At 30.9% G+C, this 57,671-nt stretch carries 44 protein-coding genes (2 of these 44 only partly in view); 16 read left to right on the top strand and 28 right to left on the bottom strand.

Translation table 4 applies throughout. The features are described from left to right. From ACWXVV_RS01385 to ACWXVV_RS01375, 3 genes are all read right to left on the bottom strand, one after another. A protein-coding gene (locus tag ACWXVV_RS01385; protein ID WP_456012458.1) for a hypothetical protein crosses the window boundary here: on the bottom strand, positions 1–1,650 show its 5' end (the start). Its footprint begins 2,994 nt before the window's first position; the window shows 1,650 of its 4,644 coding nt (coding positions 1–1,650); its start codon is at positions 1,648–1,650; the stop codon falls past the left edge of the window. Positions 1,651–1,951: 301 nt separating this feature from the next. Continuing rightward, entirely contained in the window at positions 1,952–3,523 is a 1,572-nt protein-coding gene (locus ACWXVV_RS01380; RefSeq protein ID WP_455984528.1) for a M28 family metallopeptidase, read from the bottom strand. A gap of 96 nt (positions 3,524–3,619) precedes the next feature. Further along, a complete protein-coding gene (locus ACWXVV_RS01375) occupies positions 3,620–5,572 on the bottom strand; it encodes a ribonuclease J (protein ID WP_456012457.1) in 1,953 nt (650 codons plus the stop codon). 205 nt (positions 5,573–5,777) lie between these two features. Between ACWXVV_RS01375 and ACWXVV_RS01370 the strand changes: the two genes are divergently transcribed. Then, the gene (locus ACWXVV_RS01370) at positions 5,778–7,076 is read left to right on the top strand and encodes a CNNM domain-containing protein (RefSeq protein WP_455978947.1); all 1,299 of its coding nucleotides are present in this window, start codon (positions 5,778–5,780) and stop codon (positions 7,074–7,076) included. Between the two features lie 38 nt (positions 7,077–7,114). Next, a complete protein-coding gene (locus tag ACWXVV_RS01365) occupies positions 7,115–8,542 on the top strand; it encodes a phosphotransferase (RefSeq protein WP_455984531.1) in 1,428 nt (475 codons plus the stop codon). Positions 8,543–8,710: 168 nt separating this feature from the next. Here ACWXVV_RS01365 and ACWXVV_RS01360 read toward each other — a convergent pair whose 3' ends face one another. The 4 genes from ACWXVV_RS01360 to hrcA form a co-directional block, all read right to left on the bottom strand. Next, positions 8,711–9,580, bottom strand: coding sequence for a Cof-type HAD-IIB family hydrolase (locus tag ACWXVV_RS01360; protein WP_455984532.1), 870 nt, complete (start codon positions 9,578–9,580; stop codon positions 8,711–8,713). Positions 9,581–9,673: 93 nt separating this feature from the next. Then, positions 9,674–11,476 carry a molecular chaperone DnaK gene (dnaK, locus tag ACWXVV_RS01355; RefSeq protein ID WP_455967730.1) on the bottom strand — a complete coding sequence of 601 codons (1,803 nt, stop codon included), beginning with the start codon at positions 11,474–11,476 and terminating at the stop codon, positions 9,674–9,676. A 138-nt stretch (positions 11,477–11,614) separates the two neighbouring features. Then, the gene (locus ACWXVV_RS01350) at positions 11,615–12,478 is read right to left on the bottom strand and encodes a nucleotide exchange factor GrpE (RefSeq protein WP_455984534.1); all 864 of its coding nucleotides are present in this window, start codon (positions 12,476–12,478) and stop codon (positions 11,615–11,617) included. A 1-nt stretch (position 12,479) separates the two neighbouring features. Next, complete coding sequence (hrcA, locus tag ACWXVV_RS01345) at positions 12,480–13,481, bottom strand: heat-inducible transcriptional repressor HrcA (protein WP_455984535.1); 1,002 nt, start codon at positions 13,479–13,481, stop codon at positions 12,480–12,482. Between the two features lie 91 nt (positions 13,482–13,572). Between hrcA and ACWXVV_RS01340 the strand changes: the two genes are divergently transcribed. Genes ACWXVV_RS01340 through ACWXVV_RS01330 form a run of 3 tightly spaced genes read left to right on the top strand, consistent with a single transcriptional unit; the run spans position 13,573 to position 14,912 of the window. Continuing rightward, a complete protein-coding gene (locus ACWXVV_RS01340; protein ID WP_438341386.1) occupies positions 13,573–14,058 on the top strand; it encodes a hypothetical protein in 486 nt (161 codons plus the stop codon). Next, positions 14,051–14,488 (top strand): hypothetical protein, encoded by a 438-nt coding sequence (locus ACWXVV_RS01335; RefSeq protein WP_438341387.1) that lies wholly within the window; start codon positions 14,051–14,053, stop codon positions 14,486–14,488. The genes ACWXVV_RS01340 and ACWXVV_RS01335 overlap by 8 nt, the downstream gene beginning before the upstream one ends. Further along, positions 14,472–14,912: a hypothetical protein gene (locus ACWXVV_RS01330; protein WP_438341388.1), complete on the top strand. Its 441-nt coding sequence runs from the start codon at positions 14,472–14,474 to the stop codon at positions 14,910–14,912. The genes ACWXVV_RS01335 and ACWXVV_RS01330 overlap by 17 nt, the downstream gene beginning before the upstream one ends. Positions 14,913–14,947: 35 nt before the next feature. On the opposite strand, the gene ACWXVV_RS01325 is transcribed toward ACWXVV_RS01330, so the two are convergent. The 8 genes from ACWXVV_RS01325 to lysS all read right to left on the bottom strand — a co-directional run bounded on the left by ACWXVV_RS01325 (position 14,948) and on the right by lysS (position 24,554). Continuing rightward, positions 14,948–16,852 (bottom strand): MIP family Ig-specific serine endopeptidase, encoded by a 1,905-nt coding sequence (locus ACWXVV_RS01325; protein WP_456012456.1) that lies wholly within the window; start codon positions 16,850–16,852, stop codon positions 14,948–14,950. A gap of 61 nt (positions 16,853–16,913) precedes the next feature. Next, entirely contained in the window at positions 16,914–17,489 is a 576-nt protein-coding gene (locus ACWXVV_RS01320; RefSeq protein ID WP_438341390.1) for a hypothetical protein, read from the bottom strand. A gap of 257 nt (positions 17,490–17,746) precedes the next feature. Then, positions 17,747–19,102 carry a M17 family metallopeptidase gene (locus ACWXVV_RS01315; RefSeq protein ID WP_438341391.1) on the bottom strand — a complete coding sequence of 452 codons (1,356 nt, stop codon included), beginning with the start codon at positions 19,100–19,102 and terminating at the stop codon, positions 17,747–17,749. Between the two features lies 1 nt (position 19,103). Then, positions 19,104–20,462, bottom strand: a complete 1,359-nt coding sequence (locus tag ACWXVV_RS01310; RefSeq protein WP_455984537.1) for a M17 family metallopeptidase — start codon at positions 20,460–20,462, stop codon at positions 19,104–19,106. A 9-nt stretch (positions 20,463–20,471) separates the two neighbouring features. Continuing rightward, positions 20,472–21,446, bottom strand: a complete 975-nt coding sequence (gene asnA, locus ACWXVV_RS01305) for an aspartate--ammonia ligase (protein ID WP_438341393.1) — start codon at positions 21,444–21,446, stop codon at positions 20,472–20,474. Between the two features lie 65 nt (positions 21,447–21,511). Continuing rightward, positions 21,512–22,177, bottom strand: a complete 666-nt coding sequence (locus tag ACWXVV_RS01300) for a uracil-DNA glycosylase (RefSeq protein WP_455984538.1) — start codon at positions 22,175–22,177, stop codon at positions 21,512–21,514. Beyond that, on the bottom strand, positions 22,158–23,012 hold the full coding sequence (gene fmt / locus ACWXVV_RS01295) for a methionyl-tRNA formyltransferase (protein ID WP_438341395.1): 855 nt from the start codon (positions 23,010–23,012) through the stop codon (positions 22,158–22,160). The genes ACWXVV_RS01300 and fmt overlap by 20 nt, the downstream gene beginning before the upstream one ends. Before the next feature lie 66 nt (positions 23,013–23,078). Next, entirely contained in the window at positions 23,079–24,554 is a 1,476-nt protein-coding gene (gene lysS, locus ACWXVV_RS01290; RefSeq protein ID WP_438341396.1) for a lysine--tRNA ligase, read from the bottom strand. A 252-nt stretch (positions 24,555–24,806) separates the two neighbouring features. On the opposite strand from lysS, the gene ACWXVV_RS01285 reads away from it, so the two are divergent. The 3 genes from ACWXVV_RS01285 to ACWXVV_RS01275 are packed head-to-tail and all read left to right on the top strand — an operon-like array spanning position 24,807 to position 29,072. Further along, positions 24,807–26,420 carry an ABC-F family ATP-binding cassette domain-containing protein gene (locus ACWXVV_RS01285; RefSeq protein ID WP_455967718.1) on the top strand — a complete coding sequence of 538 codons (1,614 nt, stop codon included), beginning with the start codon at positions 24,807–24,809 and terminating at the stop codon, positions 26,418–26,420. Next, on the top strand, positions 26,398–27,735 hold the full coding sequence (locus ACWXVV_RS01280) for a C1 family peptidase (RefSeq protein ID WP_438341398.1): 1,338 nt from the start codon (positions 26,398–26,400) through the stop codon (positions 27,733–27,735). The genes ACWXVV_RS01285 and ACWXVV_RS01280 overlap by 23 nt, the downstream gene beginning before the upstream one ends. Positions 27,736–27,737: 2 nt before the next feature. After that, on the top strand, positions 27,738–29,072 hold the full coding sequence (locus tag ACWXVV_RS01275; RefSeq protein ID WP_438341399.1) for a C1 family peptidase: 1,335 nt from the start codon (positions 27,738–27,740) through the stop codon (positions 29,070–29,072). Positions 29,073–29,104: 32 nt separating this feature from the next. On the opposite strand, the gene ACWXVV_RS01270 is transcribed toward ACWXVV_RS01275, so the two are convergent. From ACWXVV_RS01270 to ACWXVV_RS01260, 3 genes are read right to left on the bottom strand one after another with little or no spacing between them, the layout of a single operon-like run. After that, on the bottom strand, positions 29,105–29,941 hold the full coding sequence (locus tag ACWXVV_RS01270; RefSeq protein WP_455967716.1) for an alpha/beta fold hydrolase: 837 nt from the start codon (positions 29,939–29,941) through the stop codon (positions 29,105–29,107). Beyond that, on the bottom strand, positions 29,931–30,914 hold the full coding sequence (locus tag ACWXVV_RS01265) for a lipoate--protein ligase (RefSeq protein ID WP_438341401.1): 984 nt from the start codon (positions 30,912–30,914) through the stop codon (positions 29,931–29,933). The genes ACWXVV_RS01270 and ACWXVV_RS01265 overlap by 11 nt, the downstream gene beginning before the upstream one ends. 9 nt (positions 30,915–30,923) lie before the next feature. After that, complete coding sequence (locus ACWXVV_RS01260; protein ID WP_438341402.1) at positions 30,924–31,757, bottom strand: Cof-type HAD-IIB family hydrolase; 834 nt, start codon at positions 31,755–31,757, stop codon at positions 30,924–30,926. 106 nt (positions 31,758–31,863) lie between these two features. On the opposite strand from ACWXVV_RS01260, the gene ACWXVV_RS01255 reads away from it, so the two are divergent. Genes ACWXVV_RS01255 through ACWXVV_RS01240 form a run of 4 tightly spaced genes read left to right on the top strand, consistent with a single transcriptional unit; the run spans position 31,864 to position 40,060 of the window. Beyond that, positions 31,864–34,689 carry a cation-translocating P-type ATPase gene (locus ACWXVV_RS01255; RefSeq protein ID WP_455984539.1) on the top strand — a complete coding sequence of 942 codons (2,826 nt, stop codon included), beginning with the start codon at positions 31,864–31,866 and terminating at the stop codon, positions 34,687–34,689. 60 nt (positions 34,690–34,749) lie between these two features. Beyond that, on the top strand, positions 34,750–36,600 hold the full coding sequence (locus ACWXVV_RS01250) for an ABC transporter ATP-binding protein (protein ID WP_456012455.1): 1,851 nt from the start codon (positions 34,750–34,752) through the stop codon (positions 36,598–36,600). Beyond that, positions 36,593–38,404 (top strand): ABC transporter ATP-binding protein, encoded by a 1,812-nt coding sequence (locus ACWXVV_RS01245; protein WP_456012454.1) that lies wholly within the window; start codon positions 36,593–36,595, stop codon positions 38,402–38,404. Before ACWXVV_RS01250 ends, ACWXVV_RS01245 begins: the two co-directional genes overlap by 8 nt. A gap of 6 nt (positions 38,405–38,410) precedes the next feature. Continuing rightward, on the top strand, positions 38,411–40,060 hold the full coding sequence (locus ACWXVV_RS01240; RefSeq protein ID WP_438341406.1) for a hypothetical protein: 1,650 nt from the start codon (positions 38,411–38,413) through the stop codon (positions 40,058–40,060). A 182-nt stretch (positions 40,061–40,242) separates the two neighbouring features. On the opposite strand, the gene gap is transcribed toward ACWXVV_RS01240, so the two are convergent. The 8 genes from gap to ACWXVV_RS01200 form a co-directional block, all read right to left on the bottom strand. Beyond that, a complete protein-coding gene (gene gap, locus ACWXVV_RS01235; protein WP_455984542.1) occupies positions 40,243–41,247 on the bottom strand; it encodes a type I glyceraldehyde-3-phosphate dehydrogenase in 1,005 nt (334 codons plus the stop codon). Positions 41,248–41,332: 85 nt separating this feature from the next. Beyond that, positions 41,333–42,292: a hypothetical protein gene (locus tag ACWXVV_RS01230; protein ID WP_438341408.1), complete on the bottom strand. Its 960-nt coding sequence runs from the start codon at positions 42,290–42,292 to the stop codon at positions 41,333–41,335. Between the two features lie 3 nt (positions 42,293–42,295). Then, entirely contained in the window at positions 42,296–43,204 is a 909-nt protein-coding gene (locus tag ACWXVV_RS01225) for a DnaD domain protein (protein ID WP_438341409.1), read from the bottom strand. 72 nt (positions 43,205–43,276) lie between these two features. After that, positions 43,277–43,828, bottom strand: coding sequence for a dephospho-CoA kinase (coaE, locus tag ACWXVV_RS01220; RefSeq protein ID WP_438341410.1), 552 nt, complete (start codon positions 43,826–43,828; stop codon positions 43,277–43,279). Then, positions 43,828–44,709: a 5'-3' exonuclease gene (locus ACWXVV_RS01215; protein ID WP_455984543.1), complete on the bottom strand. Its 882-nt coding sequence runs from the start codon at positions 44,707–44,709 to the stop codon at positions 43,828–43,830. Before ACWXVV_RS01215 ends, coaE begins: the two co-directional genes overlap by 1 nt. Further along, on the bottom strand, positions 44,699–47,686 hold the full coding sequence (dnaE, locus tag ACWXVV_RS01210; RefSeq protein ID WP_455984544.1) for a DNA polymerase III subunit alpha: 2,988 nt from the start codon (positions 47,684–47,686) through the stop codon (positions 44,699–44,701). Before dnaE ends, ACWXVV_RS01215 begins: the two co-directional genes overlap by 11 nt. Next, positions 47,673–48,830: a tRNA uracil 4-sulfurtransferase ThiI gene (gene thiI / locus ACWXVV_RS01205; protein WP_455984546.1), complete on the bottom strand. Its 1,158-nt coding sequence runs from the start codon at positions 48,828–48,830 to the stop codon at positions 47,673–47,675. Before thiI ends, dnaE begins: the two co-directional genes overlap by 14 nt. Next, positions 48,830–50,542 (bottom strand): hypothetical protein, encoded by a 1,713-nt coding sequence (locus ACWXVV_RS01200; protein ID WP_455984547.1) that lies wholly within the window; start codon positions 50,540–50,542, stop codon positions 48,830–48,832. The genes thiI and ACWXVV_RS01200 overlap by 1 nt, the downstream gene beginning before the upstream one ends. A gap of 251 nt (positions 50,543–50,793) precedes the next feature. On the opposite strand from ACWXVV_RS01200, the gene rpsD reads away from it, so the two are divergent. Beyond that, positions 50,794–51,393, top strand: coding sequence for a 30S ribosomal protein S4 (gene rpsD, locus ACWXVV_RS01195; protein WP_438341415.1), 600 nt, complete (start codon positions 50,794–50,796; stop codon positions 51,391–51,393). Positions 51,394–51,439: 46 nt separating this feature from the next. Here rpsD and adhP read toward each other — a convergent pair whose 3' ends face one another. Together adhP and ACWXVV_RS01185 are read right to left on the bottom strand one after the other, a co-directional pair. Then, the gene (gene adhP, locus ACWXVV_RS01190) at positions 51,440–52,489 is read right to left on the bottom strand and encodes an alcohol dehydrogenase AdhP (protein ID WP_455967705.1); all 1,050 of its coding nucleotides are present in this window, start codon (positions 52,487–52,489) and stop codon (positions 51,440–51,442) included. 112 nt (positions 52,490–52,601) lie between these two features. Beyond that, positions 52,602–52,754, bottom strand: coding sequence for a hypothetical protein (locus ACWXVV_RS01185; protein ID WP_455967704.1), 153 nt, complete (start codon positions 52,752–52,754; stop codon positions 52,602–52,604). Between the two features lie 76 nt (positions 52,755–52,830). Between ACWXVV_RS01185 and ACWXVV_RS01180 the strand changes: the two genes are divergently transcribed. The 3 genes from ACWXVV_RS01180 to uvrA all read left to right on the top strand — a co-directional run. Continuing rightward, the gene (locus tag ACWXVV_RS01180) at positions 52,831–53,595 is read left to right on the top strand and encodes a hypothetical protein (protein WP_438341418.1); all 765 of its coding nucleotides are present in this window, start codon (positions 52,831–52,833) and stop codon (positions 53,593–53,595) included. 54 nt (positions 53,596–53,649) lie between these two features. After that, a complete protein-coding gene (locus tag ACWXVV_RS01175) occupies positions 53,650–55,257 on the top strand; it encodes an MATE family efflux transporter (protein ID WP_455984548.1) in 1,608 nt (535 codons plus the stop codon). 118 nt (positions 55,258–55,375) lie between these two features. Then, on the top strand, positions 55,376–57,671 hold the 5' portion of the coding sequence (gene uvrA / locus ACWXVV_RS01170; RefSeq protein WP_455984549.1) for an excinuclease ABC subunit UvrA. Its footprint extends 527 nt past the window's final position; the window shows 2,296 of its 2,823 coding nt (coding positions 1–2,296); it begins with the start codon at positions 55,376–55,378; the stop codon falls past the right edge of the window.

The following is a 57,671-nucleotide window of genomic DNA, read 5'->3' as shown; positions in this document are numbered from 1 at the left end:
AGCACTAGCATTTTCTAGATTTTCAATAGCCTTGTTGTATGTCAATGTAGTTGGGTTATTTAGATTTGAATTGTCTTCAATTACTTTGTCTAGGTATGCATTTAAATTTTCATCAGTGCTATTTTTTCTTAACTCTTTAACGCTAGTTAGGAGCTTATCATAGTTAGATTTTGCTAGTTGTTGCAAGTCTTTGACTTCGTTATTAGCATCTTCAACAGCTTGATTAATAGCATTGTTTAGTGTTGTTAGTGATTGCTTGTTCTTTGCATCAACTGTGTTTTGATCTTGCAAGGCTTTCTTCAGTTTTTCGATGTTTTCACTCAGTGCGTTACTTGGTTTTTGGTTATTAAGTTCTTCTAAAAATTTAAGCGTTTCTTGAGCCTTATCTAGTGACTTTTCTAAATTGTTTTTAGCTTCTTGTAACTCTTGGTTTTGAATGTTTTTAATTTCTTCGATTGCTTTATTAATTTTCTTGGTTATGTCTTCTAAATTACTTGTTGAACCATTGCTTGCAACTGAATTATTTTTCAATATATCTTGTAATTTATTCTTTAGATTTGAGTCTGTATCAGAATTACTCAATGAATCAATAAGTTTGTTTGCATCATCAACAGCTTTTCGATGTTTCAAGCTTTCAAATTCTTTTTGAATTTTTTCAATCTCAGCGTTTAAATTGTTAGTAGCTTGTTTTTTATTTTCAGTAGTTGACGAGTTAACAAAATCACTATTATTTTTTTCGATAGATTCTTGTAGTTTTTGTTTTAGTGAATGAGTATCAACATCAGTGTTGTTAGATAATGACTCTAATAAATTTTTTGCTTGTTGTTGAGAAGCATTATTTGCGTCTTTTGTTTGAGTATTTTCAATAATTTGATTGTTAATATCACTGATAATTTTGTCTAAATCTTTATTTTTTTCAATAATAGTCTTTAAATTATCATTGTCAGAAGCTGTATTTGACTCAATAGAGTTAGAATATTGTTCTTTTTGATTTTCATCTAATTTTTCAATCAATTCGTTTGCTTTTAATGATTTACTGCGTGATTGTTCTTTAGCAACTTCTTTATTTTGAGTCACTTGTAACTTAACATTGGATAATCTATCGTTTAATTCTTTAGTTAATTCCTGAATTTTGCCAGCGTCATTATTTTCGCTGGCTTTTGCTATGTCATTTTTATTTTTTGTTATGAAATCAGTTAGCTGTTGTTTTTCTTCTTCTGAAAGATTGTTTTGATTATCTTTTATGAAATTGTCAATTTCAGTCACTACTTTTGTGTTTTCTTCAATAGGTTGCAAAACTGTTTGCTTTTGTTTTTCTTTTAGCTCTGTTCTGTAGGCTAGATTCTCTTTTGCCTTGGCTAGTAAGTCTGTTAAATCATTGTTATCTTTTTCAATCTGACTTTGATTTGTATAACTATTCTTTGATTGGATTACTGATTCATATTTTTGATTTAATTCTTGATATTCATTGTTAGAGTTATTTTCAGTTAAAAAGATTGCAACTTCTTGCAATGTTTTATCTAAATTTTCTGTGTTTAAAGCACTTGTTTTTTGATGCGAACGTGATGCTATCACATAAGCAACAGAACCTCCTATAACTAGTGTGCTTAGTATCGATAGGATGATTGCCATTTTTTTAGTTTTCTTCATTAAATTCCTTAGACTTTTAGAGATGATGTGTAAAAAAGTTTTTGAAGTATATCAAAAAAAAAAAAAAAACAAATTGGTGCAAAAAAGTTGCAATATGGCCTTTTTTAGTCTTTTTTGTTCTCATAAATAAGTCTTTTTGTTTTTATTCTCGATTTTTTGCACAAACTTTTAAACGCAAAAGTCAAAAAAATCCTCAAAACAATAACTTTCAATTAATTTGAACAAGAAACTTTAAAAAAAAAAAAAAAAACACTCGGTGCTGACTAACTAAATTTTGTCAGTAGCATGAGTGATTTTGGCACTAAATTAGTAAGTTGACAACCTTACCTTCATTATCTTTAACACTAATGATTTTAAAGTAGTCAATCAATAGTTCATAAACAACATTCATTTGCTCGTATAGTTTGTTACCAATGTTTGCTTGAACTCAGTCTAAACGGTCTAAGTCTGAGTGTCAAATGTTACCAGCAACTACCATATCTTCTCTTTTTATTCCTTCTGGTAGATCATAAACATCAACTATTGAACCATTTAATTTACTTTTTACTAGCTCAATGTTCTTTCCGTCTTTAGTAATTCAGGCTTTCGGATTAGTTACTTGCGAATATCCATCAAAAGAACCATAATTTGATTTAATAGCGAAGTTTGTTGCTTCTATGTAGGCGACAGGGATAACTACTTCAGTACAAAACGGAGCATGATCAGATCAATCACCAGTCTGTCCTGGTTTATATTCACCTGCAGTGTAGTATGGGTGAATTTCTAATAGATAATCTGGTCTATTAGCGAGTAAGCTTTTTGCTCTTGAAATGGCATGTAATTGATCTCTAATTGTGCTATCTGTATTTGAGTAAAACATTTTAGCATCTGGTGAGTGAACATACAATACATCTCCACCGGCAACAGTATCAAGATTTATCATTCCAACGGAATTATCTTTCATACTATTTTTGTTGTTATCTGAACTACTTAAAAATTGTTTAACAAATGCATAAGAACCTAGTTTTCCTAATTCCTCAGCATCGACAAAAACAAAGTGCAATCTAACTCCTAAGTCTTCACGATTTTTTTCATCTGAGTAATATTTCAGAAGCGCTAAATTTACTGCAACTGAAGTTGCATTATCAGTCGCTCCTCAAGAACTCTTGTTAGGTCCTTGAGCTGTTGAGTCATAGTGTGAAGCAATATAGAAATCTTTTGGTTCAGTTCCTGCTTCAAAGTTTTTAGAACTTGGGTTAACTGTTACAATAAGATTTGTTCCAAGGTTGTTATATGTCTTTGAAGTGTGGAACAAGAAACCTTGTGAAACTAATCCATCTTTTTTCATTAAATCATGATATCTATTTCTTTGCTCTAAAGAGTTGTTGTAAACAATTCAAGTTTTGTCAGATAGTTGCGATTCACTTGTATCTTGACCTAATGTTCAAGTTGCAACTTCTTTGCTTGTTGATTCATCTTTAGAAACTGAAATTACGCTTTGATTTGGGTATGAAAATTCTGGAGTATGGTCAGTGTATCCTAGATTAATAACTTGTTGCTTGATGTATTCATAAGCGTGCAAACTACCATAGTTTTTATCTTCTTTTACATCAGCACCCAAAGGATACAACCTTTTCAAGTTTTTATTTGTCAACTGCTCTTGATCAATTGCAAACGTTTCACTGTTGTAGTTTGTAATGTTACTTTTGTTTCCAGCTCAACGTCCTTTAGTTTGTTCTAAAAGATCATTGAAAATTTTAGTTGTAACAAATTTATTGATATCAACACCATCCTTACTTTTTTCAATGTTTTGGCAAGACAGCATGACTGCTGAAAGTGGGCTTAAAATACTCGCAAGTGCCAAACCTGAAAGTATCATTTTATGTGTTTTCATTTCTTCCTTACAAATTTTGTTTATTAGACAAACTTTTAAAAAGTGTCCTAATTAAATTATAAACAAGAGAAATAAAAAGTAAAGGAACAGGTCAAATTATGCCTGTTCCTGAGTACTTTTTTCAATTTTAGTGGTGTTTGGTTGATTTGTTTTGCGTGGTCTTCTCGTGGTTTTTGGTTTTTGGTTTTTCAACTCAATTTTTGTTGATGCTTTTGAGTCTTGAGTTTCTTGGTTAATAGCTAATTGCTTTTTGGTTCTCGGTTTAACGGTTTCTAATTTCACTTTTTTTTCTAAACTTTTAGCTTTGACAGCAATTTTTTCTTCAACTCTTTTTTTACTACTTTGTTTTTTAGCGGGACTTTTCGTTTCTTTCATTACAGTTTCATCAGCTATTAAAATTGTTGAAATTACCACTACATTACGACGTTTTTCTTTGTAGAAGAATGGTTCCAAACGATCTTTTATCAACTGTTTAATTTCAGGCACAGTTCAGTCTTTTTTGTTTCTAATTGTGTATAAAACAGCACTGTGAACTAACCTTTTACTTTCTTCAATTAAATCAGCAGAGTTTTTAACATAGAAAGCTCCACGAGACACAACTCTTGGACGCCCTAAAATAATATTTTTTTCTTTATTAATAGCTAAAATCACATGCACAAATCCGTTAGCTGCCAATTCCATTCTTTCTTTTAAAATTTGAGTGTTAACTTTTGAAACAACTTCACCATCAATAAACACAGGACCAGTATAAATGCGTTGGTCACTTAGTTTTAGTTCATGATTAACTAGTTCATAAACTTCACCCAATTTAGCAACTACAACATTTTCTGGCTTAACTCCACATTCAGTAGCAGTGTGACCATGTACTACACTCATCCGATACTCACCATGGTAAGGCATAAAGTATTTGGGTTTGACAATATTGAAAATGGTTTTATGTTCATCTTTGTAAGCATGCCCTGATGTATGTAGGTAACCATCTGGACCATTTTCTTTAATAATTGCTCCTAGTTTATATAAACGGTTGACCAAAAGCTCGATTTTTGAACGATTTCCAGGAATTGGTGAAGAAGAGAAAATAATTACATCACCATTTTTAATAGTAACTTGGGGGTGTTTTTGGTAAGACATTTTAGCAAGCCCTGCCATTTCTTCACCTTGTGATCCAGTTGTTAAAATCAACAATTCATTATCATCATATTTCGAAATATTCTTTTTATCGATAAAAACTTCATCAGGAGCATTTATATAACCTAAACGCCGTCCGATATCAATACCCTGAACCATTGAGCGTCCAAAAGCAACAACCTTTTTGTTCATTTTCGAACCTAATTCAATAATTGCTTTTATTCTTGTTAGGTTTGAAGCAAATGCAGTAACGATAATTTTTTTCTTTGCATTTAACATATGCTCTTCAATGTCTTTTAAAATGTCTTTTTCACTTGGTGAGTGATTTGGACGCATTGCATTTGTTGAGTCACTTAGTAAAATGTCTAGCCCTTCTGCACCCATTTTATGCAGCTTAGTGAAATCAGTTAAATTACCAATAGGTGTGTAATCAATTCTGAAATCTCCAGTACACATTATTGAACCATTTGGGGTAGTAAATCTTATTCCGAAAGCATCTGGAATTGAGTGTTGTGCTGTTCAAGTATCAACTTTGACATTGCCTATTTTGAATTCAAAATCTGCGGTAAGTTCAATGAATTCAACGTTTACTTTTAGTTTTAAATCTTTAAATTTTAGTTTTAAGTATTGAATAGCTATTCTTGGTGCAAAAATTCTTTTAACGTCTACTTGCTGTACTAAGTAAGGAACTCCCCCAATGTGATCTTCATGTCCATGGGTAATGAAAAGTCCTTGAACTTTTTTGTTGTTATCGTGTAAATATGTATAGTCAGGAATTGAACCCTTTATTCCTGTAGTGAAAGAATCATGGAATTTAATTCCTGAATCAAGAATGAAAATTACATCTTCATGTTCGATTGCTAAAGTGGATTTTCCAATCTCTTGCATTCCACCTAGCCCTCATAATTTAGTCGGTGTCATTTTTTTCTCCTAAATGTCCATTATTTTTGCGAATTTATAGTATTTTTCAAAATAAAAACTTATACAATTATAACTCAAAAGCATTTTTCTTCCCATAGTTTTTGCTTCTTTAAATCATTGTGGGATCTCTTGTAAGTTATCTTCAAACATTTAAAAGGAAATTTAGTAAAATTTTAAGTACATTTATATATAAAAAGGAAAATATATGTTAGAAGACTCCCAGCAGATTTTGGTAAATTTAGCAAATAGTACAAGTGTTACTACAAGCACTACTATTGCCACACCAATCCAAATCGTTTTATTTGTTATTTTGTTATTATTGTTGACTATTTCAGGGATTATTTCAGGAGCAGAAACTTCTTATACATCACTGAATTTAGCAAAAGTTAATATGTTAGTGGAAAAGAAAGTGCGTGGTGCAAAAATTATTCAAAAACACTATCATAAATTCAACCAAACATTGAGTACCTTGTTATTATTTAACAATGCTGTTAATATTGGTGCCTCAACACTAACCTCATTCATTTTAGGAATATGAATGGGGGCAGGTAATAACTTAATTCCAGTAATTTCTACTGCTGTTATGACCCCATTAATTGTCGTTTTTAGTGAAATAACACCAAAAATTGTTGCTAAATCACACCCTATTGGATACTTAAAAATATTCTGTTATTTCATTGAATTTTTATACATCATTTCTTATCCACTAACTTTCTTAATTTCTAAAATCGGTAAAAAAGCACTGATAACAAATTCAGAAGAAGAAATTAAATCTATTTTAGATATTGCCAGCGAGGAAGGGGTTTTAGAAACTAAAGAATCAATTCTTACTCAAAAAGCACTTGACTTGGATTCAACTAAAGTTTCGACTCACTACATCAGACTGAAAAACGTACAAACTATCAAATCAAGTGCTTCACTTGTTGATGCTTTTGAATTATTTGCAGAAACTCAGTATTCACGTTTACCAGTAGTTAAAAATGGTGAATTAATTGGAATTGTTCACTTAAAAGATATTTTCAATAAAAAAAGTGGAAAAGTAATTAATTATCTAAAAATGGTACCTAATGTTACTGCTAACATGTCGCTGTCAAGTGCGCTTGAAAAAATGCGTCTAAATAGAGCACAAATGGCCTTTGTTACTGCCAACAATTCATCAAGTGAAGTGATAGGAATCATCACAATAGAAGATATCTTGGAAGAATTAGTTGGAGAAATATATGATGAGTATGACAACGATGAAGACATTTATGAAATTTCTTTACAGCGTTCTCGAGCTAAAGCAAACATCACAATGAAACAATTATTCAAACAATTGGAAATTGACAACGAAATGTCGGATGATGAACTGAATCTTTCATTAGAACAGTGACTAGAAACAAAATTAGAACACAAGCTTAGAAAAAATGATAGATATGAATGAGAAGAATACGTAAGCTTCAAAGTATTGGAAACATCAAAGAGTGAAAAGAGTCCAGGATTGATAGAGGTGTACATTTTATAAAGTTGCAGCAGCAACTTTTTTATTGTTAAAATTATTACATGGATAATTTATTGAATGAGTATCAAATAGCACCTAAATATCAGGGAATTCTCAAACAATTCATCAATAAAAAGCAATTAGACAATATTGAATTTTTCTATCAAGGCTTTCATAATGTAACATTTAAAGCAATATTTAAAGGGCAAACAGTACAGTTAAGAATTCCTAGCAATGATTTTGTTAATTGAGAAAATGAAAACAAAGTTTTCAGTCAACTGGAAGACGTTTCGTACTACAACGAAGGAATACTAATAAAAAAATGATATGAAGGTAAAACGCTAGACAAAGTAAGAGTAACAACTGAAATTCAACAAAAGGTAATTGAAAAAGTCAAACAATTTCACACCAAAAACATTGATGTTGCTACTTTTGACTGAGATGTGTATCACATTGAAGATCCTAAATATAAAAGATTGGTTAAAAAATATCAAGACCAAACACTTGTTACATCACATGGTGACCTTGCACTCAAAAATATTTTGCTAACAAACAACAATGAAATAGTGTTACTGGATTTTGAATGAGTGCGCAAATGTAATGAAGCTTTTGATGTACTAAGTTTGTATCAAAATGGTTTTGACAAAGAACTTTTAAAAGAAAGCTTTGGAATGAGTGAAGAATATTTCACTGATTTTGAGTATTTATGTGAACAGTTTAGATTCTATGCTTACAAACAAACATATGTTAACTTGTTACAAAACAATGCGAATTTAAAACAGATAAAAGGCGGACTAACAAACGAAAGTTATGTTCTAAATGATAAATTCATTCAGTTTAAAAAATACAACGGATACAATCATCTTAACAATCATATGATTTTTAACAATCAACCTTGAAACGCAAATGTTGTCTATGAAGATGACAAAATTGTAGTTCGTGATTTCATAAAAAATACCATTTTTGAAATTAGCAGTCCAACGATATTGAAAAAGATAGCTTTAGCTTTAAAACAAATGCATTACTCGAATATCAATGTTGAACATAATAATGTATCAGATAGGGTCGAAACTTGGTTTCACGAGTATCATTATCATCCCAAAATTGAAGAATTAGATGAAAATTTAAAGAAAAAATTATTAGAAAATTTTCATTTACTTGATAGCAATGTTGTAAGTCACAATGATCTAAATCCTTTAAACATTATTTATACAAAAGATGAAACAATAAAATTTATTGATTTAGAATATGTGTGTTTTAACACGAAATATTTCGACCTTGCATATTTTTCAAGCAACGCTTTTTTGACTGACGAACAAGAAAAATATTTACTGTCTTGTTATGAAGAAGTAACTGATTGAAGTGAATACTATCGATTGAAATGTTTAGTTAATTTCTACGGTTTATTGTGATCTCTTGATATCAATGATGAATTCAATTTGTGTGTTAATATCAACAATATAAATAAATATAAAGAATATTTAAAATAAAAATTGCAGACTACTCAGTCAATGGCTGAGTAGATTTTTATATTGTCTTAACGACTTGTAATTTTCCCAAAAAGAGTGTTTTATGCGTCAAACATTAAGTAAAACTGCATTTTTTATATAAAAAAAGCAAGAGAAAATATTCTCTTGCAGATGTCAAATTGCTTTATTTTAGTGGAGTAAGAATTTTTTAACTATGTTATCAAAACGGTACAAGTAATCAATAATTGCTTCACCAAGTCCGTTTTGTTCAACTGATGATGTGTGAAAATGAGCAAGTTTTTTAATCTTACTATCACCATTCGCCATGGCATAAGAAAAACCACATAATGAAAGCATAGATACATCGTTTCCACTGTCGCCTACAGCCATAAAATCTTCAAATGAATGTTGCGTATAAATGGTGCTTTGTAAAAACTCAATACCACTAGCTTTTGAAACATTATTTGGTGTTACTTCTACTACAAAATTACCAACAACTACATCTTCAGAAATAGGTCTCAATAACTCAGCAATTTGGTTACGTTCTTGAGCTCTTTCGGCTCAAATTTCAATTTTAACAATCTCTTCTAGCGATTCATCTTTATACTCTGAAATGATACTTTTTTGTTCTTTATTAGTAAAGTGAAAATTAGTAACATAATCAAGAAAATTATTATCCGATATATTCAAGTAATAATACTTGTTCGAGTTAAAAAAAGTTGTAGGTCACTTATTTTCTTTAATAACATTGATAATTTGTTTTACTTTATCAACATCTATGTATCTTTCATACACAAATTCTTGATTTTGAACATCAAAAATCTGCGCTCCGGATGAACATATTGCAAACCTTACTCCTAATTGTTGGCACACTTCTGCTACCCGTTCAAAATAAGGATTTCCTGTCGCCAGATTGAAGTCTCCTGGGTTAAGGTTTTCTTCCGAGCTATGAATTGCAAAATTAATATCTTGTTTTGTATCCTTACTTATTACAAAATCTTTGCCATATAAAGTTCCATCCATGTCACTAAAAATAACTGGTTTGATAATTTTACTCATTTTTACTCCTTACTAATTAGTTATTTTATAACATTATTTGTTGAAAAAAATGTGGCAAGTGCCACATTTAGATAATTTAATAAACTTGAAGGATTAGTTTTCTTCCTTAGGTTCATTGTTTTGGTTATTCATCATATTTTCCAAGTCTTCTGGTTTCATTCCACTTGCTTGCATTTGTTCTTGGAAGTGACGCATTTGTGTTTCAAATAAATCAATTTTTGATTTTAATTCTGCTCATTTTCCTGCTTCATATAAATCTTTTAATTCTTTTAGTTCTGCTTCTGCTTTGATTTTTTGATCACTATTTAATTTGTCACCTTGTTCTGCTAATGATTTTTCTAATTGATTAATCATTGATTCAGCACGGACTTTTGTTTCAACTTCTTCACGACGTTTTTGGTCAGCTTCACGATGTTCTTCAGCATCTTTAACCATTTTTTCAACTTCATCGTTTGATAATTGACTTGCATTTTGAATAGTAATAGTTTGTTCTTTATTAGTTTTCTTATCTTTAGCAGTAACAGTGGTAATTCCATTAACATCAATTGTAAAGCTTACTTCGATTTGTGGAACTCCACGAGGAGCTGGGTCAATACCCTCAAGATTAAATTGCCCTAAAATCTTGTTGTCATAAGCCATTTGTCTTTCACCTTGCACGATAACAATAGAAACAGCAGTTTGATTGTCTGATGCAGTTGAGAAAACTTGTGATTTTGTAACAGGAATTTTTGAGTTACGTGGGATTAAAGGAGCAACAATTCCACCTTCAGTTTCAATTCCTAAAGTTAGCGGAGTAACATCTAATAATAGAATGTCATCAATGTCTCCAGCTAGAACTCCACCTTGGATTGCTGCACCCATTGCAACAACTTCATCTGGGTTAACTGAATGATTAGGTTTTTTACCTAAAACTCTTTCAACTAATTCTTGCACAGCTGGCATTCTAGTTGAACCACCAACTAAAAGAACTTCATCAAGATCCTTGGCTTCAATTTTTGCTTCTTTTAGAGCATCTAAAATAGGTTTTTTTACTCTATCTAGTAGATCTTGAGTCATTTTTTCAAATTCTGATCTACTTAGTTCTAATTCAACATTGATTGGTCCTTCTGATGTAACTGCTAAAAATGGTAATGAGATGTTAGCAACTAGTGATGCTGATAATGTGATTTTTGCTTTTTCAGCTTCTTCTTTCAAGCGGGCCATAGCCATTTTGTCATTTGAAGGATCATAGTTGTATTCTGATTTGATTTTTTCAACCATTCAATTAACAATTTTGTGGTCTCAATCGTCTCCCCCTAAGTGGTTGTCTCCTGATGTTGAAAGAACTTCAAATGTTCCTTCTTCCATTTCTAGAACACTAACGTCAAATGTTCCACCTCCAAGGTCGAATACTAAAACTTTTTGATTTTCTTGTTTATCTTTATCAAGACCGAAAGCTAAAGCTGCTGCAGTTGGTTCGTTAATGATACGGATAACGTCTAAACCAGCAATTTTTCCTGCGTTTTTAGTTGCTTCACGTTGTGCGTTGTCAAAGTATGCGGGAACAGTAATAATTGCTTTTTTAATTGTTTGTCCAGCTTTTTTTTCTGCATAGTCTTTAATGTAACTTAAAATCATTGCACTAATTTGTTCTGGTGTGTATTCTTTTCCATTTGCTTTTACTTTTTGACTTGTTCCCATTAATCTTTTAATAGAAGCAATTGCATTAGGGTTAGTTTCAAGTTGTCTTTTTGCCACTTCTCCTACAATAATTTCATCGTTTTTAAAACTTACTACTGAAGGTGTAGTTCTTTTTCCATTAGGATTTTCTAAAACTTTAGGTTGTTTGTTTTCAATAATTGCTGCAACTGAGTTTGTAGTTCCTAAGTCAATTCCTAAAATAATTTCTTTTGCCATAATAAACTCCTTAAATTTTTTGTTAATTCAATAAGCTAACTATATTTTACCATATTTTTAGCACTTGCAACATTAGAGTGCTAAATTTTCTTTTTTAAATTTTTAGGCAAGAAATTAACCTTGCCTAATGAATAGATATTATTTTTGTACAACAACTAATGCTGGCTTGATAACTCTATCGTGTAGTTTGTAACCAATGCTTTTAACTGCGATGATTTTTTCTTTTTCCAGTCCCGCATCTTGAGTTTCAAAAACTTGTTGTGTATAAGGATCAAAATCAGTACCTACTTGTGGAATAATTTTACTAATTCCATAATTTTGCATTACATTTTCCACTTGCCCTAGCAGCATTGCAAAACCTTTCGTGTATGCTTGAACTTCAGGATTTTGACTATTTAATCCTGCTGAGGCCGCTTTTTCAATATTATCTAAAGGTAATAGAATATCTTCAACAAAGCCTTGAATAGCATATTTTTTATTTTCTGCCATTTCATTTTGCATATGATCATAATTTTTAGCTTTAAAAGCCGCTAATTCTTCACTAGCTTTTTGTTGAAATTCTTCTATTTTTCGTTTAAAATCTTCAACATTTTTTTCATTAATATTCTTTTGCTCTAAAACTTGCAAATTCGCCAAGGCTAATTCTTGATGTTTTTTTAATAAGGCTTGGCGTAATTGTTCGATTTGCTCACGATCTTTTTTAGTGTGTGAATTGGCTTTGTAAATTTTTTTTACAACTAATTTATATTTTGTTTCCTTGTTATCCTCTTCTGTTTTATAAATTTTATCTAACTTGATGTGCTTTGCTTCTTTTTGCAGTAATTCTTCAACTTTTTGGCCTAATTCATAAAAACCAAAAACAATTGTTTTGGTATGTTTTTCGATGTTTTTATCCTTAGTTGTTTCAACTTCAAACTCAACATTAAGGGAGTCAAATTTTTCTAAAGGCAATTTTTCGTGTGATTTTTTGTGTATTTTTTGCTCTTTTTGTTTCATTTCCATATTATTTTTCCTTTTTATACATCAATAATTTTTCTACTAAGGTCATAGCCTCTATTGCTTCACCATAATTCATTCTATTTGAACCGACAATAGAAATTTCACGAATATTTTCGCTGTTGTTGAAATTAATTTTTTTTGATATAACACTTACGTTTTGGTCATTGATATTGAATTTAATTGAATTTTCTTCGTCTAAATCGCGTTCTAGTGCTTCTCATATTGAGTGATTTTCAATAAGATCAAAAATTTCAGTAATTTGTTCACGACTTATGTCACGTGAAAGGATAATTTGATTCTTGTTGTAAACACGCGATTTGATAGTTTCTTCAAATGTCAAGACTTCGCGAACAAATTGTTGCAGCAATTGCTCGTAATTTTTAACTTGCTCCGCTAAGATTGGTGCTAGTAATTTTGCTCTTTGATTTAGCTCAATTAAAGGTACATCTATTAAACGATCTTTGAATAAGCGCACCGCTACTCTAACATCATTAATGTCAATTAATTTGTTATCAAAATTAAATAATTTCGATTCCACTCTTCCTGTTGATGTTACCAAAACAATGATTGCACTATTTTCGCTCAAAACAGTTAACTGAATTGATTTCAAAACTTCGTTTGCATTGTTTGATACTGTAACTAAAGTAAGTCCTGCAAGCTCACTAATTGCATTTGCTGCTTGTTCGACAGTACAATCGATTGACAATCTTCTTTTTGCTAGTAAATCTTCTAAATGATCTTTGAAATATTTTTCTGGATTGTAGGCTAGAAACTTGGCGTAATATTCTAAACCTTCAGTTGAAGGAATTCTTCCACTTGATGTATGGTTTTTTGCTAAGAAATTGATTTGCTCCAACTTAGCCATGATATTTCTAATTGTTGCTGGCGATCAATCTAGAGAATATCTTTCACATAAAAATTTAGAACCTACCGGTTGACCAGTTTCGATGTAGGCTTCAACGATGTATTTGAAAATATTTTCTTCTGTTTCTTTTAACCTGTTCATATAACCTCTGAAAGTTATTATAACAAAAAATAGCACCATTTTAGCAGTCAAAATTGCTTAGTGCTAAATTATTAGTTGTTATAATTAAGGCATGAACAAACCAGAAATCAATGAAAAACTGATTGCTTACTTTGATAGTGAAATCAAACAAATTTCAAAAAGAATCAAATTTCAGAGTTTTTTTCAGTCTTTTTTTAACTTTTTAATAATTTTAATTAACTTAACAATTATTGCCATTTGTTCTTTTGCAATTTACAAAGGACAACAAATTCTTAAAACTAATAAAGCAGCTGAAGTTAATGTAACCATTTCAATTATTGTTGCTAGTTTCACAATTTTGATTTTCATTCTTGCTATAGTACAAAGTATTTACAAAACATATGCTAAAACTTATACATATAAAAAGATGTATGAGTCGATCGAGTTTATGAAAAATGTATACATTTATGATGCTAACTTTGAACAAAAACAATATCAATACAACATTGAAGAAATAATGGCATTAGAAAAAAACAAAAGCAATGAAAGAGTTAAAAATATAGTTATTAAAACACTGAGGGGAGAAAAAGGTGAATAATTCTCTATTGATAAAAATAATCAAAGACTATGAAAGCAAAATGAAAAAAAGACTCATTATTTGAAGTTTTTGATTTGTTTCTTTAAATATTATTGTGCTTTTAGTTGCTTTAGTGCTGTCAATATTAAGTACTTTACAAATTTATTCAGGAAGTAAGCTGTTCGGTCCTAATTCTTGAAATGATTATTTGTTATACACTAATGCAATCACAGCAATCACCACTTTTTGTACTTCAATCATGTCATTTTTCGCCCTACGAGTAAAAATTTCTAAATATCAATCACGGATTGAAAAATTAAAAGTTCAATGAGTACTTTATGAACAAAAAATAGGTGAGTATTTTTCAAAAGATCGTGATTTGAAATTCTATAAAAATGTGTGTGATATTTGCAGTATGAGCTGGGAGATAAAATATGAAGAAGAAAAATAATAATGAAGATTGAATAGTTGAAAACCCACACAATAAAGACTTATCAGTTCTTAAAAACAGCAAAACTAACTACTTAATTTACCGCAAAAAATACATCATTTCGCGTCTTACTTACATCATGATTTCACTAGTTATTATGATCATTTCTTCACTGCAAATTCTTCTAAACTTGTTTGCTATTCGATGAAATGAAACACAACTTTTGAAAGATTTGTTTTTGGCAGTAGCAATTCTTAGTGCAATTGTAGCATTCGTGCAATCAATTTTATTATTCTTTGACTTTAAAGGTTCAAAAGAAGTTGAAATGGCAAAACTAAGAAACTTGCAAAAACTAAAAGATGAGTACATTGCAAATCCCGAAAGTATCAAAGTTTCAAAAGTTGCTAATCAAATTTACGATATTTCTAAAAAAGACAACAATTAAAAATCAGCCTGTAAAATTTGGCTGATTTTTTTTTGTTAACTAAATAATGCTGTTTTGTAGCTTGGTCCATATTTCGCTATTAATTGTTGACGATAAGAAGTTTTTTGATAAGGGTATTTTTGTTTATCAGTATTATCAATTAAATTGTAGGCTTCCACTCTTATATTGTCTTTAATAATTGGTTTTGTTACTGTCAGAGGTTGGATAAGTGTGCTTTTTAGTTCATACTTAGTGCCATCAGAACCAGTGTATGAAACAGGTTCAACCATGTTGCCAAACACTAAGCCGATAGTCATTCCCTCACTATTAGTTACCATAGTTCCGCTGGTTCCACCCCTTGAACCTTTTAAGGCTTGGGTTTGATAATGAATTCCGTAATATCTTGCTCCGCCACGTCCATTGAATGAAGTTTTTTCACTGATAATGCGATTGTTAAGAGTACTTTTTACTTGAAAAAGTAGTTTGTTGGCAGGTTTCGAGTTAGAAAAATCAATATCTTCCAAGTTTTCGTCATCGATGTTGTAAATTTGCGAAACTAAATTCTTAGCCTTATTATCTAAAAAGAATCCATTTCAATAGACTGCATTTGGAATGGCGGTGTATATAGTTCAAGAAGATAAATATTGTTTTGCATCTTCCGAAGCCTCATTTGCTCTTTGGATTGAAGTTATATTGTCTTTTGTGTATTGTCTGTTTAAAAAATTCGTATCAGCTATGCTTTGAACTGTTGCATAATCTAAGTTCATATATGGTGCTGATTCTTTACTAATATTTGTCAAAGTATGTTCTTGTCCATATTTTTTTAAACTATCAAATTCTTGCTTGGCATCAAGAATATGATTCAATAGTAAGACATTTAAAGATCTTTTATTATCCGAAAGTCAATTATCTAGAAATTCGTCAGTGTTAATGTTTCATTCAAGAACTGCAAAGTCAGCATAGTGATCAACATTGTCTGGATCAGGATACGATAGTGCTGATTTATCCATGAAGTTTCTTGCCATATAAAATATTTTTGGTCAAGCATTTTTAGCTAGTTGGTTTACTACTATTTTGCCAGTTGCTGGGTTTATGAAGTTTACACTTATACTTGTTATTGGTCTAGTTACATCAGGTTGTTTATACTCAGCAAAATCTCTATCTAATTGACTAAATAGCAAAGCAACGTGATAATTAGTTGCAAGATATAAACGCCATTTGTTTTCGGCAATGTTTTTATAATCTAAAAGTCAAGTAGTTCCAACATTAGCAGTAATCTTGTTTGGATCTTTTGAAGGAGTGTAAATAGTGAATGAAAATGTACGATTAGCAATTGAATTTAAATAGTCTTGATTTGTTACTAACTGACTATTTTTTGACTCAGTAGTTGTTGAAAAAGATGTTAGTTGTGGGTTTTGACTATAGTATTTATCTTTGTCAAATGAGTAGTATTTAAATTCATTAAGCAACTTTTCATTACTTTGCTTTAAGTCATCATTATCTATTTGAATATCTTCGACTGCTTTAGTCAGATCTTGATTCTGTTTTTGAATGTCCTGATAGTTTTGACTAAGAGTTTTTAATGAGTCTTGTAAAGAATTAAGCTGTTTTTCTAAAGAACTTATTTGTTCGTTGCGAGCAAGAATTTGACTATTTGTATCATTTAATTCTTTAATTTTTTGCTCTAGTTGTGTTTGTGCTGACTCTTTTTCAGTCTTTTCACTACTCAATGACTGAGTTAGTTGTTGAATTTGACTAAGTTGGTCTTGGCTCTGTTTATTTAGTTGTGTAATTATATCTTTGTTGTTATTTAGTTGTTGAGTTAATTGTTGGATATTTATTTCAAGCTCAGTTATTTTTTTCTTTTCAGCACTATTATCACAAGCACTCAACATAACTGGTGCACTAATGACAGGCAACAAAGCTAAAGGTGTCATAAAACTTCATAGTTTTCTCTTCATAATTACAAATATTATACTAGTGAAATGCAGGACAAAAAGAAAAAAAGCCCGAGAGCTTTAACTAATTAAAATAACGCATTTTTTGTTGATTTTTGAATTGCTTTTGCATTCAAATAATTAGATGTTGCAATCCAAATAAAATGAATGCGTAAACTGGAATTTCAATTAATGTTTTAAACATTATCGGAATCATAAAATAGAAATAGTAATCACCATACGCTCATTTTGAACTTCTTGCAAAGTAACGATTATAAAAAGTTATATATGCAAAAGGTCCTCATAACCATCTAAAAATAATAATTATTGTAAATACGATGATTAATATAACAAAGAAGTTTTGAAATGATTTTCTTTCACTCATAAATAAACAGAATATGGCGATTGCTCATATTGTTAAAATACACAAACTAGAAACAATCATAACTGTCTGAATACTTACTAATTTTGGTTTTTTAGCACTCATTCCACTTTGAATCAGTGAGTACTGGGTACTTATGAATACTACAAACAAAATTGTTAAAAGCAGTAAAGTACCGAATCCTGTTAGAAAAATAGTTTTTTTTGATAAACTTCGCATTTTAAACATCAATCATGCCAAAATAGCAATCAAAGGTGGAATAATGGCATAAACTAACATATAAAAATGAATTCCGTAGATTAGTTGTGTGACAAGGTCACAGAAAAATGATAAAAATGCTCCTTTTATTGGTCCTAAAACTATTCCAAAAATAATAAACAAAGTGTAAGTAATAGAAATTTTAAAAGCACCAACAAAAGCGTATCTTTCAATTGACTCAATAATGAAGTAAAGAGCTAATAAAATTCCGAATACTGCTAAATCATAAACACTGAAAGTAAATTCTTTTTTCAGTCTACTAATGAATGTCTTTGTGACTAATCCTCCTGTAATCCTAATTCAATCAACGACAACAACATAGGCACAGTTGAGTAGTTATTTTTCTTTGCAGTTGAAGCAATGTCAATATGTAATAAATCTGCGTTTTCTTTGAATTGTTGTAAAAACATAGCGGCAGTACAACTTCCTGCATTTCCAGAGGAATCTGAATTATATAAATCGGCAATCTTTGATTTAGTTAATCCTTCTAAATACTCATCATCTAGAGGCAATTGTCAAATCAGCTCACCAGCAACTTGGCTAGCATTTTCTAGCTTATCAAAAAGTTCTTGACTCGAAGAAAAAATTCCACTGTAGGTTTCTCCAACACAGTAACTTACTGCTCCAGTCAATGTGGCAATATCAATAATTTGAGTTGCTTTTAAATTTCTTACAGCATAAGTAATTCCATCAGCTAAAACCAAACGACCTTCAGCATCAGTATTGTTAACTTCAACACTTAAACCATTCATTGAACGATACACTGTGTCAGGTGTTGATGCAAGTGAGCTTATTTTGTTATCAGTTAACATCAAAATAGCACTCATGTTTTTAGTTCCACCCAGTTTAGCTATCGCTCATAGACTGAAAGCGGCCACAACGCTTCCTGTCATGTCATATTTCATTCCAGGCATTCCTTTTTTGGTTTTTACTTGGTAACCACCTGAGTCAAAGGTGATTCCTTTACCTACTAGAGCTAAACTTTCTTGTGAGTCTTTGTTTGGTTTATAAGTTATTGCTACTAATTTAGGTTCATAGACAGAACCTGCGTTTACACTCAAGAATAAATTCATTCCCAATTGTTCAACTTCTTTTCTAGAAAGAACTTTTACTTCTATGTTTTTAAGCCCTTTAAATTTTTTAACAATTTCCTGTGCTAAAAATTCGCTGTTGGCAATGTTTGGTGCCATTGCTTGATAGTATCTTGCTTGGTTATGTGCTTCTGAAACAATCAGTGCTTTTTGATAAGCTTTGTCAAATGCTTCACTAGTCTCACTTATTAAAATCTTGTGATCAAATTTGTGCACTTTGTCATTGTTTTTTCAAGTAAATGAGTCAAACTTTGCATATTCTAGACCATAAGTTAGTCAGTAGAGAATTTGGTCTAATTGTTCAAATTTGTTGTTTTTAAAAGAATCTAGCTCAAAAGTGTATTCACGATTAGCATCTGTAACTAAATTTTTGGCAATTTGACTAAAGTCGCTGACATTTTTTAATTTATTTAAATCTAAATATAGTTTTGCTTGTTTTGTTACAACATCTTCTTCAACTTTTTTGTGCTTGTTTTTTGCTTTTGAAGAATAGTCGGCCTTTAGTAATCAAGCATTATTGTTTTGATTTTCTAATTTAGTCATTTTAACCTCTCAATTTTGCGAAATATGTTAGTGTTGCGACCAATTCACCCTGCGGAATTTGTTTTCTGTCAGCAGTTCCTGCTACGTCACAATGAATAAAATCAACATCGTCAACAAATTCTTTTAAAAACATTGCAGCTGTATTGCTATCACTTGGTGTGTCATTTGAACAGTTTAATAGATCAGCTACTTTTGATTCTTGATTATATTTATGAAAATCTTCATGTAAAGGCATTCTTCAAACTTTTTCTCTTGCAATTTGTGACGCTTGCGCAAAAAGCAATCAATTTTCATCACTAGTTGAATAAATTCCACTATAAACTGAACCTAAGGCTCTTACCATTGAACCAGTTAGAGTAGCCACATCCACAATCAAGTTTGCTTTTAAAACATCTTTTGCATAAGTATTACCATCTGCTAAAACCAAACGACCTTCAGCATCAGTATCAACTATTTCAACAGTTTTCTTAGACATTGAAACATACACGTTTTCAGGTAGTGAAGCATCACCATCTAATCTGTTATCTGTAATCATCATCAATGCACTGGCATTTACTTTTAGTTTTAGTTGTGCTATTGATTTTAAAGCATAAGCAGCAATTACACTTCCTGACATATCATATTTCATACCTTCCATGAAATATCCTTTAGTGTTAACTCCACCAGTGTCAAAAGTAATTCCTTTACCAACAAAAGCCATTCTTTGCGTCTTTTTAGTATTTCCTGTGTAATTAATTACTACAACTCGTGGTTCAAAAGTTGATCCGCGATTAACACTCAACATTAGACCCATTCCGAGATCTTCGATTTCTTTTCTTCCTAAAACTTGTACTTCAACATTTTCTAGATTTCTAAAATCCTCAACTATATAGTCAGCCAATCATTCACTATTACATACATTTGGCGGGGTGATTTGTAAGTCACGAGTTCTTGTTACATTTTCACTGATAATCAATAACTCTTTTACTAAAGAACGATATTTGGCATCACTCATAACCAATGTAGGATATTTGAAAGATTTGGTTTTTTCAGTTTTTACATTGTAAATATTTTCTTTAAAAAATGGATAACGTGTGTAAAAAGCAGTTAAAACGTCTTCATTTGATATTTTTTCATTCACAAAAGAGTCTAAGTCAATAACATCAAATTCATAGTCAGAATTTATGATTTTATCGACCGCTTTTCTTAATTCAACATAATTCTTAATTTTGTCTAAATAAACGTAATATTTTTTGTTGGCATTATCGTAAGTCACTTTATCCTTGATGCGTGAAATAAATTCTGGAGCAGTGCCATTTTTATATACAGCCTGCAAAACTTTTTTGTTTTTAGGTAATTTATTAGTATAGTTTTTCAACATTTCAACCTCCTATAAAAGTGGAATTTTACGCATAATTGCTTGAGCTTCCGTTTCATCATCTCAAACACTTACTTGTACTTCTCCAATGTGGTGCTTTTCTAAAAGAAACATTGCTATTCTACTTTGACCAATACCTCCACCTACTGTAAGCGGTAAAGTTTTATCAATAATTTTGGCATGATAAGGACTGATTGCTTTAATTTCTTCTTTACTTAATTGATATTGTCGTTGTATTGATTCTGCATCTACTCTGATTCCCATACTACTCAATTCTAGTGCTTGATCGTTAGTTGCATCGTAGACCACAATATCACCATTCAATAATCAATTGTCGTAATCTTTTGCCCGTTTCGAGTGTGGTTGTTTGTCTGGCAAATCATACCCTATTTGACTAATAAACGCAGCCTTGTGTTTTTTAATAAATTCATATTCTCTTTGTCCTGGATCTAAATTTGGATAAAGGCTGTATAGTTGCTGAGAAGTGATAAATGTTATCTTTTTGGGTAATTTTTGTTCCAAAACCGGATATAAACGATTGATTGCTTTTTCAGTGTTTTTTAGACACTTGTAAATTGTTTCAACTACTTTTTTAAGGTACTTGATATTGTATTGATCTTCGCCAATAACTTTCTCTCAGTCTCATTGGTCGACATAAAATGAATGTAAGGAATCTAAAATTTCCTCTCTTCTGATTGCATTCATGTCAGTATAAATCCCTTCTCCAACATGAAAATCATAACGATTAAGAGCATGTCTCTTTCACTTTGCAAGTGAGTGAACAACTTCTAATTCGTATTCAAAATTTTTAGCAAAAAATGCTACTGCTTTTTCACCATTTAATGTGTCGTTTAATCCACTATTTTTGGCTAAAAATAATGGAGCAGATACTCTTGTTAAATTTAGTTCTTTACGTAAGTTATGAGAAAAAATGTCTTTAAGTTTTTCGATAGCAAATTGTGTTTCTTTTATGTTTAGTTTATTCATAGAATAAATTTTAATGCAATCTCTTAAAACTTTTCGAAAAGAAAAAAATAACTGTATTATCGCAGTTACTTAGTAGATCAATCAATAGTTGTTTTGTTTAAACTAGTCAATATGTCATTACATTTTTTGAAAACATTAGAACCCAAAAAACCTCTATAAGCGCTTAATCCTGAAGGATGAGAAGTGAACAAGTAAAAATTGTCTTTGAGAATCAAATTGTTCTTGATTAAGAAATTTTTGGCGTAATTACCAAAAACTAAAAACACTAAATTTTTGTGTCTTTTACAAATTTCACTAAGAGTCTTGGCAGTAAAAATGTTTCAATTTCAGTCTTTGTGCGACAAAGCCTTACCAATTTCAGCAGTTAATGTTGTATTAAGCAAAAGAACTCCTTGATTGCGTCAATTTATTAGATTATTGGTCAAAAAGACTGAATCAGGATATGAATTTTTAATTTCTTTGAAAATATTATTTAATGAAGGTAGTCGTTTGTTACTGCTGGAACTAAAAGCTAAACCATCCGCAACTCCCTTGGTAAAATAAGGGTCCTGACCTAGTATTATGACTTTAAGATTTTCAAAATCCAAGTCAAAGCATTTAAAAATGTTGTCTTTTGATGGAGCTAGTTTTTCATCTTCGATTTGATTCAAATTATTTGCAATTTTGACAAAATATTCTTGCTTTTGCTCTTGCTCTAAAAAGTCATTGAAACTAAACGTTTTGTTTGACACGTTTTTTCCCCTCTATTTGATATTCAATTAAGTACAATCACTCACTGTTAATACTTATTTTCATAGGAGTAGAAACCTTTTTCTTAGTTGCTCGGAAAATTTTTATTCTCTTTCCATTTTCAACTATAAATGCTCCTGGTTGGTCATTAAAAGCTTTAATTTTTGCTAGCGCTTTATCAATAGAATCAGCTGGCAGAATTTCGGCTTCGTGATTTTCTATTTTTGGTGCTCAAGTAACTTTTGCTTCGTCTTGAACTACTGCTTCATTTGAACCTTGAATTAAATCATTCAGTCAATTATCAATATTCTTTGTTGTGTGATCAGCCATTTTTTCATAAAGCTCTAAAGCAGTGTCATTTTCTTCGATATCAAAGCAAACTTGTGCAATCATGTCACCAGCATCCATTGCTTTAGTCATATAAATTAGTGTTACTCCAGTTTGCTTATCTCCATTCAACAGCGCATGTTGAATAGGAGCTGCTCCACGATATTTCTCTAGCAATGAACCATGCACATTTATTGATGCTATTTTCGCTAACTTAAGAACTTTTTCAGGAATATATTGTCCAAAAGCAGCAGTAATCAAAAAATCATAGTCCAACGAAGACAATTCATCATAAATTTCGCCAATTTTTTCAGGTTGGTATAACTTGATAGCGTTTTGTTTAGCAAGGCTTGCAGTTGATGTATCCAAAAGTTGTTTTTTTCTGTCAAATTGACGATTCGGTTGTGAAACGATTGCTACAACCTCATATTTTTCGTTATTAATAAAATGAGAAAAAATTTTGGCACTGAAATCAATAGTTCCAGCAAGGATAACTCTAGTTTTTTTCATGTCTTGAATTATACAAAAACCTTGTTGGCAACAGAAAATAAAAAGTGCCATTTGGGCACTTGAATATTATTCATGGTTAGGTAAATTTTTCAATTGTGGGAATAATAAAACTTCACGAATTGATTCATTTTCAGTTAGTAACATTACTAAGCGATCTATTCCAATTCCACATCCACCAGCAGGAGGCATTCCATATTCTAAAGCTTCGACAAAGTCTCAGTCAATTTCGTTAGCTTCGTCGTTTCCTGCTTCACGTTCTTCTAATTGTGATTCAAAACGTTCTAATTGGTCAATTGGGTCAGTTAGCTCAGTAAACATGTTAGCAAATTCTTTTTTGTTGATGAATAATTCTGCTCTTAATGTGAAACGTTCATCCTCAGGCATTTTAGCAGCTAAAGGTGAAATTTCAATTGGGTGTCCTCACACAAATGTTGGTTGAATCAATGTTTCTTCTACATATTTTTCAAACAATTCGTTAATTACGTGTCCTAATTTGAAATATTTTTCAACTTTAATTCCATGTTTTTTAGCAAGTTCAACAGCTTCTTGGTCATTTAGTTTTCTTACATCTAATCCTACTTTTTCACTCACAGCATCCACCATATTAATGCGTTTGAATGGTGCTTTAAATGAAATAGTTTGACCACCAAAATTTACTGTTTCAAATCCTAAAACGTTAGCCAAGTAATTGAATAGTTGTTCGCAACGTTCCATCATTCCTTCCATGTTCGAGTGTGCTTCATAGAATTCTATAGATGTAAATTCAGGATTGTGAGTTGTGTCTACTCCTTCATTTCTAAAAATACGACCTATTTCGTAAACTCTTTCTAGTCCACCTACTAAACATTTTTTAAGTGGTAATTCTGTTGCAATACGTAAATAAAAATCACTTGATAAAGCATTGTAGTATGTAGTGAAAGGTCTAGCAGCTGCTCCACCCAAAATTGGTTGAAGAACTGGTGTATCAACTTCCAAATAGCCGTTTGAGTCAAAGAAACGACGCACAGAAGCAATAATTTTTGAACGTAAAATGAATGTTCTTTTCGTATCTTTGTTAACTGTTAAATCAACATAACGACGACGGTATCTTTCTTCTTGATCAACTAATCCATGGAATTTATCTGGCAATGGTCTCAGAGCTTTAGTTAGCAATTCAAACTTAGCAACCTTAACCATAATTTCATTAGTGTGAGTTTTTGAAACTAACCCTTCAGCATGTAAGATGTCTCCTAAATCGACTAATTTTAGAACTTCGTTTTGTACTTCAGATAGTGATTTTTTATCAATGTAAAGTTGCACTGTGTTTTCTCTGTCTTGAAGCACCAAAAAAGGCCCACGCTTAGCAATTAGACGTCCGTTTACTGAAACTATTACGTTTTTTTGTTCTAGTTGTTCGCGGTCGAATGAATCAAATTGTTCATGGATTTGTCCACAGTTGTGACTTGCTTTGATCGCTAAACTAAATGCTGGTTTATTTAGTTTTTGCAATTGTGCAATTTTTTCACGACGGACAAGTTCTTGTTCTGAAAATTTTCTTTCCATAATGTGTCTCCAATAGTCAAAAAAAATTAATTAAACATGAGTTTAAAAATATTTATGCTTAATATTTTATAAAAAAAGACTACAGAATTTACACAATTGCTTTCTTAAGGTCATAAAGTAAACAAAAGAATATTCAAGAGACTGAAAAAAGACACAAAAATAATCTATTGTGAAACACGTAAATAATATTATTTGGCCTAAAATTTGCAATTGTTGTAAAATTGTTAATGTTATACATTAAATGGAGGTTTTATGTTAGAAGTACAAAATTTAAGCAAAATTTTCAGTGATAAAAAACTGTTTCAAAATGTTAATTTGAAGTTTTTACCTGGGAACACTTACGGAATAATTGGGGCAAATGGAGTCGGAAAAAGTACATTTCTAAAAATCCTAGCAGGACAAGAAGAACAAAGTAGCGGAGAAATTATTAAATCAAAAGGTTCTCGTCTTTCAGTATTGAGTCAAAATCAAAATGAGTTTGACGATTTTATTGTTACCGAAGTTGTTATTATGGGTAATCAAGATTTATACAAAATTCAAGAAGAGAAAAATGCCATTTATGCTAATCCTGAAGCTTCGATGGAAGATTATGAAAGAGCTAGCGTTTTGGAAGAAAAATTTGGTGAAATGGGTGGATGAAATGCTGAAAATGATGCCCAAACCTTACTATCTGGCTTAGGAATTGATAAAGAAAAATGAACCATGCCAATGGCTAAGCTAAAAGCTAATGAAAAGGTTAAAGTATTGATTGCTAAGGCTTTATTTGGCAATCCAGACATTCTAATAATGGATGAACCTACTAACCACCTTGACTTAAAAACAATCAAATGATTAGAAAACTTTTTAATTGATTATGAAAACATAGTTATTGTTGTTAGCCACGATAGTGACTTTTTAGATGCTGTGTGTACCCACACAGTTGATATCGATTTTAACGAAGCTAGATTATTCACTGGTAACTATAGTTTTTGAAAACAATCAAGTCAATTGATCATGGAAATGCAAAAACAAGCTAATCTAAAAAAAGAAGAGCAAGCAGCTAAATTAAAAGAATTCATTGCTCGTTTTAGTGCTAATGCTTCAAAAAGTCGTCAAGCAACAAGCCGTAAGAAAGCTTTAGAAAAAATTGTCATTGACGAAATTAAACCTTCATCGCGTAAATATCCATTTATCAACTTCGATCTTAACCGTGCACCTGGTAAACAAATTTTAGAAGTTGAAAATTTAAGTTACATTAATGATAAGGGCGAAACACTTTTCCAAAATGTTTCATTTACCTTGAAACCTGGTGAAAAAATGGCAATCATTGGTGACGATGACATTGCTAAAACCAAATTACTAGAAATCATTATGGGGCTTGAAAAACCAACTAGTGGTACAGTAAACTGGGGAATTACTATTACTCCTAACTACTTCCCGAACAACAACGAAAAATTTTTCCAAAATGATATGACTATTTTGGAGTGAATTAGTCAATGACCACTAAACAATTCGACACAAGAAACTAAGGATAATTCAGATCACCGTATGCGTGCTTACTTAGGAAGAATGCTATTTTCGAATGATTCAGTATTTAAAAAAGTAAAAGTAACATCTGGGGGAGAAAAAGCAAGATTAATGTTTTCAAAACTAATGTTAGAAGAAAGTAATTTCTTAGTTTTTGACCAACCTACTGACCACTTGGACTCAGAAAGCATTGACTCGCTTGTTGAAGCTATTCAAAAATATAAATCTGGAACTATTTTCACCACATACAACCGGGGGTTAGTTAAAGAAGCAGCTAATGTGATTTTAGAAGTTAAAAATAATGAAAGTTTCTTATTCTACGGAAACTTAGATGAATATGAAGAAGCAATGGGGTACTAATATGATTGACTGAGAATTGTTAAATAAATGAAAAAATAATTTCAAAAGCAACAAAAATTTGAATGTTTTGAGTCATTCGATAATCAAAAACGGAATTAATAACACAGTTTACAATAATGATGTTATTGCTCGTCATCCCCATGTTTTCAGTCACGAATTAAAGACTGGAGATATAACTAACCAAAAACAATCTGGAAGATGTTGAATTTTTGCTTCTTTGAATATGGCAAGGGTTCAAAGCATTGAGAAACTAAACATTGAAAACTTTGAATTTAGTGAAAACTACTTCAATTTTTGAGAAAAAGTAGAAAAAGCTAACACTTTCTTAACTAACATTATGGCTTATGGTTTAGAACTGGATCTTAATGATCGCCTGATGCAAAGATTCTTACAAGATCCAGTTGGGGATGGTGGTTATTATGCTTGATGAGAGAGTTTGGTTCACAAATATGGAGCAGTTCCAAAACAAGTAATGCCAGAAACAATTAGTTCTGAAGCAACTGACAAAGTAAGTGAGTTATTGAATAATGTAGTCATTATGGCCGCTTTAAAAATGCGTCAAGAATATGCAAACAACAAAAAGGCTGATTTAGATAAAATTAGAATTCAAACTTTAGACCAAGTTTACAGTATTTGTGCTCAAGCTTTCGGAATTCCTCCTTATGAATTTGATTTTGAGTACTATGACAAAGATAAAAAATTTCATCGTCTAAAAGATATGACACCAATGAGTTTCTATGAAAAATTTCTTAAGGATGAATTGAGTCAAAAAATTACCCTTATTTCAGATCCTAGAGAAATTTATCCTTATGGAAAAATGATTGAGGCAAAATATTTCCGTACCGCTGTTGAAGGAAGTTTAAACAAAGCTCTAAATGTTCCAATTGAAGAACTGAAACTTGCAGCTAAAAAATCATTGCTAGCTAATAAAGCGGTTTGATTCGGGTGTGATGTTAGTCAAATGGTTGATAGAAAACTAGGAATTTTTGATTCTGAAATTTACAATTATGACGCAATGGGAATAAAAATTTCACAGTTAACAAAAGCACAAAAATTTGCAACAGGACTGATTTCACTCAACCACGCAATGACTTTGACTGGTGTAGACATTGAAAATGACACAACCAAAAACTGAAAAGTAGAAAATTCTTGGGGCGGAGATCTTGCTAAAAAAGGAATTTTTTCAATGTCAGATAAGTGATTTGATGACTACGTTTTCGAAGTGATTGTAGATAAAGAATTTGTAAGCGAAAAATATTTGAAAGGATTAGAAGAGGATCCTATTATTGTCGAACCTTGAGACCCTCTAGCGTAATTATGAAAAAAGAAATAACTCAAGAATTACTAACAAAATTTGAAGCCGATTTTGTTAAAAATAACTTTAATAAAACACTAATAAATGCTGTTACAAAAAACGGAATTAAAGAAGTAAGTTTCAATAATGAAGTAAAAATCAAACACAATCACGTGTTTTCAAGTGTTATTAATTCAGGGGCAGTAACGAATCAAAAACATTCAGGAAGATGCTGAATTTTTGCTTCATTAAATATGGAAAGAATTAATGCTGCTAAAAAGCTCAACATCGAAGACATTGAATTTAGTCAAAGTTTCTTACTTTTTTATGACAAAATCGAAAAATCAAATACATTTTTACAAAACTTTATTGAATATGGTTTAGAGCTTGACTTCAATGATACATTGTTTGTTAAACTAATGGATGGTCCGGCAGACGATGGTGGGTTCTGAGAATGATTCTTAGCTCTTATTAATAAATATGGAATTGTGCCAAAATCAGTAATGCCAGATGTATTTGAAGCCCAAAACACTGATACTTTAATGTTCGTTCTAAATTCAAAACTAAAACAAGCAGCAATGGAGTTAAGACAAAACTGACAAAAGAATCACAATGTTGAAAAACTTTATGAATTAAAAGAAAAGACAATGAGTGAAATTTACTCAATCTGCGCCATAAGTTTGGGTATTCCACCAAAAACTTTTGACTACAAATACTATGACAAGGACAAGAAATTTCAACAAATATTAAACACAACTCCAAAAGAATTCTTTGACTTGACTATTGGTGATTCACTGAAAAACAAAGTGTGTCTTGTTAATGATCCACGTCCAGAGCACCCATACGGAAAAGTTTTAAGTTCAAAATACTTTAGAAGTGTTTATGAAGCTGTGGGAAACAACCAATTAAATGTACCAATTGAAGAATTAGTTAAAGCTACAAAATTATCAATTTTAGACAACATTAGTGTTCCATTTGCTTGTGACGTTTCAAAATTTCATGATCGTAAACTTGGGATTATGGATCAAGAGTTATACAAATTTGAAGATGTTGTAGCCAATATCTACACAACTAAAGCACAAAGACTAAATTATCATATGAGTCTTCCAACTCACTTAATGAATTTTGTTGGAGTTGATTTAGATGAAAATGGTAAAGTAATCAAATGAAAAGTTGAAAACTCATGAGGTGACGACATCGCTGATAAAGGTATGTTCAGTATGTCAAATGAGTGATTCAAAGAATGAAACTTCCAATGTGTAGTTGACAAAAAATATGTTGATCCTGAGTATCTAAAAGGTTTAGATGAAGAACCACACATGCTTGACATTAATGATCCGTTAGCATACTTACACTAAAAGTAATAAAAAGCCGACAATTGCTTTCTTAGTTAAAGCTGTCGGCTTATTTTTTGTATCTGATTTAATTTTTCATCTATTAATTTTTCAATGTCTTGAAATTGTTTACTATTGATCTGTTGCCAAAAACCATGGTTTATATTATCAAAAACAATAATTTCGACACCTTGTTCTTTAGCTACATTTTCAACATCATCTTTTTGAATACAAGTGTCAATTGAACCGGTAATCAACATGTAATTGTGTACATTTTCGTACAATTCTTTTATTTTGTTAGATGTGTATTTTTTGTTCATTAGCTGAGTACTTACTAAGTAAGCGAATTTATTACTCGAACCTATCAAAGCTGAAGTTTTTTTCACTAAATTTTTAGTGATTTTTGTAAGTGATAAAGTATTATTTTTGTCACTATTTTTATTTGCTTTTGCTAAGGATAGAAATGAGTTTGTAGATTTGAAAAAGTTTTTAGCTCATTCAGAAGTGAAGAAATTTGTTTTGTAATTGAAAGGTGAAGACAGAATTCCATATTTTGCTAAGTTATTTTCTAAGAGATATAAAGCAATGCATGCTCCCATTGAGTGACTCACAACTAAGCAATCCTCATAGCCAATTTTACGAACAAATTCAGCAACAATTTTTTGATTGTATTCAATAGTTATTTGATTGCAAGCAGTAGTGAACCCACACCCAGGCAAATCTAGCATAGCAATATCATAATCACGTTCAGTATCAATGAATGCTTTTCAAATATTTAATGAAGAATTAAAACCGTGCACAAATAAAACTTTTTTAGCACGGTTATTATTTTCTACATAGCAATGAACATTTTCATTGAGTATCTGAATATTTAGTCAGTTATTATTCTCCATAAATAGTTGTTATAATTTCGTCAATGGTTAGTGTTCCAAACATTTCACTGAAATTATCAAATGATTCAAGAATTTTTCTTGTCACTTCTTTTTTATATTCGCTTCCAGTTAGTTGTTTTTCAACTTCATCATGATCTGTTAATGATAAGTAGTCACCTTCTAGACGAATGTGTTCAAAAACGTTTTCTTTTACTGAATATTTTACTTTTAAAATTCCACCATCTCATTTTGCTTCATTGATAACACTGAATGGGAATTGTTTTTTAAATACTCATTCATCTGAGTGACGATATTCTGCTAATTTAAGCATTTCTTGTTCGTATTTAGCAGGTAGATCTTCAACTTTAACATTATGTTTATGTTCGAAGAAGCTTACAAGTCTTGATACAAATTCTTTAACGTCAATTTTATTTGGTAATGTGTCAATAATATTTGTAACTCTTTGTCTTGCGCTTTTAATTCCTTTAGATTGCATTTTTAATTTCGAAGGAATTAAATAGTTTCCAACTTTTTCTAAATTAGCGTCGAAAAGTAATGTTCCATGGTGCACAATTTTGTCTTTGTAAATAAATTGTGAGTTTCCTGAAAATTTAAGTCCATCAATAACTAAATCGTTACGTCCTTTGAAATAAGCATTAACACCTAAAGATTTTAAAAATTCTAAAATTGGCTGTAAAAATTGTTCGTAACTTTGTCCGTTTTCGCGTTTTGTAATGAAACTAAAGTTAACATTTCCTAGGTCATGATAAACAGCTCCACCACCACTTAAACGACGGTAAAGTTCAACATTATTTTTGTTTAATTCATCGATTTTAACTTCTTCATAGACATTTTGATTACGTCCAATAATAACTGCATTTTCATGTTGGTAAAAGTAAATAATATCTTCGGTATTAGAATCATCTTTAACTAACAACTCTTCCATTGTAAGAGTGTAAAAAGGTGAATATTTTTTAGCTAAATATATTTTCATACTTGCTCCTTAAATGGTTTTTTCTAAAAAGATTCCAATTCCATTATCATCATTTGACTCAGTAACAAAAGTTGCTTGTTGTTTGATAACATCTCTTGCTTGCCCTAATGCTACTGAATAGTCACTGACCTCAAACATTGGTAAGTCGTTGTTTTCGTCACCAAAAACAACGGTTTCCGATTTTTTTACATAATTGTTATCAATCAAGTATTGTAAACCAGTACCTTTATCGATGTTTTTAGGAATTATATCTAAAATTGCTGAGTTAGATTGTAGTGGGTAGCAGTCTTGCAATTCATTTAGTTCTTTTTTAATTTCTTCAATACTTCCCAATACTTCATCACTGATGCAAATGATTTTGTAAATTTCATGGTCACTTAGTTTGAAAGTATTTAAGTCAATTTCTAAAACTTTGGCACGATATTCCTTTTCAACAGCATCATTAGTTTTTTTAATGAAATTTACTCATTTACTTTGCTCATTGAAGTGTTTGTAATAAATTGAATCCTGAGTATAAACTAAAATAGTTGATTTTTCTTTTCAAAGAATATTGAATGCTTTCGTTGCATCACTTAATGGAATCGCATGTTTAGAAATGAAAGACTTATTTTTTCAGTCATAAATTAGTGCTCCATTGCAGAAAGAGCAAGGAAAATCAGGCTCAATTTGATCCATAAATTTTAAAGATAGAAAAGGTGTTCTCCCTGTATTAAGTGAGAATTTTTTTCCGTGTTTTTTTAACTCCTTGATAGTATTTAATGTTCTAGGGTCAATTTGTTTTTCTTTCGTTAACAAAGTCCCATCTAGGTCAAAAATAAAATAATTTAGGTTTTTTGTATTCATAAAAAATATTTTATATTTTTCAGACACAAAAAATTAAAATTGTGCTTTTTTTGTTTTGTATGTTAATATTTATTAATATTAGATAAGCACTATTTTAAGGAGGAAAATGGACTCAAAAGAATACTTTTCTAAAACTGATATTGCTAAAGGTTTAAACGATGCTGAAGTTGCTAAAAGTCGTGAACTCTTTGGTAAAAATAGTTTGAAAGAAGCAAAGAAAAAGCACTGACTTATTGTTTATTTGGAACAATTTAAAGATTTAATGGTTATTTTGTTACTTGTTGCTACCGTTATCGCCTTTGCACTTGCAATTTTCGAAGGGGTACACACAAAATGAAACTGACAAACCTCACTAGTGGTTTCTTTTGTTGAACCATTCATCATTTTATTTGTTGTAATGACAAATGCAATAGTAGGAACAGTACAAGAAATAAAAAGTCAAAAAGCTGTTGAATCCTTAAAAAATATGTCTCCCTTGATGTCGAAAGTAATTCGAAACGGAATTTTACAAAACATTAAAGCCGAAGACATTGTTGTTGGTGATATTTTAATTATTGAATCCGGAGATATTGTTGGAGCTGATGGTTTGCTACTTGAAAGTACAAATCTAAGCTGTATTGAATCTTCTCTAACTGGAGAATCTACTGCAAGTCAAAAAGATGCAAAAGCTACTCGAGACTTGAGCTTACCAATCGCAGATCAAGACTTTAAAGTTTTCTCTTCTTCCGCCGTTGCAACAGGAAGAGGAGTAGTTCTAGTTACTGAAGTTGGTCAACAAACTCAAATCGGAAATATTTCTACTCTAATATCTGAACAAGAAAACTCATTAACTCCATTGCAAATCAAAATTAACAAACTAGGAAAAGTTTTTGGGTTTGGTGGAATTATATTGTTTGTAGTTTCATTCATTATGCAAATAATATTCCAAGCAGTTGGACACCAAGGTTTTGATAAAACTAGTTTTTGATCTTCAAGCATAGTTAACTCAATTTCACTTGCTGTAGCTGCAATTCCTGAAGGATTAGTTGCCTTCACAACTATTATTCTTTCATTGAGTGTTCGCTCAATGGCAAAACGAAAAGCAATTGTAAAAAGTCTTATGGCAGTAGAAACACTTGGATCAACTGCAGTTATATGTTCTGACAAAACAGGAACTTTGACTCAAAACAAAATGACTGTTGTAAGTTACTGAAACAATCAGTTCATGAGTGAGAATAATCAGAAAGATTTTCAAAAAACAGCAATTTTGTTTGCTTTATGTACTGATGCTAATGTTTTTTATGAAAACGATGAGCTAAAAGAAGTTGGAGATCCGACTGAAACTGCTTTACTTCACTCACTAAAAAAATTAAATAATCAAACAGTTGATCAAATTCGTTCTTTATATCCAAGAGTTAAATCATTCCCATTTGATAGCGATAGAAAATTAATGTCTACTATTAATGAAATCGACAATAAGAAAGTAGTTATTGTAAAGGGAGCACCAGAACAAATTTTCAATGCTCTACAAGACAAGTCAAATCTAGATGAACTACACAAAATTAACGAACAATGAGCTAAACAAGGTTATCGTGTTCTAGCTTTAGGAATGCGTCCTTTAAATAAAAAAGAAGCTGAAAATATTGACTTACTATCAGAGCAAAGTATTGAAAATGATTTAATTTTTGGTGGAATGGTAGCAATGATTGACCCACCAAGAGAATCTTCAAAAGAAGCAATTGCTATCTGTAAAAAAGCTGGAATTAAACCAATTATGATTACTGGTGACAATTTAGTAACCGCAAAAGCAATTGCTCATGAACTAGGAATTTACCAAGAAGGTGACATCGCAGTTAATGGTGTACAACTTGAAAAAATGAGTGATGAAGAGCTTTTAAATGAAATTCAAAACATTTCGGTTTATGCTCGTGTTGCTCCAAAGGATAAAATTAGAATTGTTAAGATGTGACAACAAAAAGATCAAGTAGTTGCCATGACAGGAGACGGAGTTAATGATGCTCCTGCTTTAAAAGCCAGTGATATTGGTTGTGCAATGGGAATTACTGGTACTGAAGTTTCAAAAGAAGCTGCCGACTTGATCTTAGTAGATGATAACTTTGCAACTGTGGTTGAAGCTGTTAAAAATGGACGCTCAATTTACCAAAGAATTAAGAATGTCATTCAGTCTTTACTTATTACATCTGTTGCTGAAATTGTTTTAGTTTTCTTTGGACTAATCATTTTCCGCTTAGTTTTCAAAAATGAAATTAATAAATACAGTTCAGAAGTTGCTGGATGAGATTTCTTTGTTCTATCAGCTACTCAATTATTGTGAATTAACTTATTTACACACGGTTTTCCAGGAATAGCACTTGGATTGCAAGAAAATAATGAAAATTATATGAACCGACGTCCATATTCAAAACATGAATCTATCTTTGCTCGCGGAATGGGTATTAATACAATCTGACAAGGAATTTTTATGGGTTCACTATCAGTCATAGGTTACTGATTAGGATCTAGTTGAGCGCTAAAAAATGGTCATGGTTCAGAATTCGTAAATGCCGGTTCTACTGTAGCCTTCATCATTCTAGGAATTGGTGCAACATTTAATACATTGACACTAATGTCTAGAAAACCAATTATTTGCTTAAACCCATTAAAATACTGAAAAGTTTACAGTTCTGTTATCTTTTCAATTGGATTTTTACTGCTAGTAACATACGTATCAAACATTGCTGAAGTATTTAACTTAATGACTAACTTTGCTAAATATTCAATACTTAATGCCTACGCGTATGGTTTAGTAGCAATAATTATTCCAGTGTATGAAGTTCATAAAATTATTACCAATTTAGTGATAAGTTCAAGAATGAAAAAACACCAAATTACTAGTTTTGAACTTATCCAAAAACCTACTGGTTTTTTCAAAAAAGGTTTTAAAAAAGAATAAAATTTAAAGAAATAGATTGAAAAATCTATTTTTGTTTATTTTTTAGAAAGGACGGAAAATATGTGAAGAGTTTTTCGGGCAATGGAATTCAAATACAAGATGCTTGCCTTGTTGACTGTTTTCATGTCAATTGGACAAGTAATCATTTCAATTCTAGCGCCTAACTTCTTAGCACAACTTATAACACAAGTTGGACTTTATGAGGCCAATCAAAAATTAATGGAAACCAAACCAGTTTCGATTGATATTCTAAATATTATCCATATCTCATACAAAGATCCACAATCAGCTATGACTGGGATAACTATTATTTTTTTAGTTACTCTTTTTGTGGGACTAATTCTAGGAGTTTCGGCCAGTGTTTGTGCTAATGTTATCGCTGTTAAAACAGCACAAAGATTGAGAGCAAATCTTTTTGCTCACATTCAGACACTGAATGCTAAAAAACTAACTCAAATTTCACAACCTCGCTTGTTAACTACTTTTACTAGTGACATAGCAAGAATTCAAGATGGAATTCTGACTTCATTGAGAACAATGATTCTAGGGCCTATTTTCTTTATTGGTGGTTTCATTTTGGCCTTAATGACTAATTTAAAATTTTCAATTTCGATGGCAATTTTAATTCCTTTACTTCTTTTAGTAACAGTTATTGTTGCAATTAAAGGTATTCCTTACTTTAAGAAGCAACAAACTGCATTAGATGCTATCAACTTAGAAAGTCAAGAAAACATTGGTGGAATCAAAGTTATTAAATCATTCAATCTTGAAAACAATCAAGAAAAAAAATATATTAAAGCTAATGATAATTGACTAAGTGTTTCAACTCGTGCCAACCTGATTCAAAGTATGGCAATCCCAGTTGTTTCACTGATTGTAAACTTGAGTACACTAGTTATCTTCGTTATTGCTGGTATCTTTGAAAGACCGGACTTAAGCGGATTACAAAGTAATGAAATTCAAGAAAAATTAGCTGAATATGCAAAATTCTTAACATCGATTAACGCCTTTATTGGATATCTATGGGTTGTTTCGAGCGGATTAATTATGTCAATCTTTGTTTCAGTCTTTTTCTTTAGAAGCCAAGTGTCAGCCTCACGGGTATGAAACATTATGGCAATGAAAAATAGTCTAAAACAAAATTTAGACTCAAAAGATGAAATTCAAGCAGGAACAATCAAATTTGACAATGTGTTCTTTAAATATTTCAAAGACTCACCAGAATATGTTTTAAGAAATATCAATCTTGAAATTCAAGCAGGACAAACTATTGGAATAATTGGACCTACCGGTTCAGGAAAAAGTTCAATTGCTAAGCTAATTACTCATGACTGAGATGTTACTGAAGGAAATTTACTTATCGACGGCATTGATATCACTGACTATAGTATTGCCAACGTTAACAAATCAATAAGTCACGTGTATCAAAAACCTTTCTTGTTATCAGGAACTATTCGTTCAAATATGCTTTTTGGAAATCCTGATGCAACTGAAGAAGAAATAGATCATGCTTTAAAAATCGCTGGAGCTTATGACTTTGTTTACTCATTTAATGACGGTCTAGACCACCCTGTGAGTCAAGGCTCAACTAACTTAAGTGGCGGACAAAGACAACGTATTTTTATTGCTCAAGCATTGCTGAAAAATCCAAAAATCATAATTTTTGATGACTCAACATCAGCACTTGATAATAAAACTGACAAGTTAGTTCGTCAAAACATTAAAAAATATTATCAAGATACTACTACAATCATCATCAGTCAAAAACTTTCTTCAATTATTGAATGTGACAAAATCGCAATTATTGAAGATGGACAAATCACAGCGTTTGACAATCATGAAAACTTATTAAAAACTAATAAATACTATCGTGAAGTGGCTGAAGCACAGTTAGGAGGAAATGATGCCTAGATATAATATGCATGCTGTTCCCTACAGAAAAATAAGCTACTGAAAAGAATTCAAAAAAATGATTAAGTACTTTGACAAAAATGGACTTAAAACAATTTCAATCTTTTTTGTTAGTTTACTTTCTGCTGCTGTCATTGTTCTTGCAAACTTTTTAGTAGGTAAACTTATAGATAAATTCTTTTTACCTAATAAAATTGCTGGTTTTGACCAAAACAAATTCATAATATTCCTAATATATCTAGCAATTTGTTACATATTAGGACAAGCATTCATTTTAATAATTAACTGATTCAGTGCCAAAATGGCTATGCGGGCTGCAGCACAAATGAGGCTACAATCCTATAAAAACTTAATGAAAATGCCATTAAGCTATTTTGAAACTAAAAATAGTGGACAATTAATGTCAACACTTACAAATGACATTGATAACGTTGCCATGGGATTAATGACCTTGATTTCACAAGCAATGATAACTATCAACTTTACTATTATTTGTTTAATAGCGATATTTGTAACAGCTCCTTTCATTGGACTATTTACGGTTGCTTTGATTCCAGTTCTTTACACTGCAATGTTTCTATTTATTAAATTTGCTATGCCTGCATTCCATCAACAACAAATCAGTATTTCAATGGTTAACGGATTTGTTGAAGAAATTATCAAGGGACAAAATATTATTACTTCTTTCAATCGCCAAGAAGAAATGATTAAACGTTTCAAAGTACACAACGATAATTTAGTTAAACCTGCAATGAAAGCTGGAATTTTGGGAGGAATTACATATCCTTACTCAAATCTGGCTGCTATGATTTTACGTTTAGCAGTAATCAGTCTTGCGGCATTTCTAATTATGAATAACAAATCTGGTGGTAATGGAGTTATGACACTTGGAGCATTATCAGCAGTTAATATCTATTTAGTAATTTTTACCAACCAATTTATTCAAGTAATGAACGTTTTCTCAACTATTCAAATGGCAGTTGCTTCTAGTTCTAGAATCAGTGAAATGATGGTTTTAAAACCAGAAATTGACAATTCGAAATTATTGACAATTACCGATATCAAAGGTGATATTAAATTTGAAAATGTTGACTTTTCATACACAAACAATCCGGAAAACTTACAACTTAAAAAAGCAAGTTTTTGAGCTAAGAAAGGGCAAAGCATTGCCATTGTGGGGCCTACCGGAGCAGGAAAAACTACAATTGTTAACTTGCTTTCGAAGTTCTACCAACCACTAGGTGGGAAAATCTTGGTTGACGATCGTGACTTAACACAATATAGCGAAGAATCATGAAGAGACAATATTTCTGTTGTTCTTCAAGACACATTCTTATTCAAAGGAACTATCAAAGAAAATCTTCGTTATGGAAACTTAAAAGCTACTGATGAAGAAATTCATGAAGCCGCTAAATTAGCACATGCTGATGAATTCATTCAAAAACTTGAACACGGATATGATACTGTAATTGATCAAAGCGGTTCAAACTTATCTCAAGGAGAAAGACAACTTATTGCTATTGCAAGAGCTATTTTAAGTAATAAGGACATCTTAATTCTTGATGAAGCAACAAGTAATGTCGATGTACACACAGAGAAAAATATTCAAAAAGCAATGCTTAACTTGATGAAAGGAAAAACTTCATTCATCATTGCTCACCGTCTTTCAACAATAGTTAACTCTACATGTATATTGGTTGTCGATAAAGGGCAAATTGTAGAAAAAGGAAATCACCAAGAACTATTAGCATTGAAAGGTATGTATGAAAAAATGTACCATTCAAACTTTGAGGATAATGATTAATTAAAGATGCAAAAAGAATATAAATTATGATGTGAGTTTTATGGTAAAAATCGTAAAGCTCTTAGACAAATAAAAAAATACCAGTCATCTGATGAAAACAGTGAATTTTATCAAGATATTAAAATAAACGAAGGAGTTTTCGTCGCTCAAACTGGTTATGGATACAATAAATTCAATGAAGCCACAATCAGGGGCTTAGCACACTCATATGCCAATTTCCTTAAATCTAAATATGATTCCACACAACCAATAAGAATTTTGCTAGCTTCTGATGGAAGTGATGCTCAATTCAGCCGCTTAATCAACGAATTCGGTCAAGTCTTGATGGCTTCAAATATCAAGGTTTACTTATTTGAAAAATCTGCTCATGTTTCAAAAGACTTTGCCTTTTACGTGATGCAAAAAACAAAAGACTTGCATAATCTAGTTTTCTTCAGTGATTTTAGTCAGTCACACAAAACAAAAGCACTGTACTTCTTTGATGAAAGATTAAGACGTTTTTTTGACGAAGATATCAATGAAATTTACAATTACTACTTACAAAATGTAAACATATTCTTAACACCAAGTCTTTTAGATGATTTCTTTTATCTAAAAGTAGATATGTTAATGGAAGAATATGTAAGTGAAATTCTTAAATTACAAATTAGACCTTTTGACAAAAAAGAACTAAAAATCAAACTAGTAAATAATCCTGCTTCACAATTAGCTGTGCAAAAAATACTAGGTAAGATGGACTATAGTTATTCTTACTTGAAAACTAAAAAAACTCATAAAAATGCAACTTTAATTTTCAATAAAGATTTTTTAAAATTCAAAAAATCCAATTATAAGCATGATAACTTTTTGTTTGTTTTTAATCCTGAAATAAAAGTTTTAAATGTTTATCAAAGGAAATTTCTGCTCCTTTATAAGAAAATAAATCCTAATGACTTGATTATGGCTTATTTAGATTTTGTCGGAAGTCAAATGAAACAAAATCAAAAGAGTTTACGTTATGAAGAAATTTACATTAGTCCTTTTTTAAGAAACAATATCTATAAATTGGACGAAAAATATTATGGTAACATTCACAAAAAAATATTTTTAGATAAAAGAGATTTCTTATTGATTAGAGCACAATATTTCATGAGCTTCGATGAAGATGGTGCAATGTATGTAAAAAAACCTTTAATGAGTGAAAACAATGCTGTAATGTTCTTTGTTACTATGATTGAAATGCTTAACTATTTCAAAAGTCAAAATAAGAGCATTAAACAGGTTTTTAAAGAACAAAACAAACTATATGGTAATGAAATAGTGGACATTTTCAGAGTGCCCATTAATAGAAAGTTTGTAAAAGATTTTCTTGAAATATTAGTGCAACTTAAAAAAATTGCTAATCGTTATATTTTTAATCAAATACCTATGAAAGATTATCGTTCATATGAAAATCAATATGTGTATAAAGTAGTGTTTGATAATAGTGAATGACTAGGAATAAAATTTGACAAGAATGAAGACGAATTAGTATTCTATAATCAAGTTTTGAAAAATAAAAAGGATATTGCACAAACTAAAAAGTTCTTTAAGAAAGTAATTTCACTTTTAAACAAGAAAGATAAAAAAAATATTTCCGTTTCACTTTCTAAAGTACTGAGTTCGAAAAATGGCTAATAATGCCATTTTTTTTAATGTTTTTTAGTCACATTAGATAAAAGTGAACTTTTACTGATTGTTAGCACTCAAGAAAATGTTTTTTTGCTAAAAAAGTAAAAAACTTCTATGGCAAAAGTTTCAAAGAATAAAAAAAAAAAAAAAAAAACAAGGGCATTAAGTGTCCTTGTGAAGTGCCTAAATTATAGACTTGCCATGTGTTTTAGTGTTCTAACGAATTGAGAAACAAAACTTTGTTCGTTGTCGTATCAAGCAAAAACTTTGTATAATCTTTTTCCTTCATGTTCTACAAATGTAGTCAATTTTGAGTCGAAAACTGAACCATAAGTTGTTCCGATAATATCACTTGAAACTAACTCGTCTTCTGTATATAGTAACGAATCTGAAGAAGCGTTTTTAATTGCTTGATTAATTTCTTCAACACTTGGTTGTTTTTCAAGTTCTACAGTTAGATCAATAATTGATCCAGTAATTGTTGGAACACGTAATGATGTACCATCTAATTTTTCGCTTAGTGTAGGAATAACTTTTCCAATTGCTTTTGCAGCACCTGTTGTAGTAGGAACCATGTTTTGAGCTGCTGCACGAGCACGACGTAAGTCACGGTGAGGAGCATCTTGTAGATTTTGATCAGCTGTGTAAGCATGAACTGTTGTCATGAATCCTTTAACGATTCCGAATTCTTTTTCAAGTACATTCGCAACTGGTGCTAAACAGTTAGTTGTACATGAACCCGCTGAAACAATAACATCGTCTTTAGTTAAAATTTCTTCATTTACTGAGTAAACTACTGTTTTTACTGATTTTGAATTCTTTGCAGGGGCAGTAATAAGAACTTTTTTAGCTCCTGCTTGTAGATGTAGTGATGAACCTTCTTCAGTAACAAAACGCCCAGTCCCTTCAATAACAATGTCAACATTTAAGTCTTTTCAAGGTAATTGTGAAGGATCTTTTTCTGCAAAAACTGGGAATTTTTTACCATCAACAACAAGCATATTATCTTCTGCTTTAACGTCGTGTTTAAAAGCACGGTGTGCTGTATCGTACTTTAATAGGTGTGCTAGTGTTGCTGCATCTGTTAAATCATTAATAGCAACAACTTCTAAATTTGGGTCATTATAGATTTCACGGAACACTAATCTTCCGATTCTTCCGAAACCATTTATAGCTATTTTTTTAGGTTGCATATTTCTCCTTATTATTTAACTTAATTATAAAAAAATTAACCCCTTATGTCAAATAAAAAATGTTCGTTTGGGGACATAAAAATGGTTAAAAAGCTTTGTTTGAACGCTTTGGTTTAATAACCTTGAATCCGTTGTCGATTATTAGTTTCAAGTTGCGAATTATCTTGGAATTCTGTGTGTCTTCGACACTGGATTTTTTGGTTATTAGCGACAATTTTCCATCAAAATAATCATCCGAAGCAGTAATAAAAGTACTTTTTTCATAAGTTACACGGATTCTTAAAATGTAACTTATGAATGAGTTAACATATCAGTCTGGTTTTGAACCTGAGCCAAAATCACTAATGTATAAATTATCTACTTCGCTCAGTAGATCTGTCAGTGTTCTTCTTTCTTCATTGCTTGATTTTGAGTAAAAAAGATACAAATCGTTGTAGTCTAACAGTGCTACACTGTGTCCTTTGCTTGCCTCTTGATAAGCTAGAAATTTCAGAACTGTCAAAGAGCGAAAAATGTTGTAATCTACTAAATAAAGCGAATAAGCTGGTAAAGAATACTTTGGAGATACTACTTTTTTGAGTAAATCTAAGTCTTTTGTTCAATATGAATTAGTATCGCAAATAATCGATTCTAAATCGTCCATCATTCTTTTACCTTCACGCGAAGATTTTTTTAATTTTTTGTCAATTATTGAATCAAGGTCACGCTCTAAAGGGGTTATTGCGGTTAGTCAAAACTTGTCGCGCATTAAAGCACTTTTGTATCAACTTTCTTTTGAAAAATCACGATCAAGAGAATTGTTAGCGTTTAAAATCGGACTTCAATTTGGCAATTTATTATGCGTTTTAAAATAGCTATAATAATCGAAGAGAACTGTTTCACCGTTTTTAATTTGTCAGTCAGTCAGTTTAAGTTTTTTGATTACTTTTTTGATTATTTCACTATTAAAAACCTCTTGACGGTAAGCGTCAAGACGGCTTTTGCTATGCTGAGTATCAGAAACTGACAATTGAGATAAGTTTCTTACTTGTTTTAATTCAGACATAAATTAATCCTCAAAACCTAATTCTGCTCAGTTTAGAACTGATTCTTCTTCTTTAAAGCTTTTTCTTACTAAATATTGTGTGTCAATTTGAGTATTAGTTGAAATTTTATATGAAAGTGCTCTTTGTAATTCGTTTTCAACATCAATATCTGACTTGATATTTTTATTTGCGTAATCACGAGCAATTTTTTCAATGTATTGGCAAACAATACTTTTATTAATTTTCATTGAATAATCAATGAATAAATTTATTGCATTAAAAGTAAAACCTAAGTCTGAAAGTTTTGAAACCATATTAATTTGCGAAGGACTAGGTTCTAAATTGGTTAAATGCTTGATGTAATCACGTGGCGACAATCTCTTTTCATTTTCTAAATCATCTAAATCAATTTGTTGGGTTGCGCGAAGATCATGATTATTTGAAACAAAAACTCCTAGTTCTTCATTAGCAAAAACTTCAGTGAACTTTTTAGTTTTGTTAGCATAATCTGATCTTGAATAATTATTAATTGCGTTGTGTTTAAGAATTTTGTCAAATCTTTGTTGTCCGATTTTAGCGATTAATGATTTGCTAATAATGCTATTTGAAAATGTCTTCACATCCATTGGTTTACGAATTTCAATTAGCCCACTATTGTATAAATCTGATTCAAAATAATTAATTAAGCCAACAGCTTCTAATTTTTCTTTTGCTTGTATTAATTCTTGTGAACTTATATTTAATAAATAAGCGAGTTCTTTTTGACTAATACGAACTCTTGCTGATTGTAAAAGAGTTGCTTCATCAATTAAAGCACAATAAAAACTCGAAGCTTCAACACCAATAATAGGTAGATATAACAGCCTTACAATTTCAAAATCTTTTTGATCTACTACTAAATTTTTTTCAATGTAAAAACTGTCATATTTCATGATTTTGTCCTGCCTTTTTATATTAATATTGTTTTAACTTTTGACCCTTCATCACTGAAGAGTAACAATATTTTAAAAAGCAGCAAAATAAATTTCCATAAGATTGTCAAAAAACCTTTTTGTAGTAACTTTTTTACACTTGATATTGACAACATTTTTCTCAAAAAAGCCCTTATTTAAAGTATCAATCACCGCTTTTTGAGATTTATTTACATTTCTTTTTTGTAAATTTTTTTGTCTATATTTTTCGTCCATTTCAATTCTGACTATTTTGTCAAAAAGTCCCACAAAATTTCCATTAGGAGAGTACAAATTTGGCACCTCTGCGAAGTCATAATAATTGAATTTTAAGTGTTCTTCAATCAAGGGGTAAATAAGCTTTTCAACCTCATTTATAAAGTTTGGATCTTCAATAAGCCTTGCTCTCAAGGCATTTTTGTCAACCCCTTCATTATTTATGTATAAATTACCCCATTTTTCTTGCATTTTTTTATAACCTAAACCACCTTTTTTATAGAGATTTTTCACGTAAATATCAGCATTAAAAGTTCTAAAACCCTTCGCTTCCAGAATGTTGAGAATTGTCGTTTTTCCCACACCACTTTTTCCAATAATCGCGATCATTAGTTTGACTCCAAATCTTTCAGGCGGTGATAAATTTGTTTAAGTTCTAATTCTTCTAAAATTTCATGTGCTTTAGGAGAAATACGCAAGTCCAAAAATTCAGCCTCTAATTTTTTAAAATCAATTGGAACATCATCACGAAGATGGGTAAGGAATTTGTTTTTGAAAACTAATTCTTTATCTTCAATGAATTTAGTTTTCATTTTGGCATCTAAATTTTCGATATTACTGTAAATGTTTTCAACTGATTCATATTTTTCTAACAGCTTACATGCAGTTTTAGGTCCTACACCTTTGATTCCTTTAATGTTATCGCTCGAATCACCAACTATTGCTTTATAATCAGTGACTTGTCAAGGATTGAATCCATAAGTTTCATAAAAATTCTTATTATTTATAACAACTAAATCACGGTTTTTTGGCTTCAAAATTGCTACCGATTTGTCGATTAATTGATTTAAGTCCTGGTCTGCTGAAAAAATTAGCACATAATTTTCGTTTTTTGTCTGGTTTGTAATTGTAGCAACAATATCATCAGCCTCAAAGCCTAAATATTCAAACGTAGGAATGTTAAGGTTGGTTAAAAGTTCTTTAATTAATACAAGCTGAGTGTAAAAATCTTCAGGAGCTTTTGGTCTTTGTCCTTTATATTCTGAATATTCTTCATGGCGAAAAGTTTTTCCATAGGCATCGAAACAAAAGTAAATGTGGTCAGGTTGATACAAATTGTTTAATTTAAAAACAGTATTGAAAAAGCCAACTAAAGCATTAGTTTTAATTCCTGTTGATGTTTCTAATCTTTGATTTGAATACAATGTTCCATAATATGACTTAAACATCAAATATGTCCCATCAACAACAACAATTCTTTTATTCTTCACGATGTTTCTCCTCTCATTTTCCAAGAACTCAATCACCATTCATTTTCTTTGTTAAAGTTGCATAAATGACTTTATTTTTAGCATTAACTATGTCAGATTCTTTTCAAATTCTTACATCAATTGTCGCACTAGAGTCTAATAATACAACATGTGTATACGGTTTATTGGTTTTAGTTATTTTTACTACTGCATCTTTGACATAAGCAGCGACAACATGTTGAGTTCCCCGATGAATGTCTATTATTTTACAATTTTTATTTTCATAGCCAATAGTTGGACTAACATTATAGGTTCTTCCTAAATAAGTAATTTCATTAATCATTTCTTGGTCAATATCTTGCTTGTAGTGTAACAAGTTAATATTCCAATCAATTTTGTCCCAAAAGACTTTTTTGTTTCTGGCATCAAAGGCATTCGCAATTTCAAACTTTAACTCACTACTATTTTCTAGATTATTTAAAATCATTGTTTGATTGCCGAAATCTCTAAAAACTCCAGCTTTAACCAAAAGTTTGATTTTTTCCTCACCGATTCCTGCTTCTCTTAGACACAAAATGGCTTCCAATAAGTTTTTGAATTCGCCTCTTTCTTGTCTTTTTAGGATAATGTCGCGTTCAGTTACCTTACCTAAACCTTTAATCATTGCAAAAGGAAGATAAATGGCATTTTTTTCACGATCAATTACTGAAATGTTTGAACTATGATTTAAAGAAGGGCTATAAATTCTTATTCCTAAGTCTTGTGCTTCGAGACAATATTTATTCATATCCTCTAAGGAATTAATGCTTGAAGAGATAATAGCTGAGTAAAATTCCAGCGGAAAATGAGCTTTTAAATAAGCCATACGATAACTTATCAGTGAATAACTAACAGCATGAGATTTGTTAAAACCATATCCTGCAAATTTCTCAATATCTTTAAAAATGTCAAGTGCAAATTGTTCGCTATAGCCATTTTGGACTGATTTTTCTACAAAAATAGCTTTAAATTCTTCAAATTCTTCAATCTTTTTCTTTGAGATTGCTCTACGCAATAAATCTGCCTCAGCATAATCCATGTTTGAAATTTTTTGCACCAGTTGCAAAATTTGTTCTTGATAAATCATTATTCCGTAAGTAGAAGCCATAATTTCGTCATAAACTGGATCTTTTTTCTTAATAATTTCAAGACCATTTTTTCTTTTTGCATAAAGATCTATATATTGTGCAGTGCCTGGTCTGAAAAGTGAAATGATAGCCGCTATATCATTGAAATGATCAACCTTAACTTTCAATAATGTTGAACGCATACCAGGGCTTTCAAGTTGAAAAATTCCGGCAGTTCTTGCCTCCGAAAGAAGTCGGAATGTTTCTTTGTCATTAACATCAATTTTATTAATGTCAAAGTCAGGATTAATTTTTCAAACTTGCATCAAAATTTCATTAATGATTGTCAATGTTCTTAAACCTAAAATATCAATTTTCAGTAGTCCGAAATCTTCTAGATAATCCATTGAAAGTTGTGTTTGTAGGTGATCTTGACTATCAAGCATTACTGGTATTTTATTTGCAACTTTGTCCTGGCTAATGACAATTCCAGCTGCGTGAGTACCACTTTGACGATAAAAACCTTGAATTTGACATGCTTCTTCATATGCTTCCATCAAGTCATTATTGCCTGTTTGATTGTTAATATATTTGTTAAGTTCAGTTCGAAAGCTGAAGCTTTCGTCATAAGCTTCTTGCAATGTAATTGCTGTGGAAGGAATTTTTCTTGCTAATGAATCAATTTGTGGAATAGGGACTGAATAACTTCTTGCAACATCACGCATTGATGATTTAACTCCAAGTGTTGAGAAAGTTACAATAGTAGCAACATTTTCGGTTCCATATTTTCTAATTAAATAATCAATTAGTTCTTGTCTTTTATCATCTTGAACGTCTATATCAATATCGGGCAATGAAATTCTTTTTGGATTCAAAAAACGTTCAAAAAGTAAACCGTATTCAATGGGGTCCATTTGAGTTATATCCATTAAATATGAAATCAATGATCCAGCTGCCGAACCTCTTCCGGGTCCTGTTGAAATATTATTTTCTTTAGCTCATTTAATAAAATCTCAAATAATCAAAAAGTAGTCGCAATAACCTAATGATTCGATGACATCTAGTTCATATTTGATTCTGGCTTTGTATGTGTTGTAAAGTGATTGTTTACCTTTCAATTTTCAATCTATATTTTCAAGAATTATTTTCTTTAAATATTCAGTACTTGAAACATTGTCGGGATTTGGATAGACTGGCATTTTGAATTTACTGTGCTCAATTTTAACAACCAATTGTTTGGCGAGATTGTTAGTTTTCTCAATTAATTGAGCCATTCTTGGGCTCGGATTTTCAAAACTTGTGTATATTCCGGTGGCTAATTTATTTTCGTGCTCTTGTGTTTTAATTCAATTTAAAGTTGAAAGGGTTTTAGATTCGAAACTGTCAAAACATCGGTTTTCATTAACTAATAAAAAATTGTTTTTATCAAAATCGATATCAATTTTTTCTGCTAGATCCGCGGTTAGTCCAGTATAAAAATTTTCTTTTTTCAGTAAGACTGAGTTATTTGACACAAAAAAACCTTTAGTTGGGTGGTCAATAATGATAATGTTTTTAGCTTTTAGAATTTGTTCTAAATCTACTTTATGGTTTTTGAAAAAGTCAAAATTGATTGCAAATAATTCTTGCAATCCAAAAAAGTTTTTTGCTAATAAAATAAAACGATAAACAGTTGATTCGACTGTTACATCTAAATCAATCCCGTAAATTGTGTTAATACCCAATTTGTGAGCTTTAGTGTAAAAACTTGCATAACTTAGCATGTTGTTGTGCTCTGTTACTGCAACAGTATCCAATTCGTTTTCTTGAGCTCATTGAAGCAATTTGTCTAGTTCGATTGTTGATTCTAAAAAAGAAAAAGTTGTGTTCGTATGAAGATTAATTAGTTTCATTTAAAGTATTTTTGAACTTGAAAATCGATACTGTTTCAACTGCTTCTTGTTCAAGTTGGGCAAGTAATGGCAATTCTTGTTCCACTCTAAGAACATCATTTAGTTGTGGTTTGGTCACTGGTTCTTTTGGTGCAAAAAGTTCACAAGTTTCGCATGCTTTTTGATTACTAATTTCAAGTGTGTGAATTTCTTGAGCAATTTTAATTGTTTCCAGTTTATCAAAAGTTAGTAATGGGCGAAAAATAGGCATATTTGTTACTTCATTAATAACAGCCATGCTTTCCAATGTTTGGCTAGCAACTTGAGCTATATTTTCTCCATTTGAAAGTGATAGGTAATTATATTTGTTGGCAATTTGTGAAGCAATACGATAGAAACTACGACGCATCAATGTAATTTTGTACTTTTGTTGGCTTATAAGTGCAATATAGTTCATTATTTTTGTGTAATTTACTTGAAATAAAGTTGCATGACTTTGGAATTTTGTGAGTTGTTGAATGATTTCTTCTACTTTACGTGTTGTATTTTCATCTGTGTGCGGCGGAGTAATAAAGTTTAAATAATCAACAACAAGACCACGTTTTTGTAACAAGTTGGCAGCAACAGGAGAATCAATCCCACCACTTATCAAGTGCAACGTTTTTCCAGTTATACCAACTGGCATTCCACCTCTTGTTTGATGTCAATTTGAAAAAACATAACAATTATCCCCTCTTAACTCAAGAAAAATAGTTAAATCAGGATTGTACATTGCTACTTTTTTATTTTCAGTGTTTTTTAACACAAAACCACCTATTTTTTGACTCACTTCACTTGAAGTTAATGGATAGTTTTTGTTTGAACGCTTGGTATCCACTTTGAAAGTTTCAAAGTTTTTGTCCTTTAACTCTTCTAAAATCGCTTGCTGAATAGATTCAAAATCGTTAGCAGTGATAGTTATAACACTATAGCTTGAAAGACCAAAAATATATGCTAGGTTTTCAATGTTTTTCTGGCTATATTCTAAATATCCCCTGTCAAACTTACAAACCACTTCACCTTCCATGATATTTTCTAAATTTTGACGTAACTTTTTAATAAAACTTTCTCTGTTTTTACCTTTTAGTGTTAATTCACCATAACGTAGTAAGATTTTCTTTTCCATTAGTTTTCTCCTTTTGCTAAGAATTCTTTGATTGTTTCTAAAGCTTTAACATACTTTCCTGAATTGTTTTCAACTGTTGCAACGTTTAGCATTGCTGCAATATTTTCTTTATGAGATCGATATCTATTTAGGTGATTACTAATCACATAGAAAACATCATTAGCATCCTTTGTTACTAAATTTTCAACATCTAATCCATTAACCAGAATTTCAAAAAGCTCTATTTCGTTTTTAAGTTGATCAAAATTCACTAAATTTTGTTCTAATGCATTCTGAATTCTATTTTGTTGTTTATAGACTGCTTCGAGATAAAAGTTACGCTGTGGATTCATTACTATTTCACTGCTTTGTCACTCGAATGATAATTGCATCACTTTTTTTTCTAAATCACTGAATGTATTTAAAATTTGTTTTAGTTGTTCTAATTCGTTATCAATTTCTAATAAAAGCCTGTCTGCTTGATCTAATTTCTTTAAAAATTCTTCTAGTCTTTTAAAACGAAGAGTAGAAGAAATTGTTTTATCAGACAGTAGAAAATCTATTGCTTCGTAGAAATTAGTTTTCATGATTTGATTTATTTTTTTGATTTTGGTGTGTGAGAAATTTGAATCTAACTTATAAACTTTTATATCTTCTTGTAGTGTGAAAAAACGTTTATTTAACTCTGATATCGTTTGGTTTATTTGTTCTAAACTAAAACTTTGTTCTTCGAAATAGTTACGTGCAGAATTTTCAAAATTAAGAATAGCTGAAAACTCTGACATGAGTAAGAAATTATCTTTTAGTAATGTTTGAATTCTTTCACGATTTGCTACATAATCTTGTTGACTAAAAAGCTTTTCTATCTCTTTATTTTTTGCTCTTATTGCATAAATTTTTTTTTCTAATTTTTGCTCCTGATACAATTTTTCAAATACATCGTAGTTTTGCATGATGTATGTTAATCTTCGCTCATCATATGTTCGAATCTTCATGTTGTAAAAATCTAAGCTTTTTTTACCTTCACCAACTATTAGACATAAGTTTTGAACTATAGAATTTAATTTTTCAAGTTTGAAATTATTTTGTTGTTCTACATTATTTAAATGCTTGTCTTCTGAAAAATATGAAACTTCTTTTTTTCATTTTTTAGCAAGTAATTCTAGTTCTGCCTTAAAAAAGGTAAGTTTATCGCTTTGTTGGACTATTATTGAAGAAATTTCTGAGTTAGCATACAGTACTTTTTGGTATCTTGTTAATACCAATTGCGTCTCTGATGTTTTTTCTTTTGTGTAGTGTGTCAGTCTTTTGCTTAAAACTTTTATTTCACGAATCATTTTTTTCAGTGCTTTTGACTCATCGTGAATTTTTTTGAAATTTTTTATTCTTTCTTTGAAAATCTTATTTGCATTCTTATTGATCAAAATTAAAACTTTTGTCATATTAAAAGAAATTTTGTCTTTAAGTGAAACAAATTGGTAGAAATTTCTTAAAAAGACTTCATAAGTTTTTTCATATTTTTGGCTGCTTTTTGAGTATGTTTCTAGCATTTCATTTGTCTTCGAGTGTTTAGCATTGATGTCACTAAGCCATTTTTTTTGCTTTTGAAAATATTGATTTAGATAAACCTGAAAGTAAAAATAAACATAAACAGCTATTGCCATAACAAGAGCTGCAAAAGATAAAATTAAAAGAAAAACTATAAAAATTTTTAACGTTGTCTGATTGTCCATACTCATTTTATTAAATTTTATAACAGCAAACAAGTTATAAAAGAAAAACGGGGAAATAATAGTAAATATAGTATTTAATTGATTTAAATAAATTAGTGTACAATATATAAAGCATTGATACAGCAATAAAACATTTATAAAACTGTTTTGAATTCGTGTAGATTTGAAAGTAAGTAAGCTGTCAAAACCGAAATCATTAAATAAAAAACATTTATAAAGAGTTTTTGTGTCCTTGCGGAAAGGATTAAAATATGTCAAGATTTAGAGGATCTTTATTTAAAAAATCACGTCGTTACGGATTTTCATTACTAGAAAACGATAAAGAATTTGCAAAAGGAAAACAAAGAAAATACGCTCCAGGACAACACGGACAAAAACGTGCAAAATTAACTGACTATGGACTACACTTATACGAAAAACAAAAAGTTCGTTACATGTATGGTCTAAATGAAAGACAATTCCACAATACTTTCGTTAAAGCTTCTAAAAAATCAGGGGTTACAGGAACAAATTTCCTACAAACTCTAGAATCACGTCTAGATAACTTAGTATACCGTGCAGGATTTGCTAAAACAAGAGCACAAGCTCGTCAATTAGTAAACCACGGACACTTCACACTAGACGGACACAAGGCTGACATTCCTTCAATGTTAGTATCAGTAAATTCAGTTATTGAATTAAAAGAAAAATCAAGAAATAACTCAGAAATTAAAGAAGCTATGGAACAAAGAGCTGTTGCTGAATGAGTAAAAAGAGAAGACTTCAAAGCAACTTTCACTCGTTTACCTGAAAGAAATGAATTAAATAAAGACATTAACGAATCACTAATCGTTGAGTTCTACAACCGTTAATTATCAAAAAAAGTTCAAGCCCTTGCGCCTGAACTTTTTTATTAACTTATTTTTTGAAGTCAATAACTGCTCTTCCTAAGAACTCACCTTTTTCCAATTTTTCGAAAATATCAGCAACTTCTTCTAGGCTAACAGTTTTTGTAACTTCACTTTTTACTAATCCTCTTGCAGCATAATCAAGAGCTTCTTGTAGATCTTTTCTTGTTCCTACTATTGAACCTGCTAATTCTCTTTCAAATAATACAGTTCAGAAGACAGAAACAGGGAACTCATCTTTTCCTAAGTTGTCTTTAGCTGGAAGACCCACTAAAACTTGTCTTCCACCACGACGTAACATTTCCATTCCTTCGTAAGCAGCTTTTGTTGATACTGATGTGTTGATTACCGCATGAACTCCACCATCAGTAACTTCTAAAATTTCTTTTACTGCATTTACTTTCTTAGAGTTGAATGCATATTCAGCACCAGATTTTAATGCTAGTTCTACCTTGTCATCCGATAAGTCAATTCCAATAGGACGATATCCCATTGCTTTGGCATATTGAATTGCCATTTGACCTAGTCCACCAACCCCGATAACTGCTACATATTCACCAGGTTTTAATTTTGCTTGTTTTACTGCTTTATATGTTGTAACACCAGCACAAACAACTGGAGCACCTGTGATGATATCTAGATTTGCAGGAACTTTTCCTACATAGTCTTCATGACCGATTGCATATTCAGCAAATGATCCATCTTTTGTATATGCAGACATATTTTGGTTAGGACATAGAGTTTCTTTACCTGTTAAACAGTATTCACAGTGTCCACATGCATCATGTAACCATGCTAAACAAACTCTGTCTCCTATTTTTAAGTGGGTGCATCCAGGACCCAATTTTGTTACAATACCAATTCCTTCATGTCCTGGAATTAGTGGATATTTTGGTTGTACTAATCAATCGAAATTAGCAGCATGTAAGTCAGTATGACAAATACCACTAGTTTCCATTTTAATTAAAACTTCTTTTTCTTTTGGTTCAGGAATATCAACTTCCTCAACACTTCATTGACGTGGTGAACGCACCACAAATGCTTTCATTTTTGCAGACATTTTTTTGCTTCCTTAAATGTTTTTTCTTTCACTTAAATTATATTAAATGCCTAAATTAAAGTCAAGAGGTATCAAAAAAAGTACTCACAACAAGTACTTTTTTCTAAAACTTCTAACTGTTAGCGTTGGGTAAAAAACTTAAAAGAGCAATAAAGACCACAACAACAAATAAAGGTAATAAAATTGATAATATTAATTTCAAAGTTTGTTTTGGACTTTTCTTTGTGTTTACTTCTGATACATTGTTTGATGAATTCTTTTTCATAATGCTTATTATATTCTTTTTTAAAAATAGGTTCAAAATTACAATGTTTATTTAAAAGTAAGTAAAATTTAAAGTTATGAAAAAAGAGTCAAGTAATCACAAAAAAACTGAAATATATATCGATTTTGAGGCAATAACTAATCCTTTTGCTAAAATGATTGGTCTAAAAAGTGGAACTCCATATTGTTATACTTTGGGAATAAAAAATAATTTTAATGTGATAAAAACTCATACATTTGTAAATGACTTCAAAAAATCTGATTATATGAAAGTAATGCGTGAAGCAATAATCAGAGATATTAACCGCATCGATAACACAATAAAAATGAGTGAAGTTATTTTCGTTGGTCACAACCCAGTATTGGAAAAGAAAATAATTAAAGAACTTTTCCCTAATAATGAAGTAAAACCGCTCTTATCACATGCAACTGTCTCGCTTGACTTAATAACTCACAAAGATTTTAATCAGCCATACTTTACTGAAGTAAGAAATGCGATTCTTTCAAATACTAAAAATAATGTTTTAGAAAATAAATTTGTCCATGATGGCTCACTAGCTAGCTTTGTGGGATGCTTGTTATTTTGTATGCAAAAACAAAGAAAAATCCCCTTTAAAAGATACAACCTGGAAATTAGTCGACAAACAGTTCTAAAAGAATTAAAACAATATTCAAAAGATGATGTTTTAAAAATGTTCTGAATTGATGAACGCAGAGACGATATTGATGAAATGATAAAATTGTTGAATCATAAAAAAGAATTTTTAAAATTGTTGAATCAATTTCAGTTGGAAGACTCAATGACGATAAAGGAACTGAAAGAAAAAATTTGGGACATCTAGACAACAACTAAGCCAGTGTCAAAAACTGGCTTTTTTTGTTACAATACTTTAAGTATGGAGAAAATCACTAAGAGAAGAAATATTATTCGAAGACATTTTCCTGCTTCGAAACAAGATTGACTAAGATATTTAAAAAACACTCTACCAGTAGTCGTGGCAGAGTTAGTTTTTTCTTTAACCTCTTTTATTGATAATTTCATGGTTGCTCCAATCGAAAATGGAACAACAGCGCTTTCCTATGCTAATACGTGATCAGGAATAGTAACAACTATTTTCATTACCATTAATATGATTGTCGGAATGTTAGTAGGACAATTTTATGGAAGTAAACAGTATTCAAAAATTAATCAAATAATGGCTTTAAGAATTTGAACCTATGTGTCAATTGGAGTAATTTTCGCAATCTGTGCTTGGTCGATGCCGGCTGAAATGATTCGGTTGATTGGAAGAGATGATGAACCTGCAGTTAACACCGGAGTAAGTTACATCCGCTTGATTGCTATTTGTTGAATATTGTTGGCAGTTGCTTGAAATACTAATGGACTTTTGAATGAGACAGGACACTCAAAATATGCTTTCTTTACTGCTTGTTTAAACTTGTCTATCAATGCAACAATTAATGCTATTTGTATCTATGGTTTTAAATTAGGAGCTTATTCCGCTGCTTATGGAACAATTGCTTCGGTCTTTATTTCAATCTTTTTGGATAATTTTTGAATGAGTAGAAAAAGAAAAGAGATTGTAATAAAAGTTAAAAACCTATTTAAAATAAGTCGCGAAATTACAGTTTTATTTTTTAAGAGAGGTTTTTCATTTGGTATTGCAATAGCGGGAATGATTGTTATTCCATTGCGAATGCCGATTTGAAACGATGGATTTATACCTGGCAGAGTAGGCGAAAAATGAATGAATATGAATGCTGCTGCTGTGCTTTCACTAACAGAAAGTATTTCCACTGTTTTTGGAGCAGTGACAGTCGCCTGTGGGGCTAATGTCAGTGTATTTGTTGCATCAAATCTAGGAAAAAATGATTTTGATGAAGCAGATAAACATGCTCATGCCTTAAAAGGATTCCATGCTACAGCGGGTGCTTTATTTTCATTAATATTATTGATATTTGTATTTATTATTTATCAAACTGAAATGTTGTCTGGTGGAATAGCTGAAAAGGTTCAAACACTATACAAAGATAAAGACTTTTCAACAATTCAAAATGATCTTCAAGGAAGTAAATTTTACTCATTATATGATTGAACTAACACAGATAAAGATGCATTAATCACAGCAATGAGTAACTATGCAAAAAATGTAAATAGTAATTTGATTTGTTGAACTTTATTGACAGTTGCTTTAGTTAATCCACTATGAGCTTGATTCTACACAACTAATGCACTAATAGCTAGTGGTGGGCGTTCAAACTTGAGTAGTTTGACTACTTTGGTAGCACAATGATCTCAATTCATATTCTTAATTATTATTCGTTTTGCAATAGTGCCACACACAAACATTTCTATTGCTTGAGCATACTTTATTTTCTATTGTTGAGACCTAGTAAGGCTAGCAATTTACGAAGTCGTACAACACAGAAATGACTGAAAAAGAAATGTCAACCACGAAATTGAAAAAATTACAACTGCAAAACAAGTACAAAGTGAAAACTAGGTTGTCCTAGTTTTTTTATTGCTTTTTAAATCTCTCAAAAAAGCAATTTTTCTCCCATTTAAGCATTGAAAAATTAATTTTTTAACTTTTATATTCAATAGAATATAATTTTAGAATTATGGAAAATGACAAGATTATCATTAAAGGAGCAAGAGAAAATAACTTAAAAAATATTGATTTGGAAATTCCGAGAGGAAAATTAGTTGTTTTTACAGGACTTAGTGGTTCAGGAAAATCGAGCCTTGCTTTCAACACAATTTATGAAGAAGGAAGAAGAAGATATGTTGACTCACTTTCTTCATATGCACGTCAATTTTTAGGTAACACAAAACGTCCAAATGTTGATAGTATTGAAGGATTGAGTCCTTCGATCAGTATCGAGCAAAAAACTACTCACAATAACCCTCGTTCAATTGTTGGAACTGTTACAGAAATTTATGACTATCTAAGATTGTTATATGCAAGAATTGGAAAAGCTTATTGTCCTAAACATAATATCGAAATAAAGGCACAAAAATTAAAAGACATTATTGATGCAATTTTTCAACTACCGGAAAATACTAAATTATATATTCTCGCTCCTGTTGTACAAGGTGAAAAAGGAACTCATCAAGTACTGCTAGCAAAACTAAAAAAAGATGGTTTCGTGCGTGTCAAAATTAATGACGCAATTTTTAGTCTTGACGATGAAATAAAATTAGATAAAAATAAACGTTGAAATATTGATATAGTCATTGACCGTTTAACCTTGAAATATGACATGCGTCAAAGAATTTCTGAAGCAGTTGAAATTGCCTTAGGATACTCAAAAGGACTAGTCAATGTTCATGAAGTTGATGGTGCTACTCAACAATTTTCAATTTTCCATGCTTGTGAGTATGGTGATTTTGATATGCCTAAGATTGAACCTAAATTATTTTCATTCAACTCTCCATTTGGAATGTGTGAGGAATGTAAGGGTCTAGGTGTTAAACAATCAGTTGATGTCAACAAATTAATTCCTAATTTCAAACGAAGCATTCGTGGTGGTGGAATTAAATATTTTGAAAATACAGTCAACACAACGAATCTTGAGTGACAAGAATTTAAAGTACTGCTTGACCACTATGACATTAGTATTGACTTACCGCTAGAAAAAATCGAACAAGATAAAATGAAAATTTTATTGTATGGTTCAGATGAACCTTTAACTTATACACTGATTTCAGCTTCAGGAAATAAATATAATCGCAGTGGGTACATTGAAGGTATTGCAACAATGTTAGAACGTAAATATCTTGAAACCACTAGTGAAGATATTCGTGCCTGATATGGAAAATTTATGTCAGAAATTGTTTGTTCTTCTTGCAAGGGAGCTAGATTAAATCCTAAAGCTTTGGCAGTCAAATTAGGAAATCAAAATATTTATGAAGCTTGCAAAAATGACATAAACACCTTGCTTGAATTTATTAATAACTTAGAATTAGATGCAACCGAAAAGGAAATTGCTAACTTAATTCTTATTGAAATTAAACACCGTCTTGAGTTTTTGGTAAACGTTGGTTTAGACTACTTAACCCTAAATCGTAAGGCTGAAACATTGAGTGGGGGAGAAAGCCAAAGAATTCGTTTGGCCACACAAATTGGAGCAAATTTAACTGGAATTTTGTATGTTTTAGACGAACCGAGCATTGGATTACATCAGGCTGATAATCGTAAGTTATTGAATTCACTAAGAAAAATGGTTGATATCGGTAACACTCTTGTTGTTGTAGAACACGATGAAGAAACAATTTTTGATGCCGATTATATTGTTGATATAGGACCTAAAGCTGGAGAAGAAGGTGGTTATGTTGTAGCTACTGGCTCAGTTGAAGACATTGCCAAAGCACCTGAGTCTATCACTGGTAAATATCTTTCTGGAGAATGAAAAATCGCAGTCCCAGAATCACGCCGCAGTGGAAATGGTAAAGTGTTAAAAATCAAAGGTGCATCAATGAATAACTTAAAGAAGGTTGATGTTGATATTCCTTTAGGTAAATTGGTCTGTGTTACTGGTGTTAGTGGTTCAGGGAAAAGTACTTTAGTAAATGAAGTTATAGTTAATGAATTAAATAAATACATAAATGAGTTCAATTATGAGTCTGAGATAGCAAAAATGAGTGGTTATGTCAATATCGACAAAATTATCCAAATAACACAAAGTCCGATCGGTCGTACACCGCGTTCTAACCCAGCTACTTATACTTCTGTTTTCGATGATATTCGTGATGTTTTTGCTAATGTTGAAGAGTCAAGATTCAGAGGATACACAAAAGGCCGTTTCAGTTTCAATGTTCCTGGTGGGCGTTGCGATAAATGTCAAGGGGATGGAGTAATTAAAATCGAAATGCACTTCTTGCCTGATGTTTATGTTGACTGTGATCACTGTGAAG

The sequence above is a fragment of the Mycoplasma sp. 3392 genome (assembly GCF_053851755.1).
The sequence above is the reverse complement of the archived record's forward strand: the minus strand, read 5'-3'. Positions and strand labels throughout refer to the sequence as shown.